The organism is Streptomyces sp. NPDC030995, assembly GCF_055571215.1.
This window is the reverse complement of the sequence record NZ_JBVIFS010000011.1, coordinates 1-55,316: the sequence shown is the minus strand read 5'-3', so window position 1 is coordinate 55,316 and position 55,316 is coordinate 1. Positions and strand designations below refer to the sequence as shown.

Below are 55,316 nucleotides of genomic sequence, written 5' to 3'. Positions count from 1 at the left end.
TCAACGGCTCCGACAGCCGGCTGAAGACCGTGATGGACGTGCTCACCAACAAGCGGGCCGACCCGGGCAACGTCCTGACCACCATCGACAAGGGCGTCCAGAAGGCCGCCTACGACGCGCTCCAGGGCAAGCAGGGCTCCGCCGTGGCCATCGACCCCACGACCGGCGAGATCCTCGCCGTGGTGAACAACCCCTCCTTCGACCCGGGCACCATCGCCGGCGCCAATGACGACAAGGCCTGGACCGAGCTCTCCGCCGACAAGGGCAAGGCCATGGAGAACGTGGCGCTCCGCAAGCCCCAGGCGCCCGGCTCCACCTTCAAGCTGGTCACCCTCGCCGCCGCGATCGAGAACGGCCTCATCACGAACATCGACCAGCAGACCGGCATCCCCGACCCGTACACGATCCCGGGCACCCGCACCCTGCTGCCGAGCGAGGCGGGCTCCGCGGCTTGCAACAACGTTTCCCCGCGCACCGCCCTGCGCCTGTCCTGCAACAACGTCTTCGCCGAGCTCGCGTCCAAGCTCGGCCAGGACAAGATGCGCGCGACGGCCGAGAAGCTCGGTTTCAACGTGCAGATCGACACCCCGGTCCGCACCAACCCGTCGAGCAAGTACCCGTCGGCGAAGATGTCGGTCGACCAGGTCGCGCAGACGGGTATCGGCCAGTTCGACGTGCAGGCCACCCCGCTCCAGATGGCGATGGTGACGGCCGCGATCGAGAACGGCGGCAAGCTCGTCGCCCCGCACATGGTCTCCGAGGTGACCGACGCCAACGGCAACGTGCTGGAGAGCTTCAAGAACCCGAAGTCCCAGCAGGTCATGAGCGAGAGGACCGCCTCGATGATCCGCGATGCCATGCGCACGGTCGCCACCGAGGGCGGCGGCAAGCCGGCCCAGGTGACGGGCGCCGAGGTGGGCGGCAAGACCGGTACCGCACAGCGCGGTGTCAACAACAGCCTCGCGCCGCTCGCCTGGTTCACCTCGTACGGCAAGCTGAACGGCAAGCAGATCGCCGTCGCCGTGGTGATCGAGAACTCGGACACCGACCGCTCCGAGATCGGCGGCGGCAGGCTGGCCGCCCCCATCGCCCAGAAGATGATGGAGGCGTGGCTGAAGAAATAGCCGCGCGGGCAACGCAGCCGACGCGCCGGGAACCGTCATGGCTCCCGGCGCGTTTCCATTCCCATGATCAGAACCGCACAACCGGCCGACCTCGACGCCATCGCCGCTCTGCACACCCGGGCCCGCGCCACCTACTACCAGGGGCACATCCCCGAGCAGGCCTACGCGGGCGACGCCGAACTCGCGCGGACCCGCGAGGGATGGACCCGGGCCGTCGCCCGCGCCGCCGCCGACGGCGCCGTCCTGTGCGCCGAGCAGGATGGCGAGGTCACCGGGGTCGCCGCCTACCGGGTCGTGGACGGCGAGACCACCCTGACCCAGCTCCACGTCGATCCGGTCCACTGGCGCCGGGGCACCGGGGCCGCCCTGCACGCCGCCTGCCTGGACGCCTGGCGCCGCGCCGGAATCCGCCGGGTCCGCCTGGAGGTCTACGAGCACAACCTCCGCGCCCAGGCCTTCTACGCGACCCACGGCTGGCTCCCGGACCCCTCCACCCCTCACGCGGGCAGCCACCGCACCCTCTGGCTGCAGGTCTGCCCGCCGCCCGCCCCGTCCGGGGAATGAGACGGGGTGCCGGATGGTTGAACCGGCAAACAGTTTCATCCCTGAACGTGGAGAGAAGAAAGATCATGCGCGTCGAGATCTGGAGCGACATCGCCTGCCCGTGGTGCTACATCGGCAAGGCCCGTTTCACCAAGGGGCTGGCCGAGTTCGCGCACCGCGACGAGGTGGAGGTCGTCTTCCGGTCCTTCGAGCTCGACCCCCATGGAGCCAAGGGGGTCACCGCCCCCGTTCTGGAGATGCTCGCCAAGAAGTACGGCCGCACCCTCGACGAGGCGCGCGGCATGGAGGCGCACGTCGCCGCCAGTGCCCGTGCCGAGGGGCTGGAGTACCGGACCGAGGGCCGCGACCACGGCAACACCTTCGACATCCACCGCCTGCTGCACCTGGCCGGCGCCCGGGGTCGGCAGGAGGAGCTGCTCGATCTCGCCTACCTGGCCAACTTCGGTGAGGAGCGCTCCGTCTTCGACCCCGAGGTGCTGGTCGCGCTCGCCGTCGAGGCCGGACTGGACGAGGCCGAGGTCCGTGCCGTCCTCGCCGACGACTCCGCCTACGCCGACGAGGTCCGGGCCGATGAGCGCGAGGCCGCCGAGCTCGGCGCGAACGCCGTGCCGTTCTTCGTCCTCGACCGCCGCTACGGGATCTCCGGCGGGCAGCCGGCCGAGGTGTTCACCCGGGCCCTGGAGCAGGCGTGGGCCGGGCGTGAGGTCGAGGAGCCGGCCGCCGGCGCCGAGGTGTGCGAGCCCGACGGGGCGTGTGCGGTCCCGCAGGTATAAGGATCAGTTTGAGTGGGCGCAGTAAATCCGGCAATGGACTTTGGGTCGTTCCTGGCGCAGAGTTGAAGGCATGGATCTTCCGATCGCCGAAGCGACCCGTGCCGAATTCGCCCACTCCACCACCTACCTCAACACCGCCAACTGCGGTGTCCTCCCGCGTTCCGCCGTCGCGGCCGTACGGGAACTGGCCGAGGCGGCGGGGGCCGGAATCCCCGCCGGATTCGGCGACTTCGACCGCGTGAACCGGGTCCGGGCCGCCTTCGCCCGCCTGGTCGGGGTGGACGTCGAGCGGGTGGCCGTCGGCTCGGCCGTGGCCACCCACGTCAGCCTGATCGCGGCGTCACTGCCGCCCGGCGCCGAAGTCCTGTGCGTGGAGGGCGACTTCGCCTCCGTGATCAACCCCTTCGTGGTCCGCGGCGACCTCAAGGTGCGCTTCGCGCCCCTGGAGACCGTCGCCGAGGCCGTCGGCCCGGACACCGCCCTGGTCTCGCTGAGCGCCGTCCAGTCCGCCGACGGGCGGATCGCCGACCTGGCCGCCGTGCGCGCGGCCGCGACGGGGCACGGGGCCCGGATGCTCGTGGACGCGACCCAGGCGGCGGGCTGGCTCCCCTTCGACGCGTCGCCGTACGAGTACACGGTCACCGCCGGCTACAAGTGGCTGCTCGGCTCCCGCGGGGTCTCGTACCTGACCGTGTCGCAGGAGGCCCAGCAGACCCTGACCCCGCTGCACGCCGGATGGGTGGCGGCGGAGTCCATGTGGGACGCCACCTACGGGCCGATGCCTCAACTGGCCCGTGACGCAAGGCGGTTCGACGAGTCTCCGGCCTTCCTCGGCTACCACGCGGCCGAGCCCTCGCTGGCCCTGCTGGAGCGGATCGGCATCGAGGCCGTCCACGCCCACGACACCGCGCTGGCCGCCCGCTACCGGGCCGGGCTCGCCCGCCTCGGCCACGAGCCGGTGCCCGGCGGGGCCGCCATCGTCTCGGTGCCGGGCCTCGCCGACCGGCAGCCCGCCCTCCAGGCGGCCGGCATCGCCACCTCCGCCCGCGCGGGCGCCCTGCGCGCCTCGTTCCACCTCTACACCACCGAGGCGGACGTGGACCGGCTGCTGGACGCCCTCTCCGCGCCCTGAGGTGCCGGGGGCCCGGCCCTGCCCGCCGAGTACGCACGTACAGTGCCGACATGAGCGATGTGCTGCACGTGAAGGGGCGGGTGCTGGTCGGGCCCGACGAGGTCCGCGACGAGCTCTGGGTGGTCGGCGGGAGGATCTCCTACGAGCGCCCGCCCGGCGCCCGGGAGGTCATCACGGTGACCGGCTGGACCCTGCCCGGGCTGGTCGACGCCCACTGCCACGTGGGACTGGACTCCCACGGCCCGGTCGACGCCCAGGCCGCCGAGCGCCAGGCCCTCACCGACCGCGACGCCGGGACCCTCCTCATCCGCGACGCCGGATCGCCCTCCGACACCCGCTGGATCGACGACCGCGAGGACCTGCCGAAGATCATCCGGGCCGGCCGGCACATCGCGCGCACCCGCCGCTACATCCGCAACTACGCGCACGAGATCGAGCCCGCCGACCTCGTCGAGTACGTCGGCCGCGAGGCGCGGCGCGGCGACGGCTGGGTGAAGCTGGTCGGCGACTGGATCGACCGCGAGGTCGGGGACCTGGCGGCCTGCTGGCCCCGCGCCGAGGTCGAGGCGGCCATCGCCGAGGCACACCGGCTGGGCGCCCGGGTGACGGCGCACTGCTTCGCCGAGGACTCGCTGCGCGACCTGGTGGAGGCGGGGATCGACTGCATCGAACACGCCACCGGCCTCACCGAGGACACCATTCCGCTGTTCGCGGAGCGCGGGGTCGCGATCGTCCCGACGCTCGTGAACACCGCGACGTTCCCGAAGCTGGCGGCGGGCGGCGAGGCGAAGTTCCCGGACTGGTCGGCGCACATGCGACGGCTCCACGAGCGGCGCTACGACACCGTCCGGGCCGCCTACGACGCGGGCATCGAGGTCTACGTCGGCACCGACGCGGGCGGTTCCCTGCCGCACGGCCTGGTCGCCGCCGAGGTCACGGAGCTGGTGAAGGCGGGCATCCCGCCGCTGGACGCCCTCTCGGCGACGGCCTGGGCGGCGCGGGAGTGGCTCGGCAGGCCCGGTCTGACCGAGGGGGCGCCGGCGGACCTCGTGGTCTACGCCGCCGACCCGCGGGCCGACGTACGGGCGCTGGCCCAGCCGCTGCGGGTCGTGGTGAACGGCAAGGTCAGGGCCTGAGCGGCGCGCCCGTACGCATGTTGACGGGGCGTGACATCCGGGGCCCGGCGGTCGTTAAGAAAGCCCGCACGGGAGGCCTGCCTGAGACGGGAGGGAACTCCCGTGGTTCCTGAGGCGAAGAGAATCGAATACATGCGTGGAAACCACCCTTTGGGGTGAACTCACGTCAGGTGGCTGCCCGTTCACTCTCAGTGCGTAAAGATTCCGGGGTCGAGGCCGTCGACGCGCGCAATGTCCCCCATTGGCGGCGCGACGGCACCCATCTCCCCGGGGGTTCCACCACCTTGAACAGCAACACCTTCCGCATGCCCGCGGCCGTCCTTCTCGCCACGGGAGCGGTAGCCCTGCTCACCGCTCCGCCCGCCTCCGCCACGGGAGGCGGCGGAGCCGGCGGCGAGGGCAAGGCCGGCGCCGTCGTCCTGCGCACCGGACTGGACGTGGGCCTGCTCAACAAGACCGTGCACGTCCCGCTGAAGGCCACCCTCAACGAGGTCAGCGCCCCGGCGGCGGCCGAGAAGACCGCACTGACCGTCACCCTGGACGGGGTCGAGGGCGACAAGCCGGTCAGCGTCCTGCGCGCCGACGTGGCCACCTCCAAGGCGACCGCGGACAAGACCCGCGCGGAGGCGGAGGCGAACCTCGCCAAGGCCAAGGTCCATGTGCCCGGGCTGCCGTTGCTCTCCCTCATCGAGGTGGAGAAGGTCACCTCCAAGGCCGTCTGCGAGGCGGGCAAGAAGCCCGTGGCCAGCTCGAACGTCCTCGGGACGGTGACGGCGCTCGGCAAGAAGGTCACCCTGTCGGCGGGCGGTCCCACCAAGATCGAGGTCCCGGGCGTGGGCCTGGTCAGCCTGGAGCTGTCCGGTACGCAGACCACCTCCACCACGGCCGCCGCCGCCGCGCTGCGCCTGAAGGTGTCGGTGAACCCGCTGAACCTGAACGTGGCACAGGTCGACGGCGAGATCGTGCTCGCCGAGGCGCACTGCGAGTCCCCGACCGGTCCGGCGCCGACCCCGTCCACCGCGTCGGCCACGCCGGACGTCAAGCCCCAGACCGGAGCCTCCGGAACCGGCTCGGCCCTGACGACCAACGCCAACGCCAACCTCGCCGAGACCGGCGGCGGTTCGCTGACCCCCTACGTCGCGGGCGGGGCGCTGGTGCTGCTCGGCATCGGCGGGGGCGCGCTCGTCGTGACCCGCCGCGGCAGGGCTTCGTAGCACTGCCCGGGGCGCACGCGCCGGGACACCCGCTGGAGCACCCGGAGGGGAGTGCTCGGCGGTGGCGTTTCGGCGGGCGGTGTCTCAACGGGCGCCGTCTCAGCGGGTGGCGTGCTCCAGCCCCTGCCCGCCCGCGCCGCGTGACATCACGGCCTCGGTGACCTGCTGGTCGATCCGGGCGTACTCGCTGCGCTTGGCGGCCGGGAGCGTGCTGTCGGAGGCCGCGCAGGAGGCGCAGACGACGCGGAACGGCGGCCCCATGTCCGAGAACTGCGTGAGGTACTCGGCCTTCACCACCTCCCAGCGTCCGGGATGAGCCGCCGCCGGGGCGAAGGTGAAGCGGGGGACCGAGGACTGGTTGCCGCGCAGTTTGTCGGCCGGTACGAAGCTGGCGACCTGGTCGCCCATGCCGAACACCACCCAAGTGCCGTTGATCTTCTCGTAGGGCTGCGGCACGTGGTTGTGCGTGCCGATGATCAGATCGATGTCGGGGAGGCCATCGGCCGAGCGGGAGGCGGTCAGCGCCTCGGACAGCGCGCGTTGCTGCTCGTCGGGCGCCGTCTGCCACTCGGTGCCCCAGTGGACGCTGAGCACCACCACGTTCGCGCCGCCCGCCCGGGCGGCGCGAGCGTCGGCGATGATCCGGTCCTTCTCGATCAGGTTGACGGCCCACGGCTTGTCCGCGGGGAGCGGGATGCCGTTCGTGCCGTAGGTGTACGACAGTTGGGCGACCTTCGCGCCGCCCGCCGCCATCAGGGCCGGAGCCTTGGCCTCCTCCCCGCTGCGGGCCGAGCCGACGTGCGGGATGCCGACCCGGTCCAGGTGTTCCAGGGTGCGGGCGAGGCCCTCGTAGCCGTCGTCCAGCGTGTGGTTCGAGGCGGTGGAACAGCCGTCGTAGCCCGCGTCCTTGAGCGCGTCCGCCAGCTGGTGCGGGGCCTTGAAGAGGGGATAGCCGGTGTAGGGGCCGCCGGGGCGCCCGTACGGTATCTCGTGGTGGCATATCGCCAGGTCGGCGGCGGAGACCAGGGGTTTGACCCCGGCGAGTATCTTCCGGAAGTCGTACTCGCCGGCCTTGCCCGCGTCGTCCGCCGACCGCTGGACGATCGAGGGGTACGGGATGACGTCACCCGTCGCCACCAGGGCGAATGCCCGTCCGGCGGGCGCGGCCGGCGCGGTGCTCGCCGTCGGCGCGGGCCGTGGGCCGAGCCGCTGCTCCGCGGTGGTCCCCCGGCCCCCGTCACCGTCGAGCAGCCGCGGAACGACGAGGACCCCGCCCCCCACGACCACCAGCCCGGCGACGACCGCGCCCACCCGCGCGGATGCCCTCATCGCTGCCCCCTGCTGCCACACGTCCGACCCGGTGCCTCGTGCACCCGCCCCCGAGCGCCATGGTAGGCGCACTGCCCGTACGCCCCGTCGGGAAGCGGCTGTTCGGGGCATCGGTCCCTGGCGCCGAAGCCCAGCCCGGCCGGTTCCGCCGGGGTCGGGTGTGTGCCGGGGCGTCCCCGCAGGGCGCCGAACACAACACCGCCGCACCCCCCGACCCCTCGCCACGTTCGGCGCCCGAGGAGACGCCCCGGCGCGCGCCCGACCCCCCCCGGGCCCCCGGGCCAGCCCCGGTGCTTCGGGTCAAGGCGCGGCGAGCGCAAGGGCGTGGTCCATGGCCTGGAGCAGCCGGCCCGTCGTCGCCCGGTCGCGGACCGCCAGCCGGAGCCAGGTGTGGTCCAGCCCCGGGAAGGTGTCACCGCGGCGGACGGCGAAGCCGAGGGCGCGCAGCCGGGTGCGGACCTCCGCGCCGCCCGCCACCCGGATCAGGACGAACGGCCCCTCCGCCACCCCCACGACCGAGATCTCCTCGAACTCCGCGAGCCCGGCCAGCAGGTGCGCCCGGTCCACCGCGATCTGCCGGGCCGCCTCCGCCGCCTCGGCCAGCGCCGCCGGAGCCACGCAGGCCTCGGCCGCCACCAGCGCCGGGGTCGACACCGGCCACAGCGGCTGCGCGGCCGCCAGCTTCGCGATCACCTCGGGCTCGGCCAGCACGTAGCCGATCCGCAGCCCCGCCAGCCCCCAGGTCTTCGTCAGGCTCCGCAGCACCACCAGCCCCGGTACGTCCATGCGTCCGGCCAGGGCCTCCCGCTCGCCCGGGACGGCGTCCATGAACGCCTCGTCCACCACCAGGATCCGGCCCGGCCGGGCCAGCGCGGCCAGCGTCGCCGCCGGATGCAGGACGGACGTCGGGTTGGTCGGGTTGCCGATCACCACCAGGTCCGCGTCCTCGGGGACGGCCGCCGGGTCCAGCCGGAACCCGTCCGCGGGCCGCAGCACCACCCGCTCCACCCGGTGCCCCGCGTCCCGCAGGGCCGCCTCCGGCTCGGTGAACTGCGGATGCACCACGACCGGCCGTACGGCGCCCAGGGCCCGGGCGATCAGCACGAAGGCCTCCGCCGCCCCGGCCGTCAGCAGCACCCGCTCGACCGGCAGCCCGTGCCGTGCCGCCACCGCCGCGCGGGCGGACCGCCCGTCGGGGTACGCGGCGAGATCGCCGAGGGAGGCGGCGATCCGCTCCTTGAGCCAGGCCGGGGGCGTGTCCGCGCGTACGTTGACCGCGAGGTCCACCAGCGCGGAGCCCGCGTCGATCACCTCCGCGTCCCCGTGATGGCGCAGGTCGTGAGCCTGCGCGGTGGCCACCGCGCAAGTCGCCGCCACCGACCGCCGCTTGGGTACGAGGAGTTCCCCGCCCCCGGCGAGGGCCGCGGCCTCCGCCACCGAGGGGGTCCCGGCGGCGGTGCGGGCCGCGTCCGAGGGGTGCGGCACGGTGATCGCGGCCAGCTGCTCGGAGGGGTAGCCGAGGAGGGGCACGCCGAAACGTTCCGCCGCGCCCGCGATCCCCGCCTCGCCCACCTTCGACTCCACCGTGGCCAGCGCCGTCACCGCCGCCGTGGCCAGCCCGGCCCCCCGCAGCGTCTCCTCGACCAGGGCGCAGACCTCCGCGACGGAAACCCCCGCGCGTCCGCCGACCCCGACCACCAGCTGCGTCACGTGCTCGCCCACCGGGGATCCTCCTCCGTAGTCACCGTCACCATCACCGCAGCCGTCCACGGTCGGTCGTCCGCCGGTCGGTCGTCAACACTCCGCCGCCCGCCACCCGCACGCGGACATGCGCGCGGAGCGGGGAGTCGGTATTCAGGGGCACATGGCCGTGATCGTGGCGTTGGGCGCGTTCCTGATGACCCTGGCGGGCGGATGGACGGCGCAACGCGTCACCGACCGCCGCCACCTCGTGCTGGGCCTGGCCGGCGGGCTGATGCTCGGCGTCGTCGGCCTCGACCTGCTCCCGGAGGCCCTGCACGCGGCGGGGGACGATTTCCTCGGCGTCCCGCTCGCCCTGCTGCTCTTCGTCGCCGGATTCCTCGTCGCGCACGTCGTCGAACGGCTCCTCGCCGTACGCCAGGCCGCGCACGGCGCCGAGAACGGCGGACGCGTCCCCCAGGTCGGGCTCACCGCGGCGGCGGCCATGGTCGGCCACAGTCTCGCCGACGGCGTGGCCCTGGGCGCGGCCTTCCAGGTCGGCGGGGGGATGGGGGTGGCCGTGGCGCTGGCCGTCATCACCCACGACTTCGCCGACGGGTTCAACACGTACACGCTCACCAGCCTCTACGGGAACGCCCGCCGCAAGGCACTGATGATGCTCTTCGCGGACGCCGTCGCCCCCGTCGTGGGCGCGGCGTCCACTCTGCTGTTCACCCTTCCGGAGGAACCCCTCGGGGCGTACCTCGGTTTCTTCGGCGGGGTCCTGCTGTACCTGGCGGCCGCCGAGATCCTGCCCGAGGCCCACCACACGCACCCCGCCCTGTCCACGCTGATGTGCACGGTGGGCGGGGTCGCCGGGATCTGGCTCGTGGTCGGCCTCGCGGACTGATCTCACGGCCGGGCCGCCGCCGCTTCGACGAACCGCAGGGCGACGGACGGCTCCGCCGCCCAGTGCGTGTGCAGGTAGCTGGCGTGCACACCCTGCTGTACGAAGCCCTCGACCCGGCGTTCCGGGTGCGTGAACCCCCAGGCCGGCGCGGCCCCGGCGCCCGGCTCGATCACCGTCCGGTGGAACTCGTGCCCGCGCAGCCGGGTCCCGGCGGGCGCGAGCGCGCTGTCGGACACGGCCACGGCCTCGCGGTAGCCCAGGGTGAGGCGCTCCGACATCCGCGCGTCGGCGTCGAGCACCCCGCACATGGGCTTCCCGTCGAGGGAGCGCGCGAGGTACAGCAGCCCGGCGCACTCGGCGGCGACGGGTCCGCCCTGTGCGGCGAAGTGGGCCACGGCCTTGCGGAGCGGCTCGTTGGCGGACAGCTCGGGGGCGTACACCTCGGGGAAGCCGCCGCCGATCACCAGGCCGGTGGCTCCGTCGGGGAGCGCCTCGTCCCGGAGCGGGTCGAAGGTGACGACGTCGGCGCCGGCGGCGGTGAGGAGCTCGGCGTGCTCCGCGTACGAGAACGTGAACGCGGCCCCGCCCGCCACTGCGACCACCGGTCGCGGTCGCGGACCCCGCCCTGCGGCGCCGTTGCCGGGGGCGCTGCCCCCGGACCCCCGCGCCTCAAACGCCGGCGAGGCTGAAATACCCAGCCCCTCCGGCGTTTGAGGAGCGGGGTCTGGGGCGGAGCCCCAGCTGCGCGCCAGCGCAGTCGACGGCGACCAGGCCTCGCAGTCCATCGCCGGGGCCGTGCGGGCCAACGACATCAGCGCGTCCAGATCGCAGCCGGCCCGGACCTGCGCGGCCAACGCAGAAACCGCGGCCAGCGCATCCGCGCGCCGCTCGGCCACCGGCACCAGGCCCAGGTGCCGCGAGGGCGTGGCCACCTGCGGAGCCCGCCGCAGGACGCCGAGTACCGGCATCCCCGCTTCCTCCAGGGCCTCCCGCAGCATCACCTCGTGCCGGTCGGAGCCGACCTTGTTCAGGATCACGCCCCCCAGCCGCACCTGCGGGTCGAAGGAGGCGAAGCCGTGCACCAGCGCCGCGACCGACCGCGACTGCGAGGACGCGTCGACCACCAGCACCACCGGCGCCCGCAGCAGCTTCGCGACCTGCGCCGTCGATGCCAGTTCACCCCGGCCCGCGGCCCCGTCGTAGAGGCCCATCACGCCCTCGACCACCGCGAGGTCGCACCCGGCCGCCGCGTGCGCGAACAGCGGAGCGACCAGCTCCGGCCCGCACATGAAGGCGTCCAGGTTGCGCCCCGGCCGGCCGGTGGCCAGCGCGTGGTAGCCGGGGTCGATGTAGTCGGGCCCGGCCTTGTGCGGGGACACGGCGAGGCCGCGCTCCGCGAAGGCCGCCATCAGGCCCGTGGCCACGGTGGTCTTGCCGCTGCCGGACGACGGCGCGGCGATGACCAGCCGGGGAACGTTGAACGAGGTCACCACTCGATGCCCTTCTGGCCCTTCTGGCCGGCGTCCATGGGGTGCTTGACCTTGGTCATCTCGGTGACGAGGTCCGCGAACTCCACCAGCTTCTCCGGCGCGTTGCGGCCCGTGATCACCACGTGCTGCGTACCGGGACGGTTCCGCAGCACCTCGATGACCTCGTCGACGTCGATCCAGCCCCAGTGCATCGGGTACGCGAACTCGTCGAGCACGTACAGCCGGTGCGTCTCGGCCGCCAGATCGCGCTTGACCTGCTCCCAGCCCTCCTTGGCCGCCTGCTCGTTGTCGAGCTGCGCGTCCCGCTGGACCCAGGACCAGCCCTCGCCCATCTTGTGCCAGACGACGGAGCCGCCCTCGCCGGAGGCGCCGAGCACCTTGAGCGCGTTCTCCTCGCCGACCTTCCACTTCGCCGACTTGACGAACTGGAACACCCCGATCGGCCAGCCCTGGTTCCAGGCGCGCAGCGCCAGCCCGAAGGCCGCCGTCGACTTGCCCTTGCCCGGGCCGGTGTGGACGAAGACGAGCGGGCGGTTGCGGCGCTGGCGCGTCGTGAGTCCGTCGTCCGGAACGACGGACGGCTGTCCCTGAGGCATTACGCGGCCCTCCTGTTGGTGTGGGATGTGGCAGACGTTCCCGATGCGGGGGACGTCACTGCGGTACGTACGTTCTTCACGAGTCCGGCCAGCGAGTCGGCCCGGAGCCCGTCGAGCGTGACGGCGGGCCCGCCGAGGTCCGCGGCCAGTACCCCGGCCAGCCCCAGCCGGACCGGCCCGGATTCGCAGTCCACGACCACCGAGGCGACGCCCCCGGCGGCCAGCAGCCGGGCGCTGCGTCCCGAGAGTTCGCGCGGGTCGCCGCCCGCGGCCCCGGCCGACGTGGCCCGGCCGTCGGTGACGACCACGAGCAGCGGGCGGCGGCTCGGATCCCGCAGCCGCTCGATCCGCAGCACCTCGTGGGCCTTCAGCAGCCCGGCGGCCAGCGGGGTGCGGCCGCCCGTCGGCAGCTGCTCCAGCCGGGCCGCGGCCGCGTCCACCGAGGACGTGGGCGGCAGCGCCAGCTCGGCCGTGGACCCCCGGAAGGTGATCAGGCCGACCTTGTCCCGGCGCTGGTAGGCGTCCAGGAGCAGCGACAGCACGGCGCCCTTGACCGCGCTCATGCGCTGCCGGGCGGCCATGGAGCCCGACGCGTCGACGACGAAGAGGACGAGGTTGCCCTCGCGGCCCTCCCGCGTGGCCTGGCGCAGGTCGTCCTTCCGGATCACCAGGCCGCGCCCGTCGCGGCCGCGCGCCTTCTGGTGCGGGGCGGCCGCGTGCACGGTGGCCGCCAGGTGCAGCTTCGTGAGCTGGCCGCGGGGGCGCTGGGCCCCGGTGGTCCGGCCGTGGGCGGTGCGGGCGCGCGAACGGCGCCCGGCCGCGCCCTCGCCGAGGCCCGGCACGCTCAGCATCTTGGTCCGGAACGGCTCGGCGGCCCGTACGGCGGCCTGCTCGGGCCCGCCGGCTCCCTGGGCGGAGGGCTGCGGGGCCTCGGGGGCGTCCTCGGGGGCCTCGGCGGGTTCCGGTGCCTCGGGTGGTTCCGGCGCCCCGGTGCTCTCCGACGGCCCGTTGCCCTGCGGGGGCACCCCGCCGCCGTCGGGACCGCCACCGCCCTCGGGGCCGCCACCGTCGTCGTCCGGGCCCTCGGGCTCCGGGTCGGGCTCGTTCTCCGGCTCCGGTTCCGGCTCCTCGTCGGGGAACTGGTCGAGGATCTCGTCCAGCTTGTCCTCGTCGAGCCCGGGGGCGTCGAAGGGGTTGCGGCGCCGCCGGTGGGGGAGCGCCAGCAGGGCGGCCTGGCGCACGTCCTCCTTGCGCACCTCGGTCCGTCCGGCCCAGGCGGCCAGCGCGGTGGCGGTCCGCGCCATCACGATGTCCGCCCGCATGCCGTCGACCTCGAAGGCGGCGCAGGTCGCGGCGATCTGGAGCAGCGCGGTGTCGCCGAGCGCGACTTGCGGGAGCAGCGCCCGCGCGGCCACGACCCGGGCGCGGACCTCGTTCTCGTCACCGGCCCAGCGGGTCGCGAAGCCCGCGGGATCGTCCTCGTAGGCGAGCCGTCGGCGCACCACTTCCACCCGCTGGGCGGGTTCGCGGGAGGCGGCGACCTCGACGGTCAGGCCGAAGCGGTCGAGCAGCTGCGGTCGCAGCTCGCCCTCCTCGGGGTTCATCGTGCCCACGAGGAGGAAGCGGGCGGCGTGGCGGACGGAGACGCCCTCGCGCTCCACGTACGAGGCGCCCATCGCGGCGGCGTCGAGGAGGAGGTCGATGAGGTGGTCGTGGAGGAGGTTGACCTCGTCGACGTAGAGGATCCCGCGGTGGGCGTCGGCGAGCAGCCCGGGCTCGAAGGCCTTCACGCCTTCGGCGAGGGCCCGTTCGATGTCGAGGGCGCCGACGAGACGGTCCTCGGAGGCGCCGACGGGCAGCTCCACCATGCGGGCGGGACGGGCGGCGCCGGGGCCGCTCTCGTGCGGGCCGTCGGGGCAGGCCGGATCGGGCGCGGCCGGCGCGCAGCTGAACCGGCAGCCCGGTACGACGTCCACCTGCGGCAGCAGCGCGGAGAGCGCGCGCACGGCGGTGGACTTGGCGGTCCCCTTCTCACCGCGCACGAGCACCCCACCGACCGCTGGGCTCACGGCGTTGAGCAGGAGCGCCAGCCGCAGGTCGGTCTGGCCGACCACTGCGGTGAACGGGTAGGGCGTGCTCATGCGTTGCTCACTCCTTCGAGGGTGGTGCGGGTCGCTGCCGCGGGCTCTGCCGAGGTCTGCGGGTGCGGCGCCGTTGCCGGGGCTCCGCCCCAGACCCCGCTCCTCAATCGCCGGCGAGGCTGAAAGACCGGGGCTCCGCCCCGAACCCCGCTCCTCAAACGCCGGAGGGGCTGAAAGACAGCCTCGCCGGCGTTTGAGGCGCGGGGGTACGGGGGCGGAGCCCCCGCGGGGTCCGGGGCGGAGCCCCGGGAGCGGTGGCCGGGGTCGCAAGCCCCGGCTTCGGGAAGGGGCGGGGTGGGGGAGGCCGCCCGCAGGGCCACGCCCGTCACGGCGCGCCCGGCGGGAGGAACGGCAGGCCCGCCGGGGCCCCGCCATCGATCAGGCGGAGCAGGGCATCCGTATCCGCGTGCTCCGCGATCAGGTCGCCCAGCAGGTCCAGCTGTTCCTCCCGCAGGGAGGAGAAGGACGTGTCTGCGGCCGGGACGAAACGACGGCCCGAAGCCGCTGCCACCTCACGGAGGAACGCCCGGCGGAAGCCGTCCGACTCCAGCGAGCCGTGCCAGTGGGTGCCCCACACCGACCCGACCCGGCAGCCGTCCAGGAACGGCTCCCCGCCCAGGACCTCGGCCACCCCGTGGTGGATCTCGTACCCCTCGACCGGCTCGCCCAGCGCCGAACCCACCGGCCGGGCCAGGGTCTTCTCCGCGGCGAAGCGCACCCGCACCGGCAGCAGCCCCAGGCCGTCCACCGAACCGGCCCGCGATTCGACCTCGTCCTCGATGTGCTCGCCCAGCACCTGGAACCCGCCGCAGATGCCCAGCACCGGGCGGCCCTCCGCGGCCCGCCGCAGCAGCGCGTCCGCGAGGCCGCGTTCGCGCAGCCACGCCAGGGCCTTCACCGTGCCCCGCGTGCCGGGTACGACGACCAGGTCCGCGTCGGCCAGTTCCTCGGCCCGGTCCACGAACCGCACCACGACCCCCGGCTCCGCCGCGAGCGCGTCGACGTCCGTGAAGTTCGACATCAGCGGCACCGCGCACACGGCGACCCGCAGCACGTCCTCGCCCACCGGCGGCGCGACCACGGACTCCCGTACCGCGCCCCGCAGGGAGACCCGCAGGCCGTCCTCCTCGTCGATGCCCAGCCCGTGCTGGAAGGGCAGCACGCCGTACGTCGCCCGCCCCGTCAGGCCGCGCAGCATCTCCATGCCCGGTTCCAGCAGCGACACGTCGCCGCGGAACTTGTTGACCAGGTACCCCGCGATCAGCGACTGGTCCTCGGCCGACAGCAGCGCCGTCGTACCGAAGAACGACGCGAAGACCCCGCCCCGGTCGATGTCGCCGACCACGACCACCGGGAACCGCGCGGCCCGCGCGATCCCCATGTTCACGATGTCGGTCCGCCGCAGGTTGATCTCGGCCGGACTGCCCGCCCCCTCGCAGATCACGGCGTCATACGTGCCCCGCAGCTGCTCCAGGCAGTCCGTGACGATGCCGAGAAGCTGCTCCTGCCGGCCTCCGTGGTAGCCCCGCGCGCTCATCTCGCCCACCGGCTTGCCCAGCAGCACCACCTGGCTGCTGCGGTCGCTGCCGGGCTTGAGCAGCACCGGGTTCATCAGCGCGGTCGGTTCCACGCGGGCGGCCTGGGCCTGCATGGCCTGGGCGCGCCCGATCTCGGCGCCCTCCCGCGTGACGAACGAGTTGAGCGACATGTTCTGCGCCTTGAAGGGCGCCACCTTCACGCCCTGGCGGGCCAGCCAGCGGCAGATGCCCGCCGTGACCACGCTCTTGCCGGCGTCCGATGTGGTGCCCGCGACCAGCAGTCCGCCGCCGCGCTTCGCGCCGCCGCTCATCGACGTCCCTTCGTTGTCTTACGGGAGCTACGGAAACCACGGGAACCACGGGAGCCACTTGCGCCACGGGAGACCAGCGCCCGGGCCGCCACGCAGGCACCCAGCGCCAGCCAGGTCACCTGACGTGACAGCCGGACCGCCCGCTCGATGTCCGCGACCTCCACCGGCCGCCCCGCCTCGTCGTTCAGCACGGCCCGGTGTTCGACCCGGCCGCCGTACGCCAGGGTCCCGCCCAGTCTGACGCCGAGGGCCCCGGCGAAGGAGGCCTCGACGGGCCCGGCGTTGGGGCTCGGGTGCGCGGCGGCGTCCGCGCGCCACGCCCGTACGGCTCCCCGCCGGTCGGGGCCGGCCAGTACGGCGGCGACCGCCGTGAGCCGGGCCCCCGGCCAGCCGGCCAGGTCGTCGAGTCGGGCGGAGGCCCAGCCGTAGCGCAGGTAGCGGGGGGACTTGTGGCCGACCATCGCGTCCAGGGTGTTCACGGCGCGGAAGGCCAGCAGCCCGGGGACCCCGGCGACGGCGCCCCACACCAGGGCCCCGACCACCGCGTCGGAGGTGTTCTCGGCGACCGACTCCACGACGGCGCGGGCCATCTGCTGGTCGTCCAGCGCCTGCGGGTCGCGCCCGCACAGGTGCGGCAGCCGCTCCCGGGCCACCTCGGTGTCACCGACGGCGAGCGCACCGCCGATGGCGCGGGCCTCCCGGCCCAGCGAGGTGCCGCCGACGACGGCCCAGGTGGCGGCGGCGGTCAGGGCGATACGGGCGGCCGCGGGCCGGGAGCGCACGGCGCGGGCGCCCAGCGCGCCGACGGCGGCCGCGCCTCCGGCGCACACCAGGGTGTGCAGGAGGCCCCGGGCGCGGTCGTCGCGCCACAGGGCGCGCTCGACTGCGGCAGCGGTTCGTCCGAAGGCGGCCACGGGGTGCCCACGGCGGGGATCCCCGAGGATCCGGTCGCCGATCAGGCCCGCCGTGGCGCCGTACGCGAAGACGCGATCGGCACGCATGGTGGCAGGTATGTCCTCACTCAGGGTCCGCGCCCTGGTTCGACGTGTCCGGCGGCGAGAGTTCCTGGCTCCCGGGGCGCACGTGAGGCGTGCGCTCCCCGGTGACAGTGGCGGGACCGCGCCGGATTCGCACCGGACTTCCTCTCCATGCCGCCGTATTGGCTCGGGCAGTCCACCACGCACCGCGAAGGCCCGTCAACTCGCCGTTGACCTGCGGCTCCGCAGGGGCCGGGGGACGCGAAAACTCCCCCCGGGAGAAACCCGGGGGGAGTCGTCACAGGGTCGTGCGCCGTCTCAGGAGACGATCAGGTAGATCCCGTACGTCACGGCCGCCGCGACGAGCGCGAAGCAGACGTACGCGCCGCTGCGGGCCAGGGTGGCGGTGCCGCCCTGCTCGGTGGCGGCCTCGTGCTTGGACAGGCCCACCAGGCCCAGGGTGAACAGGGCCACGAGGGTGACGGTGGCGGAGAGGCTGACCCCGAAGACGGAGCCGAGTGCTTCCCAGTCGATCTTCATACTGCCGTTTCCTCTGTCGTTCTCGGGGTCAGACCGCGGCGGCCGGAGCGGCCGGGGTGGTCGTCGCTGCCGGGATGGTGGCCTTGAGGTCCTCGTCCGTCACGGCCGCGGTGGTACCGGCGGCGGCGACGGTCGGCGGGACGGTGACGGCCGCCATCGCCGTGGTGACGACACCCGGTTCCTCGGCGGCGGCCGGCTCCACGTCGTTGACGTTGTGGTGGTCGACGACCTGGCGGCGCGAGATGAGCCAGATGGCGAAGCAGGAGGCGACCAGGAAGACCGCGACGGCGGCGACGCCGATGTCACCGGTGCGCATGACCAGCTCGGCACCGGAGGCGACCAGGGCGGCGGCCGGCAGGGTCAGGCCCCACGCGATGAACATGCGGGTCGCGGTGGACCAGCGGACCACGCCGCCCTTGCGTCCCAGACCCGCGCCCATGACGGCGCCGGAGCACGCGTGGGTGGTGGAGAGGGAGAAGCCGAGGGAGGAGGAGGCCAGGATGACGCTGGCGGCCGAGGTCTGGGCGGCGAAGCCCTGCTGCGGCTGCAGGTCGGTCAGGCCCTTGCCCATGGTGCGGATGATGCGCCAGCCGCCCAGGTAGGTGCCCATCGCGATGGCCATGCCGGCGGAGACGATGACCCAGACCGGCGGGTTGGCGCCGGCGGGCAGGGCGTTCCCGGCGATGAGCGCCAGGGTGATGATGCCCATCGTCTTCTGCGCGTCGTTGGTGCCGTGCGCGAGGGAGACGAGACCGGCCGAGGCGATCTGACCGGCGCGGTACCCCTTGGTGGAGGTCTTCTCACCGACCCGGTTGCCCAGCTTGTACGTGACCTTGGCGGCCAGCATCGCGGCCACACCGGCCACGAGCGGCGCGGCGATCGCGGGGATGAGCACCTTGGTGACGACGACGCTGCCGTTGACCGCGTCGAGGCCGGCGGAGGCGACCGCGGCACCGATCAGGCCGCCCATCAGGGCGTGGGAGGAGCTGGAGGGCAGTCCGACGAGCCAGGTGACGAGGTTCCAGAGGATCGCGCCGACGAGCGCGGCGAAGATCACCTCTGGCTGGATGCCTTCTTCGTTGACGAGGCCCTTGGAGATCGTCTTGGCGACCTCCACGGACATGAACGCGCCGACGAGGTTGAGCACGGCGGACATGGCCACCGCCGTCTTGGGCTTGAGGGCGCCGGTCGAGATGGTGGTGGCCATCGCGTTGGCTGTGTCGTGGAAACCGTTCGTGAAGTCGAACACGAGAGCGGTAATGATCACGATCCCGAGGAGAAGCGTTATGTGCTCCATTTACCCAGGCTTCTGTTTGACGTCAGTGGCTCGGCGACCGTAAGCAACCTGGGTGAACGGAAGATGAACTGACGCGGGCGGAGCGGTGTACTGACCCGAGGCGTGATCGAGTCATTCGTCCTGATTCCAGCCAAGATCTATCGATTAATGCACGTCAAAGCCGGGTGAATGAACCCCTCCGCGCCGCACCCGCGGTGCGTACGACCGCGCCTCCCGGGCGCCGAATGAGACCTAGATCACCCCGCTCGCGGCGCCGGTGGACCGATTCCCTCCGATGGCGCTCCGGCCGCCCCCGGACGGCGCTCCGGTGGCCCGCCGGAGCCCGGGCCTCGACACTGGAGCGGTGCGTACCGCCACAGCGACGGCAGCGGCCGTCACCACGACCCTCCTGGGCGCCGGTGCGGCCGCCGTCGCGGTCGGCCGGTACGCCGCCGACGCGGCCCTGCGGCCCGAACCCGGCCGCCCGCTGCCGGGCGGACGGCGGCTCAGCGTCCACTCCGCCGCCGCCGGCCGCGTCGCGCTCACCCGCTCGCCGGCCTCCCTGAGCCCGGGTACGTACGGCCTGACCGCGCCCGGTGTGCACGCCGTCGTCGGGCCCGTCCTCACCGACGCCGACCACGACCCGGACACCGTCGTACGGCGGCTCCTCGCCGTCACGCACGGCGCCCTCGACCCCGGCACCCGGGTCACCCTCACTCCCCAGGTCCACGTCGGCAACCCGCGCACGGCCCTCGGCCTCGACCACGCCGACGTGGACGTCCCGGGGGAGCTCGGCGCCCTGCCCGCCTGGTTCGTGCCCGCGGCCCGGGACACCTGGGTCATCACCGTGCACGGGCTCGGCAGCAGCCGCGAGCACCCGATGGTGGTCATGCCCTTCCTGCACCGCCAGCGGATGCCCGTCCTGGACCTGGGCTACCGCGGCGACCTCGGCGCCCCCGCCTCCCCGGACGGCCTCGGCCACCTCGGCGAGTCGGAGTGGCGCGACCTGGACGCCGCCATCCGCTACGCCGTGCGCTACGGCGCCCGGCGCGTGGTTCTGCACGGCTGGTCCACCGGCGCGGCCATGGCCCTGCACGCCGCCGAGCGCTCGGCGCTCGCCGACCGGATCTGCGGGCTGGTGCTGGACTCGCCGGTGCTCGACTGGCACACCACGCTGCGCGGGCTCGCCGCCGCGCGCCGCACACCGGCCGCCGTGCTGCCGCTGGTGGTCCGGGCCGCCGAGGGTCGCGCGGGGCTGCGCGCCGACCGCCGGCCGCCGGGCGCGGACCCCGGCGCGCTGCGCGTGCCCGTCCTGATCTTCCACGGCCCGGACGACACCCTCGCCCCCTGGGAGCCCTCCCGCAGGCTCGCCGCCGCCCGCCCCGACCTCGTCACCCTGCACACCGTGCGCGGGGCCGGACACGGGGCGATGTGGAACGTCGACCCGGCCCGCTACGAGGAGGCCCTGCGCCGGTTCCTCGTCCCCCTCATGTGAAAGCCGTGTGACGGACCGGGCCCTGCGGGCGTCTTGCCCCGGTCTGCCCCACCGGCGGCGGTGGCAACGGCCGGTTCCGTTTGGGCTTTCGGCCAGTGACGGGCGAGACTGCTTCCGTGACGTCCCGAAAGCCTGATGAGCAGTTGGCTCGCGACTCCAGACTCCGACTCGTCTCCCCGCGGTCGGTCGCCGCGGCCCGCAAGGCGGTGACCGACCGACGCCCCCGGCCCGCCCAGCGGCCCCCGGCGGGCACGCCCGCCACCGCGGACCTCGCGAACCGGGCCCGGGCCTCGCTCGCCGATGCCGTACGCCTGACCCGCTGGGCCGAGCGCAGCCTCGGCGCCGGAGACGGCGGCCGGCCCGCCCCCACGGGCGCCCTGCCCGCCTCCGACGTCGAACGCGCCGCCGCGGAACTGGGCCTGACGCACGGCCAGATCCAGGTCGGCTGGGACCGCGCCCGGCTCGCCGGCCTCGTCGAGGTGCACGGCGGCCACGCCCGGCCCGGCTGGCGACTGCGCGCCTGGGACCGCGACGACACCGCCGTACTGCGCGGCTGGGTCGCCCTCTTCGACGCCTGGTCACTGGTCCACCCCGCCCCCGCCGACATCGCCCCCGCGGCCGTCGCCGAGGTCGTCGAGGCCATGCCCCAACTCCTCTCCCTGCTCCAGCTGTCGGCCGGGCCCGTGACCGTCCCCGACTTGCTCGACCTGCTCGGGCAGCGCGTCACCGAACTGCGCGACGAGCGGTGCGAGATCCCCTACGACGCCGAGCCCGCGACGGCACTGACGACCGCCTCCGCCTCCGCGGAGAGCCGCCCCGTCCCGCTCGCCCGGCTGCTGCGCTGGGCGCTCGGCGGACTCGCCGCCGTGGACGCCGTCACCCTCGGTCCCGCCCGCGCCACCCTCACCCCGCTCGGCAGCTGGGCCGTCTGGGTCAAGCTGGAGCAGATCTGCGTCGCCGCGCAGAGCCCCGCCGGGAACATCGAGCAGTCGGCCGCCGCCATGCTGCACGGCTGCGCCCGGCTCACCCCGGGACCGGCCCGCGCCGAGTACCAGGCCTGGCTCGCCGCCCGGCCCGTCGGCCACGCCGTGGCCGAGCTCCTGCAGGCCGCCCGCGGCGAGGACGCCCTGCTGCGCGGCCTCGCCTTCGAGGCGCTGCGCGTGGTCGGCGCCCCCGCCGAGCCGGAGGTGCGCGCCACCGTGCGCGAGCCCGCCCTGCGCCCCTACGCCCTGCTCTGGCTCGCCGAGCACGACGGGATCGACCCGGACGAGGCGCAGGACGTGCTCACGGCCGAGGAGTCGACCTGGCTCTGGGTGGACACCGCGGCCGCCATCGCCGACCACGGCGAAGCCGACCTGCTGGCCCGCCACCTGGACTCGGCCGTCCGCACCACCGTGCCCCGGCTGCTGGACGAGGTCCGCGCGGTCGGACACCCCCGCACCGTGCAGGTCCTGGTCGCGCTGGCCGCGGCCCACCCCGACCCGGCCCTCGCCAAGGCGGTCCGCCGCGCGGCCTTCCAGGTGCATACCGGCGGCGCGTAACGCGCGTAGCGCCCCGTACGGGACCACACGTACCCGCCGCGGGTCTCAGACCTGCGGCGCGTACGTCCCGAAGCTCCAGATGTTGCCCTCGGCGTCCCGGGCCATGTAGTCGCGGGAGCCGTAGTCCTGGTCGGTCGGCTCCATCAGGACCTCCGCCCCGTGCTCCGCGGCACGCCGGTGGTGGGCGTCCACATCGTCGACCACGACATAGACCCCGGAGGGGCCGGAGCCCTCCATGGCCTTGTCGAAGACGCCGCCGGTGCCCTTGCTGCCCAGCATCACGACGCCGTTGCCGTACGCCAGCTCCGCGTGCACCACCGAGCCGTCCTCACCCTCGTACACCGCGACCTGGCTGAACCCGAAGGCCTCGGTCAGCAGCTTGATGGCCGCCTTCGCGTCGCGGTAGACCAGCGTGGGACAGATGGACGGAACGCCTGCCATGACGATCACTCCCTCTCGTGACGGTGATCCGCGTCACACCAGCATGGCAGGCACCGCCGACAGTCAGCGGAAGGTGTTGCACTGGGCCATGTCGCCGGTGCGGTAGCCCTGGTAGAACCACTGCTGGCGCTGCTCGGCCGAGCCGTGCGTCCAGGACTCCGGGGTCACCCGGCCCTGGAACTTCTCCTGGATCCGGTCGTCGCCGACCGCGGCCGCCGCGTCCAGCCCGTCCCTGATGTCCTGGTCGGTCAACGTGGTGATCAGCGGCCGCCCGGTGGACGCGTCCGGCGTCCTCGTCGCGTTGTGCGCCCACACCCCGGCGTAGCAGTCGGCCTGGAGCTCGACCTTGACCGCGTTGCTGTTCGCGCCCTGCTGTCCGTCCTGGGCCCGCTGGAGCGTTCCGGTCAGGTTCTGGATGTGGTGGCCGTACTCGTGGGCGACGACGTAGGCCTGGGCGAAGGGGCCGCCGCTCGCACCGAACTTCGTCCGCAGATCGTCGAAGAAGCCCAGGTCCAGGTAGACCTGGCGGTCCGAGGGGCAGTAGAAGGGGCCGACGGCCGCGGTGGCCGCCCCGCAGGCGGTGTTCACCCGGCCGTTGAAGAAGACGGTGGACGCCGGGCTGTACTGGCCGCCGCGCTTGGTGAATTCCTGCTTCCAGAAGGCCTGGGTGCTCCTGACCACCGCCACCAGCCTGCAGTCCTCCCGCGCGTTGGCGTCCCGGCCCGTCTTGCAGGCCTGCTCCACCTCGCTGAGGGCGGACGAGGAGGGCGCGGGCTCCGAGTCTCCCGAGGACAGCCCCAGCTGCTCCGGACCCACGCCGAAGAGCAGCCCCAGGACCAGCGCGATGAGGCCGACGATGCCGCCGCCGACCGTGGCTCTCCCGCCCGGGATGCGGCTGCCCCGCATGTCCTTGACCTCGGAGGAGTCCAGCTGGGCGTCGTCGTCGAACTGCATCCCGCACCGCCTTCGCGTCACGTGTCCGGCCCTGCGGCGAGTATCAACCCATTCATCCTGATACGCGCCCCGGCCCACCGAAGGGACTCCTGAGCCGAACGGGGGACACGGCGGAGCGGGTCCCGCGGGCCGGGCGGCCCGGCCCGCGGCCCGGAAAGTAGTTGCGCACCCCCGGTAGAATGTCTCCCATGGCAAATCTCCTCGCGGATTAGCGGCGTCGAAGCATCGCGTCCTGCCCCCCTTCCGCCGTCCCGACCCGCCCTGGAGTATTTCCGTGATCACCGCCACCGGCATCGAGCTGCGCGCCGGCGCCCGCATCCTCATCGAGTCCGCTTCCTTCCGCGTCGCCAAGGGCGACCGCATCGGCCTGGTCGGCCGCAACGGAGCGGGCAAGACCACCCTCACCAAGTGCCTCGCGGGCGAGGGCCAGCCCGCCGCCGGCTCCATCGCCCGCTCGGGCGAGGTCGGCTACCTCCCGCAGGACCCCCGCACCGGCGACCTCGACGTCCTGGCCCGCGACCGGATCCTGTCCGCCCGCGGCCTCGACGTGCTGATCAAGAAGATGCGGGCCAACGAGGAGCGCATCGCCACCGGCTCCGGGGGCACCCGCGACAAGGCGATGAAGCAGTACGAGCGCCAGGAGACCGAGTTCCTGACCAAGGGCGGGTACGCCGCCGAGGCGGAGGCCGCGACCATCTCGGCCGCCCTCGGCCTGCCCGACCGGGTCCTCGGCCAGCCGCTGCACACCCTCTCCGGTGGCCAGCGCCGCCGCGTCGAGCTCGCCCGGATCCTCTTCTCGGACGCCGACACCCTGCTCCTCGACGAGCCCACCAACCACCTCGACGCCGACTCGATCGTCTGGCTGCGGGACTACCTGAAGACCTACCGCGGCGGCTTCATCGTCATCTCCCACGACGTCGACCTCGTCGAGACCGTCGTCAACAAGGTCTTCTACCTGGACGCGAACCGCTCCCAGATCGACGTCTACAACATGGGCTGGAAGCTCTACCAGCAGCAGCGCGAGGCCGACGAGAAGCGCCGCAAGCGCGAGCGCCAGAACGCCGAGAAGAAGGCCGCGGCCCTGAACTCGCAGGCCGACAAGATGCGCGCGAAGGCCACCAAGACCGTCGCCGCACAGAACATGGCCAAGCGCGCCGAGCGGCTGCTCTCCGGCCTGGAGGCGGTCCGCGTCTCCGACAAGGTCGCCAAGCTGCGCTTCCCGGACCCGGCGCCCTGCGGCAAGACCCCGCTGACCGCCGAGGGCCTCTCGAAGTCGTACGGCTCGCTGGAGATCTTCACCGACGTCGACCTGGCCATCGACAAGGGCTCCCGCGTCGTCATCCTCGGCCTCAACGGCGCCGGCAAGACCACCCTGCTGCGCCTGCTCTCGGGCACCGAGAAGCCCGACACCGGCACCGTCGTCCCCGGTCACGGCCTCAAGCTCGGCTACTACGCCCAGGAGCACGAGACCCTGGACCCGGAGCGCACGGTCCTGGAGAACATGCGCTCCTCGGCGCCCGACCTGGACCTGGTCGCCGTACGCAAGACGCTCGGCTCCTTCCTCTTCTCCGGGGACGACGTGGACAAGCCGGCCGGGGTGCTCTCCGGCGGCGAGAAGACCCGTCTCGCCCTGGCCACGCTGGTCGTCTCCTCGGCGAACGTGCTGCTCCTCGACGAGCCCACGAACAACCTCGACCCGGCCAGCCGCGAGGAGATCCTGGGCGCGCTGCGCACGTACAAGGGCGCCGTCATCCTCGTCACGCACGACGAGGGCGCGGTGGAGGCGCTGGAGCCGGAGCGGATCATCCTGCTCCCGGACGGCGTCGAGGACCTGTGGGGACCGGACTACCGGGACCTGGTGGCCCTCGCCTGAGCTTTGATCCAGTTCCTTATGGATCATTCGGCTCAGGGGTGATCCATCATCTGAGTGAGACGGTCTCGTACCGTTGCGGCGCTGTACTACGGCCCCGGCCGCACCTGTGAGGGTGCGTGGCCGGGGCCGTTCTTTTCCGGCGCCCCGCCTCTGACCTGGTGATTCCTGTCGAGGGCGGTGGAGTGTGACGGAAGTCATGCGGCGGAAGAGGAGATTCCGTTCTGCTGGAGTGTCCACCACTTGAGAAATGCCGCCGTACCGACCTTGCGGAATGGGTGGCCAGGAAGCGTGGGAGGGGTGATCATGAGAAGTCCAGAGCGCACTTCCCATGAGGAGGCACGGGTGGCCGAGACTCTGAAGAAGGGCAGCCGGGTAACCGGCGCCGCGCGCGACAAGCTCGCGGCAGACCTGAAGAAGAAGTACGACTCCGGTGCGAGTATCCGGGCGCTGGCCGAAGAGACCGGCCGGTCCTACGGATTCGTCCATCGGATGCTCAGTGAGTCCGGGGTTTCGCTGCGTGGTCGCGGTGGCGCGACGCGCGGCAAGAAGGCGGCTACGGCCTGACCCCGGTCCCATCGGTTCCAACGCGTCAACGGCTTCAACGCTCACATGATCCGACGGTTCCTTCGGTGACCCCCGGTCGGCCATCCGGTCGGCTGGGTGGTTACTGTGCAGTCACTTAGGCCGAGCTTGCGGCCGACTGCACACCGGAGGCATAGAGATGGCTCTGCTCGACAAGGACGGCGTACGACTCACCGTCGACGACACGGTCGCCACGGTGACACTGACCAATCCGGCCAAGCGAAATGCCCAATCCCCCGCGCTCTGGCGGGCTTTGGCCGAGGCCGGGAGGTCGTTGCCGGGCACCGTCCGGGTCGTCGTGCTGCGCGGTGAGGGCAAGTCCTTCTCCGCAGGGCTCGACCGGCAGGCGTTCACCCCCGAAGGTTTCGAGGGCGAGCCGTCCTTCATCGATCTGGCGCGCGGTTCGGACGAACTGCTCGACTCCACGATCGCCGAGTACCAGGAGGCATTCACCTGGTGGAGGCGTAACGACATCATCTCCGTCGCCGCCGTGCAGGGGCACGCGATCGGCGCCGGCTTCCAGCTCGCGCTCGCGTGCGACTTGCGCGTGGTCGCGGACGACGTCCAGTTCGCCATGCGCGAGACCAGCCTGGGCCTGGTCCCCGACCTGGCCGGTACCCAGCCCCTGACCTCCCTGGTCGGCTACGCCCGCGCCCTGGAGATCTGCGCGACGGGCCGCTTCGTGCATGCCGAGGAGGCGGAGCGGGTCGGCCTCGCCAACCTCGTGGTCCCGGCGGACGAGCTCGACGCCGCCGTCCAGGACCTCACCACGGCCCTGCTGGCCCCGCCGCGGGACGCCGTGATCGAGACCAAGGCCCTGCTGCGGGACGCGCCGTCGCGCCCGTACGACGACCAGCGCACGGCCGAGCGTGCCGCGCAGGCCCGCCGCCTCCGCGACCTGGCAGGCCTGTCCGACTGACCTGCGGGGCGCCGCGCCGCTGCCGGGGGCCCTGCCCCCGGACCCCCGCGCCTCAAACGCCGGCGAGGCTGAAATTGCCCTGCGGGCAATCCAGCCGCGCCTGGCGGACGGCAGTAGCCAAATCCAGCCTCTCCGGCGTTTGAGGAGCGGGGTGCGGGGCGGAGCCCCGGTCTTTGAGCCGCACCGGAGACCGAGGCGCGGGGCAACCGGTCCGGCCGAGCGGCGTAGTCCTGGGGCGCCAGCGCGGTCGCGCGCTTAACGTGGTGTGAGTCCGAGTCCGCACGCGCGAAAGGGCACGCCATGACCGAATCCGCATCAGGCGGTGGCAGCTCCGCCAAGGAGCCCGGCGACCGGGGACGCACGAGCATTGCCGACGGGGTGGTCGAGAAGATCGCCGGGCTGGCCGCCCGCGAAGTGGTCGGCGTGCACGCCATGGGCAGCGGCAGCGGTCTCTCCCGGACCTTCGGTGCCGTCCGCGACCGTGTCCCCGGCGGGGCGAAGGCCGCCGTCAGCCGCGGCGTCAAGGCGGAGGTCGGCGAGGTCCAGACCGCCCTCGACCTGGAAATCGTCGTCGACTACGGCGTCTCGATCCGCGACGTGGCGCGTGCGGTCCGGGAGAACGTCATCTCGGCGGTCGAGCGGATGACCAGCCTGGAGGTCGTCGAGGTCAACATCGCCGTCAGCGACGTCAAGCTGCCGGACGAGCCCGACGAGGAGCCGGAAACCCGTCTCCAGTAGCCGAGAGGAGCCCGCAATGAGCATGGCGATCGCCGGCCTCTTCGCCGGTATGGCCCTGGCGTTCGCCGGTTATTTCGGCGGCTTCGGAGCCTTCCTGCTGGTGGCCGCCCTCGGCGCCCTCGGCTTCGTCGCCGGGCGCTTCCTCGACGGGGACCTGGATCCCGGGGACCTGTTCCGCCGCCGCGACGACCGGCGCGGGTGAGCGCCGATGAGCAACCCGCCCCGGGTCAGTGCGCCGAAGGTCCCTCCCGCCGAGCGCGGGGCCACCCGTATCGCCGACCGGGTCGTCGCCAAGATCGCCGCCCAGGCCGCCCGGGAGGCGCTCACCGGGCCCGTGGGCGGGCCCCCGCACGCCACCGTCACCGTGCACCACGACATCGCGCGGGTACGGGTGAGCCTGGAGCTCGGCTATCCCTCCGACCTCGCCGGCGAGTGCGCGGCCGTACGCCGTCAGGTCGCCCTGCGCATCGAGGAGTACGCGCAGATGTCCGTACCCGAGGTGGACATCGACATCGAGCACCTGCACTCCACCCACACCCGGACCGCCGCAGGGCGGGACCGGCGGCTGCGGTGACGGCCCCCGGCCCGGGCCCGGCCGCCCGGTTCCGCTCCGCCCGGCGGGTCCCCGCCGCGCTGACCGCCCTCGCGGTGCTGGCGGTGGCGGTCCTCTTCCTCTACGACCTGGCCGCCGTACGGGCCCACCGCCCCGGCATGGGATGGCGCCGCGAACTCGGCCACCAGCTCGACCGGCACACCCCCGCAGACCTCGCGGTACAGCTGACCGGCGGGGCCCTGGTTGTGGCCGGGGCGCTGCTCCTGCTGCTGGCGCTCACCCCCGGGCTCCGCGGGATCCTGCCGATGCGGACGTCCGGCCCGGACAGCGGGGTACGGGCCGGGCTCGGGCGCAAGGACGCCGCGCAGGTCCTGCGCGACCGGGCCATGGAGGTGTCCGGGGTGCGGTCGGTCCGGGTCAAGGTGGGCCGGTCCCACATCGGGGTGCGGGCCACCTCGCACTTCCGCGAGCTGGACGACGTACGGGCCGACCTGGACGCCGTGCTCGCGGTCGGCATCGAGGAACTGGGCCTCGCGCACCCGCCACAGCCACGGGTACGGGTCAGGAGGTGAGCGGGATGCTCGGGGTGGTGAACCGGATCCTGCTGGCGGTGGTCGGAGTGGTCCTGCTGGCGGCCGGGGTCTCGGTGCTGACGGCCTCGTGGCCGCTGCACGGCCGGCACGAGCCGCTGCTGACCGCCGCGACCCGGCGCCGGTACTGGCATGCCGAGGGCTGGTGGTGGTGGGCGGTGCTCGCCGGGCTCGGGCTGTGCGTGCTGCTGGCGCTGTGGTGGCTGCTGTCCCAGCTGAAGCGCTCGCGGCTCCAGGCGGTGGTCGTGGACACCGGGGACGGGGCGTTCGCCCTGCTGCGCGGGCGTGCGCTGGAGGAGGCGGTGGCCGCGGAGGCCGGCGCCCTGGACGGGGTCGCCGGCTGCCGGGTCGCGCTGCGCGGCCGGCGCGGGTCGCCCGCGCTGCGGGTCGCGCTGGAGCTGGAACCCCACGCGGTCCCCGCCGACGCCCTGGCCGCCGTGGCGGGCCCGGTCCTGACCCATGCCCGCACCTCGGCGGGCCTCGCCGATCTCCCGACGGAGGCCCGCCTGACGGTGACGTCGCACCGGGCCCAGCGGGTCACCTAGGCCGTCTCTTTCGGATCTTGTCGGCCGAGCCCGCGGCGTCTGGTGCCGTGCATGGCAAGGCGGAGGGGCGTGCCGCGTACTGGACGTACTCGGGCGCCCCGACAACGCGGCCAGGTGCGGTGCCAGGCGTCGCGGGCCCGACAAGATCCGAAAGAGACGGCCTAGCCCGGGTGGTCTGCTGCGGCGCCGTTGCCGGGGGCGCTGCCCCCGTCTTTCAGCCTCGCCGGCGTTTGAGGCGCAGGGTCTGGGGCGGAGCCCCAGGAGACGGACGGCGGCTCAGAAGCCGTGCCGGGAGCCGCCGTCGACCGGGAGCATGACGCCCGTCAGGTACGAGGCCGCCGGGGAGAGCAGGAAGGCCGCCGTGCGGCCGAACTCCTCCGGGGCGCCGTAACGCCGCAGCGGGATCCGGGACTCGTGCCCGGCCCGGGCCGCCTCCGCGTCGCCGGACAGCGCGTCCAGCTCGCGCACCCGGTCGGTGTCGATGCGGGCCGGGAGCAGGCCGACGACCCGGATCCCGCGCGGGCCGAGCTCCACCGAGAGGGACTTCGCGAAGCCCGCCAGGCCGGGGCGCAGGCCGTTGGAGATGGTCAGGCCGGGGATCGGCTCGTGGACCGAGCCCGACAGGACGAAACCGATGACCCCGCCCTCGCCCAGCTCGGCGGCAGCCGCCCGCGCGAGCCGGACGGCGCCCAGGAAGACCGACTCGAAGGCCGCGGACCACTGCTCGTCGGTGTTGTCGGCCGCGGAGCCCGGGGCCGGTCCGCCGACGCTGATGAGGATGCCGTCGAAGCGGCCGAAGCGCTCGCGCGCGGTGGCGACGAGCTGCCCGGCGGCCGCCGGGTCGGAGTTGTCGGCCGCCACACCGGCCGCGTTCGGGCCGAGCTCGGCGGCGGCTTCGGCCGCCCGCTTCTCGTCCCGGCCGGTCACCAGCACCTTGGCGCCGTCGGCGGCCAGTTCACGGGCGGAGGCGAAGCCGAGGCCGCGCGTGGCCCCGGTGACGATGTAGACACGGTCCTTCAGTCCAAGATCCATGCCGACACGCTACGCCGTCGCGGGCTCCTGTTCGACGGCTTCGGCCCTGGCCGCCGCCTCCTCGCGGTCGCGCTTCTCCCGCCGTACGAGGATCACCCAGCCCACCGGTACCGCGGCGGTGAACAGCCACCACTGGACGGCGTACGCCATGTGCGGGCCGATCGAGTCGTGGTCGGGGTCGGCGACGGGCTCGGGGCTGCCGTCCGACGGGGCCGGAGCGGTCAGCTCCATGTATCCGCCGAGGACGGGCCGGCCCAGGTACTCCGCCTGCTGCGCGCTGTTGATCAGCATCACCTGGCGGTCCGGCAGGCCCTTGCGGTCCTTGATGCCGCTGCCGCCGCTCGTCTCGTCGGCCTTCAGCCGGCCGGTGACGGTGACCTCGCCCGCGGGCGGGGCCGGCACCGGCGGGTGGGCGCGGGGGTCGTCGCCGCCCGGCACCCAGCCGCGGTCGACCAGCACCACCCGGCCGTCGCCGAGCACGAGCGGGGTCACGACGTGGAAGCCGACCTTGTCGTCGTTCGAGGTCCGCATCCGGACGACCACCTCGTGCGCGGTGTCGTACGTGCCGGTCGCGGTGACCGCTCGCCAGAAGTCCGGGCGGGGGACCCGGTGTCCGGGGGAGGTGATCTCGGTGACGGGGACCGGCTCCGCCCGCAGGTTCGTCTCGATCAGCCGGTTCTGCGCGACCCGGTGCTCATGGCGGTGGTACTGCCAGAACCCCAGCTTGATCATCGCGGGGACGAGGGCGAGGGCGACGAGGGTGAGGCACACCCACTGCCGGGTCAGCACAAAGCGGTACACGCCCACGACGGTACCCCCAGCGCGGAGGACCCCGGCGGCCGGGTGGCCGTCCGGGGTCATGGCGTACGGGATCAGGGGCCGGGGCGGGGGACTCAGACGCGGTCGACGATGCCCACCTTCCCCTCCGCACGGGCGCAGTGCGCCCCGCAGAACCACTGGCCCTCGACCTCGACGCCCTGTCCGATGATCGAGACCCGGCAGTGCTCGCACACGGGCGCCATGCGGTGAATGGCGCAGGAGAAGCAGTCGAAGACGTGCACGGCGCCCTGCGCGTGCACCTCGAAGGACATGCCGTAATCGTTTCCGCAGACCTCACAACGTGCCATGCGCCGAATGCTGCGCACGGCGAAGGACCGGAACAAGATCCAGCGGGGTGAGTCGCCGTGCCTGCACCCACCCGGCGCAACCGCCCGGGCTCAGGACTCCGCGTCCGCCACGTCCCGCAGCAGCTGGGTGAAGGCCGCCTCGTCGACGACCGGCGTGCCGAAGGACTTCGCCTTGACCGTCTTGGAGGTCGCCGAGTCGGGGTCGTTCGTCACCAGGAGGCTGGTGAGCCGCGACACGCTCGTCGCGATGTGCAGGCCCGCCTCGACCGCGCGGTCCTCCAGCAGCTCCCGCTCCACGGAGGTGTCACCGGAGAAGGCGATGCGCATGCCCTGCTTCAGCGGGCCGCCGTCCTCGTAGCGCCCCGGATTCGGGTGCGGGCAGGGCGGCCGCTTGCGCGAGGGCCGCCAGCTGCTGTTCCCGTACGAGGCCTGGTAGCCCACGCGGGGAGCGGCGGCGGAGTCCGACCACTCCGTCAGCGGACGGCATTCCAGCAGCGGCAGCCGTACGCCGTCGCGCGCGGCCGCGTGCAGCGACGGACGGAACGCCTCCGCCAGCACCCGCGCGTCGTCGAGGGCGTGGTGGGCGCGCTGCTGGACCACGCCGAAGTGCGCGGCGAGCGACTCCAGCTTGTGGTTGGGCAGCGGGAGGTTCAGTTCCTTCGACAGGGCGATGGTGCACAGCCGCTGACGGACCGGCGCGGCCGCGGCGGCCCGCGCGTACTCCCGGGCGATCATCTGCCAGTCGAAGATGGCGTTGTGCGCGACCAGCACCCGGTCCGCGAGCCGGCCGGCGAACTCCTCGGCGACGTCCTTGAAGAGCGGCGCGTCGGCGAGCATCGCGCTCGTCAGACCGTGGATCCACACCGGTCCCGGATCCCGCTGCGGGTTGACCAGGGTGTACCAGTGATCCTCCACATTGCCCTGCGCGTCGAGCCGGTAGACGGCTGCGGAGACTATCCGGTCGTCGCGAGCGAGCCCGGTGGTCTCCACGTCGACGACCGCGTACCCCTGTGGGTACGCGGTCGGCCACATCGTCTCTGCGGTCGTACGGTCGTCGAGCATGGTCACAGAGGATATCGGCCCCGACTGACAGCCGTGGCCCGAAGGCCCGTCAGTCCAGCCGGTGCAGCTCCAGCATCAGGTACCCGACGCCCTTGCAACCAAGGGATCCGGCCACTTCGGCGGGCCCCGGGAAGACCCGGCACGTGGTCCCCGTGGCATCCTGCGTGGTCACGCTCGCGGACACGGTGGCCACGAACACGTGCTTGCCCGTGGCCAGTTCCCCGGCGGCCGCGTCGGCGTCGGCGGGCTCCCGCCGCTCCTGCGGCTCCTCCAGGGCGGCGATCCGCGAGGCGAATCCGGCCACGGGCTCGTCCGCCCCGGCCCGGTACAGCCACAGCTCGTCGGACAGCCCCGGATGCGGAGCCCGGCGTATGACGGCCACCTCGCGGGAGCGGGCCGCGGCCCGCAGCACCGCCAGGTCCCACACGGTGGTGCGGGCGCCGGAGCGGAAGTGCTCCCACACGTCGCGGGCGACGGACGCCAGCCGTTCCCCGTGCGAGCGGACGCTCTGGAAGCCCCCGGACGCCGGCAGGTGGACGTCCGCCCACAGGGCCCGGCGGGCGGCCAGGTCCACGACCATCGGCATGGCCACCCGGGACTCGCCGGCCAGGTCGAAGCGCTGGCGGACGGTGCGCGGATCGTACGAGGCGTCGCGCGGCCCGTCCGCCGGCAGGCCCATGAAGCCCGCGAAGGCGTCCGGCAACTCGTCGAAGGGCACGTTGTTGAAGCTGAGGACCAGGGGCACGGCGAAGACGTCCCCGTTCCTCGCGAGCGCGGCCAGGTCCAGGTCCACGTACTCGGTGGCGCCGTCGGGAGCGGGCGCCGAGGTGAAGTCGCCCGAGTGCGTGGCGGCCCCGCGCGGCCCGTGCCGCAGGGAGGTGTAGTCGCACAGGCCGGTGAACTTCCACTCGGCGTCGAAGAAGGCGACGGACAGGTCCAGGTCGGTGCGGTTGCCCGCGGGCTCGGTCCAGTGCAGGAACAGCCGCAGCACCTCGCCCTCCGGCAGGGTCTGCGTGCTGCCGCGCGGGACGGCGACCAGGGACTTGGCGGCGGTGCGCTCACCGAAGGGCACGGTGAGGTCCGCGAGCCCCGAGTCCAGGACGGCCAGGCCGAACCGGTCCCACGCGTCGGAGCCGAACCGGCGCAGCACCTCGGCTTCCAGCCGGGCGGTGACCGCCTCGACGAGGGGCGCGGGCAGCGGGGCCCGTTCCTCCCACGCCACCTGGGCCCGGGCGACCTGGCCGCGCGGGAAGAACACCCGGCGCCCGCTCCTGCGGTCCTGCGCCCGGATCCGCAGCGCGCCGAGCGCCGACAGCAGCGGGCCCGCGCCCACCTTGGGCAGCCCCCGCTCCAGCGCCTCCTCCAGCTCGGGCAGGAGCTCCTCGCCCGGGTGCAGGCGCAGGAGGTGGTCGAGGCGGCGTACGAGTTCACCCGGGCGCTGCCCGGCGAACGCGGCCGCAGCCCCCGCGTCCCCCTCGGCGAGGGCCTGCTCCATCCGGCCGGGCCAGGTGGCGGGCCGGATCCGGTCCCCGTCCACGCGGACGGCTTCCGGGTGCGCGGCGGCCGTCTCCAGCAGCGCCGCGCCGAGCGGGGTGGCGGCGGACACGGTGGTGCCCCGCAGCACGGCGAAGGCGAGCGCCGCCCTCGGGTACCGGGCGTGGTGCTCGAAGGGGTGCAGGGTCTCGGCGGCCCGCTTCCAGGCCGCCGGATGCCGCAGCACGTCCTCGACCAGGTTCCCCGTGGGCAGGGCGTCGAGCACCGCGAGCAGTTCCCGGCGCAGCCGCCGGTCCGGGCTAGTGAACCGGGGGAGCGGCAGCAGGCCCGCCTCCCCGCCGGACAGTACGGCGAGCAGCCGCAGCACGTCGGTGGCGGTGGTCAGCAGCCGCGACAGCGGCTCCCGGTCGGCGGCCCGGGGCAGCAGCGTGCCCAGGGCCAGCGCCTTGGTCTCCCGTACGGGGACCTCCTCGTCGTGCAGCCATTCCAGGTCCGCCGGGACGGCGGCCAGCAGGATGGTGAGGTCCTCGCGGTCCTGCGGGGAGAGCGGGGTCTCCTGCCGGAGCAGGTGCTTCACTTCCGTGAGCGCGTCCAGGTGCTGGTCGGTGCCCAGGCCCAGCACCCGCAGCGGGCCGAGGGGCGCGGCCTCGGACTCGCGGTCTCCGGTGCGCAGGAAGGGGGCGGCGGGGTCGATCGGGAGGTAGCAGAACGGGCAGGCCGTGTAGTCGCGGGCGTCCCAGCACATCCGGCACACGAGATGGCCACACGGGTCGACGGGGAAGACGGTGCAGGCTGTCCCGCAGAGCGCGCAGATCTGGGCGGGCTGCTGGGCGAGGAGGCTGAGGACCCGGTCCACGTACAGCCGGTCGGTGTCCTCGGGGGCGGAGTGCGGGAAGTGGCGGAAGAGCGGGACGTGAGTGCGGTCCGAGCCGAGCAGCTCGTCCACCTGCGCCACCAGCCGGTCCCCGGTGGCGTCCAGGCCGGCGGGGGAGAGGGAACTCAGGGCGGCGTACAGCCCGGGGCTCACCGAGTGGCCCCGGTCGAGCAGGTCGATCTCCAGCCGCCGCAAGCCCGGGGCCGGGATCGGGCCCGGCGCGTTCCACGCGTCCCCCACGTCCGACGCGGGTGCCTGGTCGACGTAGACGGTCCGGGTCCGGCGCAGCAGGACGGACTCGATGGCAGACACTGGTGGATTCCCCCTCCGCGAACGACAAAGCGGGGGCGGAGAGTGGGCGCGCGGGTTCTTTGTAAAAGGAGTGAGAAGGATGCACGCCGCGGAGCCGCCCCCGCACCGCCGATCCCATCACGGGCCCGCACGCCGGGGCAAACCGATTAGCTGCGCGGCGGTTTCAACAGCGCGTCCGCCAGGGCCCGTACGGACAGCAGGAACAGCCGCTCCGGATCCGCGGGACGGGCCAGGGCGCGGGCGAGGGCGGGGTCGTGGGGGGCCGCGGCCGGGTCCCAGAGGTCGCTCTCGGCCGGGGACTGCGCGGGGGCGCGTTCGCGGTTGCGCTCGACGAGCAGGAAGCCGACGATCTGGAACTGGATCGCGCGCACCGCGTCGGCCGCCCGGGCGCCGCGCAGCCCCGCGGCGTGCACCTCGTGGACGAGGGCCTGCTGCGCGGGCAGGAACATCCGCTCGGTGAGCCCGCGTTCGTGGACCATCGCGATCAGGTGCGGGCGCTCGCGCAGCTCGCGGCGCAGGATCCGGGCCACCGACAGGATCCGCTCGGCGGGGGCGCGGCCGGCCGGCCGGATCGCGCCCATCTCCGCCACGGTCCGCTGCACGAGGGCGTCGAGCAGCGATTCGCGGTTGCCGACGTGCCAGTAGATGGACGTCACCGCGGTGCCCAGCTCGGCGGCGAGCTTGCGCATGGTGAGGGCGGCCGGGCCGTGCTGCTTGACCAGGGACGCGGCGGCGTCCAGCACCTCGTCGCGGGTCAGCGTACTTCTGGCCATGGATCCGGCCCACCAATCTGTCGAGGCTTCGAAGCTGGCACAGTGTCAGTTCTGGTGCGTGCAGGGGTCTTTACCCTTCATCGGTCGCGGTGTAACTGTGTTACAGAACCGAACCGAGAGGTGGTGCGAGACATGGCACGCGTACGGTACGGAGCGCGGACCGAGGCCGAGATCGCGGCGTCGCGCGAGAAGAGTTCCAAGCTCCCCGACATCTGGTCCACCGGTGTGGTGGCCGTCTGGGAGAGCGACCCCGACGTGGTGGCGGCGGTCCTGCCGCCGCCGCTCAAGCCCGCCGAGCGGCCCCTCGTACGGGCCAACATCAGCAAGGTCGACCTGCCCGGCTACCCGCTCGGCGCCGGCTCGGTGGCCGTCGCCGCCCAGCACGGCGGGGTCGAGGGCTGGTACCCGCTGGTCATGCCGATGACCCACGAGCGGGCCCTGATCGGCGGCCGCGAGGTCTTCGGGGAGCCGAAGAAGCTGGGCGAGGTCACCGTCGAGCGCGACGGGCTCGTCGTACGGGCCTCCCTGGCCCGGCACGGGATCGCCTTCGTGGAGGTGCGCGGGGCGGTGGACCGCGAGCTGCCGCTCCCCGAGCCCACCCAGAAGACCGACTTCTACTTCAAGTTCCTGCCGGCCGTGGACGGTTCGGGCTTCGACGCCGACCCGGTCCTCGTGCACTGCACGCGGAACGAGAAGGTCCGCAAGCTGGAGCACGTCACCGGGGACGTCGTCCTGCGGGAGTCGATGTTCGATCCGATCGCCGACCTCCCCGTCCGCCGGATCGTGGAGATCACCATCGGCGAGAAGACCACCGACCAGAAGGGCAGGGTCGTCGAACGGGTCAGCGCCCAAGCCCTGCTCCCGTACATCCACCAGCGCTACGACGACCCGATGCAGATCCTCGACGCACCCCCGGCGGGATCGGCAGAGGGGAGGGTTTGACATGCGGCTCGAACCAGGACAGGTGGCCGTGGTCACCGGCGCCGCCAGCGGCATCGGTCTCGCGATGGCCCGCCGCTTCGCCGCCGAGGGACTGAAGGTCGTCCTCGCCGACGTGGAGGAGGGCGCCCTGCGCAAGGCCGCCGGCGAACTCGACGCGGACGGGGCCCAGGTGCTCGCCAAGACGGTCGACGTCAGCGACCGCGACTCCGTGATCGAGCTGGCCGACGCCGCGTACGAGGCCTTCGGCGCCGTGCACGTGCTCTGCAACAACGCCGGCGTCGGCTCCGGCGCCGAGGGCCGGATGTGGGAGCACGAGCCCAACGACTGGAAGTGGGCCTTCTCCGTCAACGTGTGGGGCGTCTTCCACGGCATCCAGGCCTTCGTCCCCCGCATGATCGCGGGCGGCGGCCCCGGCCACGTCGTCAACACCTCCTCCGGCGACGGCGGCATCGCCCCGCTGCCCACCGCCTCCGTGTACGCGGTCACCAAGGCGGCCGTGGTCACCATGACCGAGTCGCTCTACGCCCACCTCAAGGCGGAGGGCGCGGCCGTGGGGGCCTCCGTCCTCTTCCCCGGACCGCACATGCTGCGCACCGGACTGTGGGAGTCGCACCGCAACCGGCCCGAGCGGTACGCGAAGCAGCGGCCGCGCAAGTCCCCGTACCGCAGCCTCGACCAGTACGAGGCGGCGATGAAGCGGGCAGGCCACCAGGTGGACTTCACCCCGGTCGAGGAGGTCGCCGGGCACGTGGTCGACGGCATCCGCGCCGACCGCTTCTGGATGCTCCCGGCGAGCGAGCACAGCGACCGGCAGATCCGGGCCCGCTCGCAGTCGATGCTCGACCGGTCCAACCCCGCCTACCTGGAAAGTTTCATCCTCGACTGACTCGACTGAGGGGCGCTCCCGTGAGTGACGCACCGTACGAAGACCCGTACCTGATCATCTCCTCCGACTGCCACGCGGGCCTGCCGACCGAGCAGTACCGGCCGTATCTGGACAGCAGGTTCCACCCCCAGTTCGACGAGTTCCTCGGCGAGCGCGACGCCCGCCGCGCGGAGGCCACTCGCCTGGGCGTCCGCAACGAGGCCTTCGCCGAGAAGTGGTTCCACGACCACGAGGAAGGCCTCAAGGGCGGCTGGGACACCGGACAGCGACTGAAGGAACTCGACGGCGACGGGGTGGCCGCCGAGGTCGTCTTCCCCGACGCGGACGCCGTCGACAGCCAGACCGCCGCCCCCTTCGGGGTCGGTCTCGGCCTCTCGGGCGACCAGGACCCCGAGCTCGGCATGGCGGGCGCGCAGGCGCACAACCGCTGGCTGGCGGAGTTCGTCTCCGAGCATCCCGAGCGCCACTGCGGGGTCGCCCTGCTCCCCATCACCGGCGAGCCTTCGAAGGTCGTCGCGGAGGTCCACCGGGCCAAGGAGTCCGGCCTGGGCGCGCTGATGATCCCCGCGATGTGGGTGGACAAGGCGCCCTACCACGACCGCCGCTACGACCCCGTCTGGGCGGCGGCCGCCGAGACGCAGATGCCGATCGTCACCCACTCCGGGTCCTCGCCGCGCCACGAGTACGGCGACCACCTCGGCATCTTCGTCTCCGAGGTCACCTGGTGGCCGGCCCGCCCGCTCTGGTTCCTGCTCTGGTCCGGGGTCTTCGAGCGCCACCCGGGCCTGAAGTTCGGTGTCGCCGAGTCGGGCTGCTGGTGGCTGCCGAACCAGCTGTGGTTCATGGACCGCCTCTACCTCGGCGCGCACGGCGGCAAGAAGCTCTCCCCCTTCGAGGAGCTGAAGCGCCCGCCGAGCGAGTACCTCGACCGCCAGGTCTTCATCTGCGCGACGAACACCAAGCGCCGGGAGCTGGCGCAGCGCTACGAGATCGGCGTGGACAACATCCTGTGGGGCTCGGACTTCCCGCACCCGGAGGGCACCTGGCCGAACACCCGGAGCTGGCTGAAGAAGACCTTCCACGACATCCCGGTCGCGGAGACCCGCCGGATGCTGGGCCTGGCGGCAGCCGAGGTCTTCGGTTTCGACACGGCCAAGCTGGCCCCGATCGCCCGCCGGATCGGCCCCACCCCGGCCGAGCTCGGCCAGTCCCCGGACCAGGCGGCGGTGGAGGCCTCCTGGGCCCGCTCCCGCGAGGTGGGCCGCCACTGGCTCACCGACCACGACTTCCCGGTCCTGGGGGTGTCCTGATGGAGGACCGCTACACGGTCATCTCGGCGGACTGCCACGCGGGCGCCGACCTGCTGGACTACAAGCCGTACCTGGAGAAGCGCCACCACGAGGAGTTCGACGCCTGGGCCGCCTCGTACGTGAATCCGTACGAGGACCTCCTCGCGGACACGGCCGACCGGAACTGGAACTCCCAGCGCCGCCTTTCGGAGCTCGAAGCCGACGGCATCGTCGCCGAAGTCCTCTTCCCGAACACCATCCCGCCCTTCTTCCCGACCGCCTCCCTGATGGCCCCGGCCCCCACGGCGGCGGAATTCCAGCTCCGCTGGGCGGGCCTGCGGGCCCACAACCGCTGGCTGGCCGACTTCTGCGCGGACGCCCCGGGCCGGCGGGCGGGCGTGGGCCAGATCCTCCTCAACGACGTCGACGAGGCGGTGAAGGAGATCCGCCGCACGAAGGAGGCGGGCCTCACCGGCGGCATCCTGCTCCCGGGCGCCCCGCCCGGATCCGGCATCCCCGAGCTGTACTCCGCCGCCTACGACCCCATCTGGGCGGTCTGCGACGAGCTGGACGTCGCGGTCAACCACCACGGCGGCTCGGCCTCGCCCCCGCTGGGGGACGAACCCGCCGCCCGCGCGGTCTTCATGGTGGAGACCACGTGGTTCTCGCACCGCGCCCTGTGGCACCTCATCTTCGGCGGGGCCTTCCGCCGCCACCCGGGCCTCAAGCTGGTCCTCACCGAGCAGGGCTCGGGCTGGATCCCCGGCGTGATGGAGATGCTGGACTACTACCACGGCCGCCTCGTCGCGGCATCGGCCACGGCCGAGTCCAAGTTCGGGGCGGGCCTCGCGCAGTCCATGGGCAAGGGCCCGAGTGAGGTCTGGCGGGACAACTGCTTCGTGGGAGCCAGCTTCATGCGCCCCCACGAGGTCCCGCTCCGGGAGCGGATCGGCCTCGACAAGATCATGTGGGGCAGCGACTACCCCCACGACGAGGGCACCACCCCCTTCTCCCGCGAAGGCCTCCGCATCGCCTACGCGGGCCTCCCGCGGGCGGAGGTCGCCGCGATGGTCGGCGGCAACGCGGCCCGCGTCTACGGCTTCGACCTCTCCCTGCTGGACGCGGTCGCCGCCAAGCACGGCCCGCTGGTCTCGGAGATCGCCGAGCCGCTCACCGAGATCCCGCCCGCGGCCACCAGCCCGGCCTTCGCCCGCGGCGGCTCGGTCCGCGTCTGGTGACACCCCGGCCGGGCCGGATGGCCGGCCCGGCCGGTACCCGCGGTAACCCCGATGGATACCGATCGGTAACAACCTCTAGCGGCACCCCTGAACACGCCTCTATGGTGCGGACATGCCGAACCTGCCCGATGTCGTGCTGTGGTCCATACCAGCCTTCGTGCTGCTCACCGTCGTGGAGCTGGTGAGCTACCGGATACATCCCGACGAGGATGCCGCCGGGTACGAGACCAAGGACGCCGTCACCAGCATCGGCATGGGAATCGGCAGCATCGGCTTCGACCTGCTCTGGAAGATCCCGGTCGTCGCCATCTACACCGCGGTCTACGAGCTGACCCCGCTGCGCGTGCCGGTCCTGTGGTGGACCGTCCTGCTGATGCTGCTCGTGCAGGACTTCCTCTACTACTTCCAGCACCGCGGGCACCACGTCATCCGCATCCTCTGGGCCTGCCACGTGGTGCACCACAGCAGCCGCAAGTTCAACCTCACCACCGCCCTGCGCCAGCCGTGGACCAGCGCCACCTCCTGGCCGTTCTACCTGCCGATGGTCGCCCTCGGCGTGCATCCGGCCGCGATCCCGTTCTGCTACTCGGTCAACCTCGTCTACCAGTTCTGGGTCCACACCGAGCGCATCGGCAAGCTGCCGCGCCCCATCGAGTACGTCTTCAACACCCCCTCCCACCACCGCGTCCACCATGCCTCCCAGGGCGGCTACCTGGACCGCAACTTCGGCGGGATCCTGATCATCTGGGACCGGATCTTCGGCTCCTGGGTGGGCGAGACCGACAAGCCCGTCTTCGGCCTGACGAAGAACATCAACACCTACAACCCGCTGCGCGTGGCCACCCACGAGTACGCCGCCATCGCCCGGGACGTACGGGCCGCCGGCAGCTGGCGCGAGCGCGCCGGACGGGTCTTCCGCGGGCCCGGCTGGCAGCCGGCGACGGTCCCGACCGAGGCCCCCGCCCCGGCTCCGGCTCCGGCCTCTGCGCCGGCCTCCGCCCCGGCCCCCGCGCAGGAGACCAGCGCGTGAGCGCCGCCGAGTCCACGGGCCGCCGCGCGCCCTCCTGGGCCACCGCGCCCGCGCCCGCAGGGCGGGCCCGCATCGGCCGGGCCGCCCTCACGGCCCTCGCCGCGGCCACCGCCCTCGACCTCGGGTCGCTGCTCGCCGACTGGCACCTCGGGCACGTCATCGCCAAGCCGCTGCTGATGCCGCTGCTCGTCGCCTACGTGGTCACCCGCGGCGCGCCCCGCCTGCTGACCGCCGCCCTGCTGTTCGGCTGGGGCGGGGACCTGGCACTGCTCTTCGACGCCGAGGCCGCCTTCCTGATCGGCATGAGCTCCTTCTCCGCCGGGCACGTCTGCTACCTCGTCCTCTTCGGCCGGCGGGCCACGAACCCGCTGCTCGGGGGCGCGTACGCACTCGCGCTCCTCGGGACGGTCGCGCTGCTCTGGAGCGACCTCCCCGCCGACCTGCGGATCCCCGTGGCCGGCTACAGCCTGCTGCTCACGACCATGGCCTACCGCTCCAGCGCGATGGGCCTGCGGGCCGGGATCGGCGGGGCGCTGTTCCTGGTCTCCGACATGCTCATCGCCACCGGCGTCGCGGAATGGCCCCAGCTGCCCCGCCCCGACTTCTGGATCATGGCCACCTACCTGGCCGCCCAGTACCTCCTGGCCACCGGCAGTCTCGCCGCGCACGAGGCGTACCGTAGGGAAGCCCCACAAGGGCAGCACCGCCAAGACTGAACGATCCCTAGCCGGAGGACTGCACCACCATGCGCGCCACCGTCATCCACGCCCCTCACGACATCCGCGTGGAGGAGGTGCCCGACGCTGCGATCCAGCGCCCCGAGGACGCCGTCGTCCGCGTCCTGCGTGCCTGCATCTGCGGCAGCGACCTCTGGGCCTACCGCGGCGAAGCCGAACGCCAGCCCGGCCAGCGCATCGGCCACGAGTTCCTCGGCATCGTCGAGGAGACCGGCTCCGCCGTGTCGGGGCTGCGCGCCGGCGACCTCGTCGTCGCGCCCTTCATGTGGTCCGACGGCACCTGCGACTACTGCGCCGAGGGACTCTTCACCTCCTGCGAGCACGGTGGCTTCTGGGGCTCGGTCGGCCACGACGGCGGCCAGGGCGAGGCCGTGCGCGTCCCGCACGCCGACGGCACCCTGGTGAAGCTGCCCGCCGCGGCGGTCTCCGACGACCACCTGCTGACCGGGCTGCTCGCGCTCTCCGACGTCATGGGCACCGGCCACCACGCGGCGCTGGGCGCGGGCGTGCGCAAGGGTTCCACGGTCGCGGTCGTCGGCGACGGCGCGGTCGGCCTGTGCGGCGTCCTCGCCGCCAAGCGCCTCGGCGCCGAGCGGATCATCGCACTGGGCCGTCACGCGGCCCGTACGGACATAGCCAAGCTCTTCGGGGCCACCGATGTCGTCGCCGAGCGCGGGGAGGCCGCCGAGGCGGCCGTCCGCGAGCTCACCGGCGGCCGGGGCGCACACGCCGTCATCGAGGCGGTCGGCACCGAGCAGTCCATGCGCACCGCCGTGAACATCACCCGCGACGGCGGGGCCGTCGGCTACGTCGGCGTCCCGCACGGCAGCGGCACCGGTCTCGACCTCGGCGTCATGTTCGACCGCAACATCACCCTGCGCGGTGGCGTGGCCCCCGTCCGCGCCTACATTCCGGAGCTGCTGGAGGACGTGCTCAGCGGCGCGATCGACCCGTCGCCCGTCTTCGACCGGGCCGTGTCCCTGGACGAGGTCCCCGACGGCTACCGCGCGATGGACGACCGCAGTGCGCTCAAGGTGATGATCAAGCCCTGAGTCCTGGGACCTGACGCGGGTAAGGGGCCGGCCGCGGAAAAGGGCCGGACGCGGGAAGGGCCGGACGCGGGAAAGGGCCGGGCGGGGGTGACCCCGCCCGGCCCTTCCCCGTATCAGCCGGTTACTTGACGGCCTTGAGCGCGTCGACCACGCCGTAGCCGTAGTAGCCCGTCTGGCCCCACTTGCTCTGGCAGGTGGCGGCGTCGATCAGCGTGCCCGCGCTGTTGTATATCTGGCTCGGGCAGGCGGCCTTCGTGGCCTGGCCCTTGAGCATCGCCTGGATCTGCGAGGGCGCGGCCGACGGGTGGGCGCTCTTGAGCAGCGCCGCGACGCCCGCCACGTGCGGCGCGGCCATCGAGGTGCCCTGCTTGTAGCCGTAGGCCCCGCCCGGGATGGTCGACAGCACGCGCCCGTTGGCGTCCGGGGTGGCCGGGACCTGCCACTTGTCGCCGCCGGGGGCGGCGACGTCCACGACTCCGAGGCCGAAGCTGGAGTAGTACGAGCGCAGGCCCTTGTCCCCGGTCGCCGAGACCGTGACCACGCCCGGCAGCTGCGTGGGCAGGTCCAGGCAGACCTTGGGGTCGATGGTGCGCGGCCCCGGGGTGGTGTCGTTCGGGCTGGATTCGTCCAGGATCGAGTCCGCGGCCAGGTCGTGGTTGGAGTTGCCGGCCGAGGCCACGTGGAGCGTGCCCTTGCGCTCGGCGTACTTGGTGGCCCGGCCGATGGCCTCCACCAGCGCCTTCTGGTCGTCGTCCGCCTTGCAGTTGTAGAGCCAGGGGTCGACGTAGTAGCTGTTGTTGGTCACCTCGATCCCCTTCTCGGCGGCGAACATGAAGCCGCAGACGACCGCCTCGGTGTAGAAGAGGCTGGTACCGGGCTCGCTCACCTTGATCGCGGCGATCTTCACGCCGGGCGCGACACCGCTGATGCCTATGCCGTTGCGCGGGGCCGCGATGGTGCCGGCCACGTGCGTGCCGTGGTCGCTGCCGTCGGCGTACGGGCGCCAGGCGCCCTCGGTGGTGTCCGCGACACCGCCGACGCAGTTGGCCGACTGGCCCTTGGAGAAGTTCGGGGCCAGATCGGGGTGGGTGTCGTCGACACCCGTGTCGATGATGCCCACGGTGACGTCCGGGCTGCCATCGTTGATCTTGTGAGCCTCGTCGGCCTTGATCGCCCGCAGGTCCCACTGGTTGGACTCGAGCGGCTCCTGACCCTCCTGGGCCTGCGCCGCCGCCTTGGCGGCGTCCGCCTCGCTCAACCGCTGAGTGGCGCCTTCCTCGGTGGTCTGCACGGCCTGCATCGGGGCCGTCCGGGTGGCGCCGACCGACACGAACAGGCCGCGCTGGGCTCGCAGCTGCTTGGCGAAGTCCGGGTTCTGGGAATGTGCGACGACGACCCCGATCTCCTCATAGGCCGTCACCACCGTTCCACCGGCTCGCTCTATGGCCTTCTTGGCGGCCTTCACCGTGGCGTAGGAGTTCAGGTTCGCCACGTACGACAGCTTGGGGCCGGTGGTCTCGGCCTTCGAAGCCGTCGCCGCGTCCGCCGTGTTGCCCAGCGGAGCGGCGGAGGCCGCGACCGAGGGCAGGAAGGCGAGCGAGGCGGTGAGCGCCAGGCCGACCGGTACGGCGAGGGCACGCCGGCGGCCGGATCCCAGATGAGCCATGGGTTCTCCACATCATCTTCGAGAAAGCCGTCCGTACGCGGTCGCGTCGGACGGGTTCATGACACGCGAACCTAGCGTCGCCGTTCCCCTCTGCGCCATCAGTTCGAGAAATCAGTTTCCGAAGAATCCGCGGGTGTTGAACCGTCCCGACGCGCCGGCCGTGCCGTTGACAAGGGGGCTCAGCACCACCGTCCCCCACACGGAGGTTGTTTTGTCCGTCGTCCCCACCGCACCCGCGTCACAAGGAGATCCCCCCGTGACCACCGAAGCAGCGCCGCCGCCGGGCAGCGCGGGAACGCCACTGGCGGGCCCCACGGCCGATGATTTCGCCAGCGTCCAGCAGAGCGCCGAGTTCGGCGAACTGCGCACCTCCTACCGCTCCTTCGCCTTCCCGCTCACCGTGGCCTTCATCGCCTGGTACCTGCTCTACGTCCTGCTGTCCAGCTACGCGGGCGGCTTCATGGGGACCAAGCTCTTCGGCAACATCAACGTCGCCCTCGTGCTCGGTCTCGCCCAGTTCGCGACGACCTTCCTCATCGCCTGGCTGTACTCGCGGCACGCGGCCACGAAGCTCGACCCCAAGGCGGAGGCCATCAAGGCGCGGATGGAGGCCGGCCGATGAGCGCGATCCCGCACCTGACGGTCGCCGCCGGAGCGAGCGAGCACCGCCCGCTGATCATCACCCTGTTCGGGCTGTTCGTCGTCGCCACCCTGATCATCACCATCTGGGCCGGCCGCCAGACCAAGGACGCCGCCGACTTCTACGCGGGCGGCCGCCAGTTCACCGGCTTCCAGAACGGCCTCGCCATCTCCGGCGACTACATGTCCGCCGCGTCCTTCCTCGGCATCGCCGGCGCCATCGCCCTCTTCGGCTACGACGGCTTCCTCTACTCCATCGGGTTCCTCGTCGCCTGGCTGGTCGCCCTGCTGCTCGTCGCCGAGCCGCTGCGCAACTCCGGCCGCTACACGATGGGCGACGTCCTCGCGTACCGGATGCGCCAGCGGCCCGTCCGCACCGCCGCGGGCACTTCCACCATCGTGGTCTCGATCTTCTACCTGCTCGCCCAGATGGCCGGCGCCGGCGTGCTCGTCTCGCTGCTCCTCGGCATCACCAGCGACGGCGGCAAGGTGGCCGTCGTCGCGCTGGTCGGCGTGCTGATGATCGTCTACGTGACCATCGGAGGCATGAAGGGCACCACCTGGGTCCAGATGATCAAGGCCGTCCTGCTGATCGCGGGCGCCCTGCTGATCACCTTCCTGGTGCTGCTGAAGTTCGACTTCAACATCTCCGCCCTGCTGGGCCAGGCCGCCGAGAACAGCGGCCAGGGCACGAAGTTCCTGGAGCCCGGACTCAAGTACGGCAAGGACTCGCTCTCGAAGCTGGACTTCATCTCGCTCGGCCTCGCCCTGGTCCTCGGCACCGCGGGTCTGCCGCACATCCTGATCCGCTTCTACACGGTGCCCACCGCGAAGGCCGCCCGTAAGTCCGTGAACTGGGCCATCGGCATCATCGGCGCCTTCTACCTGATGACCATCGCCCTCGGTTTCGGCGCCGCGGCCCTGCTCAAGCGGGCCGACATCCTCGCCTCCAACAAGGCCGGCAACACCGCCGCCCCGCTGCTCGCCCAGGAGATCGGCGGCGGCGCCGACTCCACCGGCGGTGCCATCCTGCTCGCCGTGATCTCCGCGGTCGCCTTCGCCACCATCCTCGCCGTGGTCGCGGGCCTCACCCTGGCCTCCTCCTCTTCCTTCGCGCACGACCTGTACGTGAACGTGATCCGCAAGGGCAACGCCACGGAGAAGGAGGAGGTGCGCGCGGCCCGCTGGTCCACGGTCGTGATCGGCGCCGTCGCCATCGGCCTGGGGGCGCTGGCCCGCGACCTGAACGTGGCCGGGCTGGTCGCGCTCGCCTTCGCGGTCGCCGCCTCCGCCAACCTGCCGACGATCCTCTACAGCCTCTTCTGGAAGCGCTTCAGTACCCAGGGGGCCCTCTGGTCCATCTACGGCGGGCTGGTCTCGGCGGTCGGCCTGGTGCTGTTCTCCCCGGTCGTGTCCGGCAAGCCCACCTCGATGTTCAAGGACGCGGACTTCTACTGGTTCCCGCTGGAGAACCCCGGCATCATCTCGATCCCGCTCGGCTTCCTGCTGGGCTGGCTGGGAACCGTCCTGTCCAAGGAGAAGGCCGACCCGCAGAAGTTCGCCGAGCTGGAGGTGCGCTCCCTCACCGGAACAGGGGCGCACTGAGCGGGCTCTATGAGTTCGACCGAACACCGAGCGTGGCCGCGTCGTAGGTCCCTACGACGCGGCCACGTTACGTCTCGTTCATTTGGGCACCTCTGGCCGACACACGGGTCGCGTAGTCTCGAAATAGAACGCGTGAAGTAGATCCAAAAGGTCGCGCGTACCTCTACATCCGGACAGGGGAGGGGGCCCACAGTGCTTCTCGACACCTACGGCCGCGTGGCCACTGACCTGCGCGTCTCGCTCACCGACCGGTGCAATCTGCGCTGTACCTACTGCATGCCCGAAGAGGGACTGCAGTGGCTCGGGAAGTCCGACCTGCTGAGCGACGACGAGATCGTCCGGCTGATCCGCATCGCGGTCACGCAGCTCGGCATCACCGAGGTCCGCTTCACCGGCGGCGAGCCGCTGCTCCGCCCCGGCCTGGTCGGGATCGTCGAGCAGTGCGCGGCCCTCGAACCCCGCCCCAAGATGTCCCTGACCACCAACGGCATCGGGCTCAAGCGCACCGCGCAGGCCCTGAAGGCCGCCGGCCTGGACCGGGTGAACGTCTCCCTGGACACCCTGCGGCCCGAGGTCTTCAAGACCCTCACCCGCCGCGACCGGCACCACGACGTCATCGACGGCATGGCCGCCGCCCGCGAGGCCGGCCTCACCCCCGTCAAGGTCAATGCCGTGCTCATGCCGGGGCTCAACGACGACGAGGCCCCCGACCTGCTGGCCTGGGCCGTGGAGAACGAGTACGAGCTCCGCTTCATCGAGCAGATGCCGCTCGACGCCCAGCACGGCTGGAAGCGCGACGGCATGATCACCGCCGGGGACATCCTGGAATCCCTGCGCACCCGCTTCACGCTCACCGAGGAAGGGGCCGACGAGCGCGGCTCCGCCCCGGCCGAGCGCTGGGTGGTCGACGGCGGCCCGGCCACCGTCGGCGTCATCGCCTCGGTCACCCGCCCGTTCTGCGGCGCCTGCGACCGTACCCGGCTCACGGCCGACGGCCAGATCCGTACGTGCCTGTTCGCCACCGAGGAGTCGGACCTGCGCGCCGCCCTGCGCTCGGGCGCCCCGGACGAGGAGATCGCCCGTCTGTGGAAGGTGGCGATGTGGGGCAAGAAGGCCGGGTCCGGCCTCGACGACCCGTCCTTCCTCCAGCCCGACCGCCCGATGTCCGCCATCGGCGGCTGAACGGTCCCCTGCGGGGTCAGCGGAGGCGCTCCGAGCCCTCCGGCTGCACCCACTCGTCGATCTTCACGACGTCCTTGAGGAAACCGCGGACCCCCAGGAACTGGGAGAGCTGTTCGCGGTGCTCCTCGCATGCCAGCCAGGTCTTGCGTCGCTCCGGCGTGTGCAGCTTCGGGTTGTTCCACGCCAGGACCCACACGGCCGCTTCGCGGCAGCCCTTGGCGGAACAGATGGGGGTCTCGTCGGGGCCGGAGAAGTCAGAGGAAGTCACGGCCCAACCCTAGAACGGAAAGGCGACGCCGAGCAGCCACGGGGGGAGCTGCCCGGCGTCGGTCCGTCGCTCCGACGGGGGATGCGGAGCGCGTAGGCAGTATGTCACGCAGGACCCCGTGGAGTGCACCGGAACTTCATGATTGATCTGAGCTTTTCTTGAGCTTTCCGGCGTCCAGCTCCGGCAGCACGGGAGCCGGGACGAAGTGCGAGGGCAGCGAGGGCGTCGACTCGCGCCCCGCGTTGGCGATGACCACGGCCACGTAGGGCAGCAGGGCCCCGGCCACGAGGGTCACGATGGCCACCGGGCGCTGCACGTTCCACAACAGCACGGTCGCGATGACCGACAGGGTCCTGACGGTCATCGAGATCACGTATCGGCGCTGTCGGCCCCGCACGTCCTCGGCGAGCCCCATCCGCGCACCGGTGATCCTGAAGACCTCGGTCCCGTTCCGCTTCTGCCGCTTCGTCCGCTCCACGCTCCACCACCCGATCGCCCGCCGGACACTCCCCGGCCCGGACCTCCCACCGTACGCCGCCCCCGTGTCCGCGAGGAGAGGGGGCCACCCCTGGAGAGTGCCCCGAGGGTGCCCCAATGGAGCTGTCCGAAATGCGCGGTGTGCCGGGTGGACCGAGACTGGGCCCACGTGCGCACAACGCGCCAGGAGGAGGCTCGACATGCATTGGTTGTGGGCGATCATCGTCGGTTTCGTGCTGGGGCTGATAGCCCGGGCCATCCTGCCGGGCAAGCAGCACCAGCCCCTCTGGCTGACCACCGTGTTCGGCATCATCGGTGGTGTCCTCGGCAACGCGGTGGCCACCTGGATCGGTGTCGAGGACACCCGGGGCATCGACTGGGTCCGGCACTTGCTGCAGCTTGCCGGAGCCGTCGCCGTGGTCGGGATCGGCGAGATGATCTACGTGGCCATGCGGGGCGGCAAACGCCAGAGGGTGTGAGGCACCCCGGGGCATGCGCATGACGGAGGGGCCGGCCGGACTGTGTGTCCGAACCGGCCCCTCCGTCATGCTCCGTGCCGTGACGTGCGTGCCGTGACGGCCGTGCCGCCCCGTCAGGCGTCGGGCGTCAGGCGCCGGTGACCTCGACCGCCGCCAGGTTCTTCTTGCCCCGGCGCAGCACCAGCCAGCGCCCGTGCAGCAGGTCCTCCTTGGCGGGAACCGCGTCCTCGGCGGTGACCTTCGCGTTGTTCACGTAGGCGCCGCCCTCCTTCACCGTGCGGCGGCCCGCCGACTTGCTCGCGACCAGGCCGGTCTCCGCGAGCAGGTCGACCACCAGGCCGAGCTCCGCCACCCGGACGTGCGGCAGCTCGGACAGGGCCGCGGCCAGCGTGGCCTCGTCCAGCTCCGCCAGATCGCCCTGACCGAACAGGGCCTTCGACGCGGCGATCACGGCGGCGCACTGGTCGGCGCCGTGCACGAGCGTCGTCAGCTCCTCCGCCAGCGCCCGCTGGGCGGCGCGCGCCTGCGGCCGCTCGGCGGTCTGCGCCTCCAGCGCCTCCAGCTCCTCGCGCGACTTGAAGGACAGGATCCGCATGTAGGTGGAGATGTCCCGGTCGTCCACGTTCAGCCAGAACTGGTAGAACGCGTACGGCGTGGTCATCTCCGGGTCGAGCCAGACGGCCCCGCTCTCGGACTTGCCGAACTTGGTGCCGTCCGCCTTGACCATCAGCGGGGTCGCCAGCGCGTGCACGACCGCGCCCGGCTCGACGCGGTGGATCAGGTCGAGTCCGGCCGTCAGGTTGCCCCACTGGTCGGAGCCGCCCTGCTGGAGCACGCAGCCGTAGCGCCGGTACAGCTCCAGGAAGTCCATCCCCTGGAGCAGCTGGTAGCTGAACTCGGTGTAGCTGATGCCCTGGTCGGAGTCCAGCCGCTTGGCGACCGAGTCCTTCGTCAGCATCTTGTTGACGCGGAAGTGCTTGCCGATGTCCCGGAGGAACTCGATGGCGGACATGCCCGCCGTCCAGTCCAGGTTGTTCACCATGAGCGCCGCGTTCTCGCCCTCGAAGGACAGGAACGGCTCGATCTGGGTGCGCAGCCGGTTGACCCAGTTCGCGATGGTCTCCGGGTCGTTCAGGGTCCGCTCGGCGGTCGGCCGCGGGTCACCGATCTGCCCGGTGGCCCCGCCGACCAGCGCCAGCGGCCGGTTCCCGGCCAGCTGGAGCCGGCGCACGGTGAGCACCTGGACCAGGTGCCCCACGTGCAGCGAGGCGGCCGTCGGGTCGAAGCCGCAATAGAACGTGACCGGACCGTCCGCGAAGGCCTTGCGCAGCGCTTCTTCGTCAGTGGACTGGGCGAACAGCCCACGCCACTTCAGTTCGTCGACGATGTCCGTCACGGTCTCTCGACTCCTTCGGATGATCGGAATTGCAACACTTCGTTGCAACGATCAGTCTAGGTGGGTCAGACGCCCTTGCTGACCGAACTCATGTTGAAATCCGGGATGCGCAGTGCGGGCATCGCCGCCCGGGTGAACCAGTCGCTCCACTCGCGCGGCAGGGTCTTCTCGGTCCGCCCGGCCTCCGACGCCCGCGACAGCAGGTCCACCGGGGACTCGTTGAACCGGAAGTTGTTGACCTCGCCGACGACCTGCCCGTTCTCCACCAGGTAGACGCCGTCCCGGGTCAGGCCCGTGAGCAGCAGGGTGGCCGGGTCCACCTCGCGGATGTACCAGAGGCAGGTCAGCAGCAGACCCCGCTCGGTATCCGCCACCATCTCCTCCAGCGACTTGTCGCCGCCGCCGTCCAGGATCAGGTTCCCGAAGCCGGGGGAGAGGGGCAGGCCGGTCAGCCCGGCGGTGTGCCGGGTCGTGGTCAGCTTGGCCAGCTCACCGTCCCGGATCCAGTCGGTCGCCGGGACCGGCAGGCCGTTGTCGAACACCGAGGCGTCGTCGCCCGAGCTGTGCGCGATCACGAACGGCGCGGACTCCAGGCCCGGCGCGTTCGGGTCGCTGCGCAGGGTGAGCGGCAGCTCGGACAGCTTCTCGCCGAGCCGGGTGCCGCCCCCGGGCTTGGAGAAGACCGTACGGCCCTCCACCGCGTCCCGGGCCGCCGCCGACCACATCTGGTAGATCAGCAGGTCCGCCACGGCCGTCGGCGGCAGCAGCGTCTCGTACCGCCCGGCGGGCAGCTCGATCTTCCGCTCCGCCCAGCCCAGGCGTACGGCGAGCTCGGCGTCCAGCACGGTCGGGTCCACGTCCTTGAAGTCCCGGGTCGAGCGGCCCGCCCAGGCCGAGCGCTGCCGGTCCGGGGACTTGGCGTTGAGCTCCAGGGTGCCCATGGGCTGGTCGTGGCGCAGCCGCAGGCCCGTCGAGGTGCCGACGTACGTGGAGACCAGCTCGTGGTTGGCGAAGCCGTACAGCTCCCGGCCGCCCGCGCGGGCCCGGGCGAAGGCCTCGCCGAGGGCCGGGGCGAAGTCCGCGAACACCGCCGAGGTGGTCTCCGCGGGGGCGTCGGCGAAGTCCGGCGAGTTCGGGGTGCCGGTGATCAGCGGCTGGGAGTCCTCGGCCGGGCCCGCCCCGCGCGCGGCCGCCTCGGCGGCCCGTACCAGCGGCTCCAGGTCGGCGGCGGTGACGGCGGAGCGCGAGACGACCCCCGAGGCCGTGCCCTCCTTGCCGTCGACCGTGGCGATGACCGTGAGGGTGCGGCCGCGGGTGACGCCGTTGGTGGTGAGCGCGTTGCCCGCCCAGCGCAGATTGGCGGTGGACTCCTCGTCGGCGATGACGACGCAGCCGTCGGCGGTGGACAGCTCCAGCGCCCGCTCGACGATCTCGTGGGGCTTGGTGGTGCGAATCGACGAGCTCATCGCCCGGCCTCCTGCGTGGTGTTCAAGATGTTCACGTCGCGGAACAGCGCGGACGGGCAGCCGTGCGAGACCGCCGCGACCTGGCCCGGCTGGGCCTTGCCGCAGTTGAAGGCGCCGCCCAGGACGTAGGTCTGCGGGCCGCCGACCTTCTCCATCGAGCCCCAGAAGTCGGTCGTCGTGGCCTGGTACGCGACGTCGCGCAACTGCCCCGCCAGCTTGCCGTTCTCGATGCGGAAGAACCGCTGGCCGGTGAACTGGAAGTTGTACCGCTGCATGTCGATCGACCAGGAGCGGTCGCCGACCACGTAGATGCCGCGCTCCACCCCGCCGATCAGGTCCTCGGTGGACAGCCCGCCCGGATCCGGTTGGAGCGACACGTTCGCCATCCGCTGGACGGGCACGTGGCCCGGGGAGTCGGCGTACGCGCAGCCGTTGGAGCGCCCGAGGCCGGTCAGCTTCGCGATCCGCCGGTCCAGCTGGTAGCCGACCAGGGTGCCGTCCTTGACCAGGTCCCAGCTCTGCGCCTGGACGCCCTCGTCGTCGAAGCCGACGGTGGCCAGCCCGTGCTCGGCGGTGCGGTCACCCGTCACGTTCATGATCGGCGCGCCGTACTTGAGCTTGCCCAGCTGGTCGAAGGTGGCGAAGGAGGTCCCCGCGTACGCCGCCTCGTAACCCAGCGCCCGGTCGAGCTCGGTGGCGTGGCCGATGGACTCGTGGATGGTGAGCCACAGGTTGGACGGGTCCACCACCAGGTCGTAGCGCCCGGCCTCGACGCTCGGCGCCCGCATCTTCTCGGCGAGCAGCCCGGGGATCTGCTCCAGCTCGGAGTTCCAGTCCCAGCCGGTGCCGGTCAGGTACTCCCAGCCGCGGCCCGCCGGCGGTGCGATGGTGCGCATCGAGTCGAACTCGCCCGTGGTGGCGTTCACGGCGACCGCCGTGAGCTGCGGGTGGATGCGGACCCGCTGCTGCGTGGTCACGGTGCCCGCGGTGTCGGCGTAGAACTTGTTCTCGTGGACGGCGAGCAGCGAGGCGTCCACGTGGGCGACTCCGTCGGCCGCCAGCAGCCGCGAGCTCCAGTCGGCGAGCAGCGCCGCCTTCTCCGCGTCCGGCACCTCGAAGGGGTTCACGTCGTAGGCGGAGATCCAGGTCTTCTCCGAGTGCACCGGCTCGTCGGCGAGCTCCACGCGCTCGTCCGAACCGGCGGCCTTGATCACCTGGGCGGACAGCTTCGCCATGGCCACGGCCTGCGAGGCGACCTTGGCGGCGGCGTCCATGGTCAGGTCCACACCGGAGGCGAACCCCCAGCTGCCCCCGTGCACCACCCGGACCGCGTACCCGAGGTCGGTGGTGTCGGACCCGCCGGAGGGCTTGGCGTCCCGCAGGCGCCAGGAGGCGCTGCGGACCCGCTCCAGCCGGAAGTCGGCATGCTCGGCGCCCAGCGCGCGGGCCCGGGCGAGCGCCGCGTCGGCGAGCGCCCGCAAGGGCAGCGCGGTGAAGGCCGCGTCGATGGTATGGGGCACGGAAGTCCTCCCGGGGTCGGGGCCGGTCGCCCCGATCATGTCGCGATCGGGGCGCTTGTGCCTACATCTTTCTGTAGGGACTCGACAGAGCCCGCAGCAAGGCCCTGTCGGGGACCGATTCTCCGAACGGGCGATGCGACCGATAGGTTTTTGGTATTCAGACCGCTACTCGAAAGGGTGATCCGTTGAGCCGCTCGGTTCTCGTCACCGGAGGAAACCGGGGCATCGGCCTCGCCATCGCCCGAGCTTTCGCGGAGGCCGGCGACAAGGTCGCGATCACGTACCGGTCGGGTGAGCCGCCGGAGGCGCTCACCTCGCTCGGCGTCCTGGCGGTGCGGTGTGACATCACCGACTCCGAGCAGGTGGAGCAGGCCTACAAGCAGATCGAGGACGCGCACGGCGCGGTCGAGGTGCTGGTGGCCAATGCCGGCATCACCAAGGACACGCTGCTGATGCGGATGTCCGAGGAGGACTTCTCCTCGGTCGTCGACACCAACCTCACCGGCACCTTCCGGGTGGTCAAGCGCGCGAACCGTGGCATGCTCCGTGCCAAGAAGGGCCGCGTCGTCCTGATCTCCTCGGTGGTCGGTCTGCTCGGCTCGGCAGGGCAGGCCAACTACGCCGCGTCCAAGGCCGCGCTGGTCGGCTTCGCCCGCTCGCTCGCCCGCGAGCTGGGCTCCCGCAACATCACCTTCAACGTCGTCGCCCCCGGTTTCGTGGACACCGACATGACGAAGGTGCTCACCGACGAGCAGCGCGCGGGCATCGTGGGCCAGGTGCCGCTCGGTCGTTACGCGCAGCCCGAGGAGATCGCGGCAGCCGTCAGCTTCCTGGCGTCCGACAACGCCGCGTACATCACCGGAGCCGTCATTCCCGTTGACGGCGGATTGGGCATGGGTCACTGATCACCATGAGTGGAATCCTCGAGGGCAAGCGCATCCTCATCACCGGAGTGCTGATGGAGTCCTCCATCGCGTTCCACACCGCCAGGCTGGCCCAGGAGCAGGGCGCCGAGGTCATCCTCACCGCCTTCCCCCGGCCGACCCTGACGGAGCGCATCGCCAAGAAGCTGCCGAAGCCCGTCAAGGTCATCGAGCTCGACGTCACCAACGACGAGCACCTGGCCCGCCTGGCGGACCTCGTCCGCGACGAGCTCGGGGGCCTCGACGGCGTCGTCCACTCCATCGGCTTCGCGCCGCAGGACGCCCTCGGCGGAAACTTCCTGAACACCCCGTTCGAGTCGGTCGCGACCGCGATGCACGTCTCGGCGTTCTCGCTGAAGTCGCTGACGATGGCCTGCAAGCCGCTGTTCCCGGAGGAGGGCGCGGCCGTCGTCGGCCTCACCTTCGACGCGCAGTTCGCCTGGCCGCAGTACGACTGGATGGGCCCGGCCAAGGCCGCGCTGGAGGCCACCAGCCGCTACCTCGCCCGTGACCTGGGCAAGGAGAACATCCGCTGCAACCTGGTCTCGGCCGGCCCGATCGGCTCGATGGCCGCGAAGTCCATCCCGGGCTTCTCCGAGCTGGCGGACGTCTGGAACCACCGCTCCATGCTGGAGTGGGACATGAGCGACCCGGAGCCGGCGGGCAAGGGCGTCGTGGCCCTGCTGTCGGACTGGTTCCCGAAGACCACCGGCGAGATCGTCCACGTGGACGGCGGCCTGCACGCGATGGGTGCCTGACCCCCGGTCAGACCCACCGGATCCGTACGGCGGCGGGGGGGGGGGGGGGGGGGGGGGGGGGGGGGGGGGGGGGGGGGGGGGGGGGGGGGGGGGGGGGGGGGGGGGGGGGGGGGGGGGGGGGGGGGGG

53 protein-coding genes and 1 riboswitch (1 of these 54 running past the window's edge) are annotated in these 55,316 nt (G+C 72.6%); of the genes, 30 read left to right on the top strand and 23 right to left on the bottom strand.

Annotated elements, in window-relative coordinates; genetic code table 11:
• The 6 genes from ACZ45T_RS18490 to ACZ45T_RS18465 form a co-directional block, all read left to right on the top strand.
• Positions 1–1,124, top strand: partial view of a peptidoglycan D,D-transpeptidase FtsI family protein gene (locus ACZ45T_RS18490; RefSeq protein ID WP_468442474.1) — the 3' portion only. 325 nt of this gene lie to the left of the window's left edge; 1,124 of the gene's 1,449 nt are visible here — the last part of the coding sequence; the start codon falls outside the window, past its left edge; it ends in the stop codon at positions 1,122–1,124.
• A gap of 63 nt (positions 1,125–1,187) precedes the next feature.
• Positions 1,188–1,688 carry a GNAT family N-acetyltransferase gene (locus ACZ45T_RS18485; RefSeq protein WP_468442472.1) on the top strand — a complete coding sequence of 167 codons (501 nt, stop codon included), beginning with the start codon at positions 1,188–1,190 and terminating at the stop codon, positions 1,686–1,688.
• A gap of 65 nt (positions 1,689–1,753) precedes the next feature.
• A complete protein-coding gene (locus ACZ45T_RS18480; RefSeq protein WP_468442470.1) occupies positions 1,754–2,461 on the top strand; it encodes a DsbA family oxidoreductase in 708 nt (235 codons plus the stop codon).
• 70 nt (positions 2,462–2,531) lie between these two features.
• Positions 2,532–3,593, top strand: coding sequence for an aminotransferase class V-fold PLP-dependent enzyme (locus ACZ45T_RS18475; protein ID WP_468442468.1), 1,062 nt, complete (start codon positions 2,532–2,534; stop codon positions 3,591–3,593).
• A gap of 50 nt (positions 3,594–3,643) precedes the next feature.
• The gene (locus ACZ45T_RS18470; protein ID WP_468442466.1) at positions 3,644–4,729 is read left to right on the top strand and encodes an amidohydrolase family protein; all 1,086 of its coding nucleotides are present in this window, start codon (positions 3,644–3,646) and stop codon (positions 4,727–4,729) included.
• A gap of 284 nt (positions 4,730–5,013) precedes the next feature.
• Positions 5,014–5,943 carry an SCO1860 family LAETG-anchored protein gene (locus tag ACZ45T_RS18465; RefSeq protein ID WP_468442464.1) on the top strand — a complete coding sequence of 310 codons (930 nt, stop codon included), beginning with the start codon at positions 5,014–5,016 and terminating at the stop codon, positions 5,941–5,943.
• A 99-nt stretch (positions 5,944–6,042) separates the two neighbouring features.
• Here ACZ45T_RS18465 and ACZ45T_RS18460 read toward each other — a convergent pair whose 3' ends face one another.
• Together ACZ45T_RS18460 and cobC are read right to left on the bottom strand one after the other, a co-directional pair.
• A complete protein-coding gene (locus tag ACZ45T_RS18460; protein ID WP_468442462.1) occupies positions 6,043–7,272 on the bottom strand; it encodes a CapA family protein in 1,230 nt (409 codons plus the stop codon).
• A gap of 300 nt (positions 7,273–7,572) precedes the next feature.
• Positions 7,573–8,994, bottom strand: a complete 1,422-nt coding sequence (gene cobC, locus ACZ45T_RS18455; protein ID WP_468442460.1) for an Rv2231c family pyridoxal phosphate-dependent protein CobC — start codon at positions 8,992–8,994, stop codon at positions 7,573–7,575.
• Between the two features lie 142 nt (positions 8,995–9,136).
• Here cobC and ACZ45T_RS18450 point away from each other — a divergent pair, with 142 nt between their 5' ends.
• Positions 9,137–9,862 carry a ZIP family metal transporter gene (locus ACZ45T_RS18450; RefSeq protein ID WP_468442458.1) on the top strand — a complete coding sequence of 242 codons (726 nt, stop codon included), beginning with the start codon at positions 9,137–9,139 and terminating at the stop codon, positions 9,860–9,862.
• Between the two features lie 2 nt (positions 9,863–9,864).
• On the opposite strand, the gene ACZ45T_RS18445 is transcribed toward ACZ45T_RS18450, so the two are convergent.
• The 7 genes from ACZ45T_RS18445 to ACZ45T_RS18415 all read right to left on the bottom strand — a co-directional run bounded on the left by ACZ45T_RS18445 (position 9,865) and on the right by ACZ45T_RS18415 (position 18,752).
• Positions 9,865–11,355, bottom strand: coding sequence for a cobyrinate a,c-diamide synthase (locus ACZ45T_RS18445; RefSeq protein ID WP_468442456.1), 1,491 nt, complete (start codon positions 11,353–11,355; stop codon positions 9,865–9,867).
• Positions 11,349–11,948: a cob(I)yrinic acid a,c-diamide adenosyltransferase gene (gene cobO, locus ACZ45T_RS18440; RefSeq protein WP_053678569.1), complete on the bottom strand. Its 600-nt coding sequence runs from the start codon at positions 11,946–11,948 to the stop codon at positions 11,349–11,351. The genes ACZ45T_RS18445 and cobO overlap by 7 nt, the downstream gene beginning before the upstream one ends.
• On the bottom strand, positions 11,948–14,089 hold the full coding sequence (locus tag ACZ45T_RS18435; protein WP_468442454.1) for a putative cobaltochelatase: 2,142 nt from the start codon (positions 14,087–14,089) through the stop codon (positions 11,948–11,950). Before ACZ45T_RS18435 ends, cobO begins: the two co-directional genes overlap by 1 nt.
• A 325-nt stretch (positions 14,090–14,414) precedes the next feature.
• Entirely contained in the window at positions 14,415–15,938 is a 1,524-nt protein-coding gene (locus tag ACZ45T_RS18430) for a cobyric acid synthase (RefSeq protein ID WP_468442452.1), read from the bottom strand.
• Positions 15,935–16,939: a cobalamin biosynthesis protein gene (locus tag ACZ45T_RS18425; RefSeq protein ID WP_468442450.1), complete on the bottom strand. Its 1,005-nt coding sequence runs from the start codon at positions 16,937–16,939 to the stop codon at positions 15,935–15,937. The genes ACZ45T_RS18430 and ACZ45T_RS18425 overlap by 4 nt, the downstream gene beginning before the upstream one ends.
• 58 nt (positions 16,940–16,997) lie before the next feature.
• Positions 16,998–17,083: riboswitch (cobalamin riboswitch) on the bottom strand.
• Between the two features lie 150 nt (positions 17,084–17,233).
• A complete protein-coding gene (locus tag ACZ45T_RS18420; RefSeq protein ID WP_468442448.1) occupies positions 17,234–17,455 on the bottom strand; it encodes a hypothetical protein in 222 nt (73 codons plus the stop codon).
• A gap of 28 nt (positions 17,456–17,483) precedes the next feature.
• Positions 17,484–18,752: an inorganic phosphate transporter gene (locus tag ACZ45T_RS18415; protein ID WP_468442446.1), complete on the bottom strand. Its 1,269-nt coding sequence runs from the start codon at positions 18,750–18,752 to the stop codon at positions 17,484–17,486.
• Positions 18,753–19,095: 343 nt separating this feature from the next.
• Between ACZ45T_RS18415 and ACZ45T_RS18410 the strand changes: the two genes are divergently transcribed.
• Together ACZ45T_RS18410 and ACZ45T_RS18405 are read left to right on the top strand one after the other, a co-directional pair.
• Entirely contained in the window at positions 19,096–20,226 is a 1,131-nt protein-coding gene (locus ACZ45T_RS18410) for an alpha/beta hydrolase (RefSeq protein WP_468442444.1), read from the top strand.
• A 116-nt stretch (positions 20,227–20,342) separates the two neighbouring features.
• Positions 20,343–21,767 carry a hypothetical protein gene (locus tag ACZ45T_RS18405; protein ID WP_468442442.1) on the top strand — a complete coding sequence of 475 codons (1,425 nt, stop codon included), beginning with the start codon at positions 20,343–20,345 and terminating at the stop codon, positions 21,765–21,767.
• A 45-nt stretch (positions 21,768–21,812) separates the two neighbouring features.
• On the opposite strand, the gene ACZ45T_RS18400 is transcribed toward ACZ45T_RS18405, so the two are convergent.
• A complete protein-coding gene (locus ACZ45T_RS18400) occupies positions 21,813–22,208 on the bottom strand; it encodes a VOC family protein (RefSeq protein ID WP_468442440.1) in 396 nt (131 codons plus the stop codon).
• A 63-nt stretch (positions 22,209–22,271) separates the two neighbouring features.
• Positions 22,272–23,162 (bottom strand): KPN_02809 family neutral zinc metallopeptidase, encoded by an 891-nt coding sequence (gene ypfJ / locus ACZ45T_RS18395; RefSeq protein ID WP_468442438.1) that lies wholly within the window; start codon positions 23,160–23,162, stop codon positions 22,272–22,274.
• 274 nt (positions 23,163–23,436) lie between these two features.
• On the opposite strand from ypfJ, the gene ACZ45T_RS18390 reads away from it, so the two are divergent.
• The 8 genes from ACZ45T_RS18390 to amaP all read left to right on the top strand — a co-directional run bounded on the left by ACZ45T_RS18390 (position 23,437) and on the right by amaP (position 28,962).
• On the top strand, positions 23,437–25,035 hold the full coding sequence (locus ACZ45T_RS18390; protein WP_468442436.1) for an ABC-F family ATP-binding cassette domain-containing protein: 1,599 nt from the start codon (positions 23,437–23,439) through the stop codon (positions 25,033–25,035).
• A gap of 342 nt (positions 25,036–25,377) precedes the next feature.
• The gene (locus ACZ45T_RS18385; RefSeq protein WP_030010789.1) at positions 25,378–25,599 is read left to right on the top strand and encodes a helix-turn-helix domain-containing protein; all 222 of its coding nucleotides are present in this window, start codon (positions 25,378–25,380) and stop codon (positions 25,597–25,599) included.
• A gap of 157 nt (positions 25,600–25,756) precedes the next feature.
• A complete protein-coding gene (locus tag ACZ45T_RS18380) occupies positions 25,757–26,536 on the top strand; it encodes an enoyl-CoA hydratase/isomerase family protein (RefSeq protein WP_468442434.1) in 780 nt (259 codons plus the stop codon).
• Positions 26,537–26,836: 300 nt separating this feature from the next.
• Positions 26,837–27,274 (top strand): Asp23/Gls24 family envelope stress response protein, encoded by a 438-nt coding sequence (locus tag ACZ45T_RS18375; RefSeq protein WP_468442432.1) that lies wholly within the window; start codon positions 26,837–26,839, stop codon positions 27,272–27,274.
• A gap of 16 nt (positions 27,275–27,290) precedes the next feature.
• Positions 27,291–27,476: a hypothetical protein gene (locus ACZ45T_RS18370; protein WP_468442430.1), complete on the top strand. Its 186-nt coding sequence runs from the start codon at positions 27,291–27,293 to the stop codon at positions 27,474–27,476.
• 6 nt (positions 27,477–27,482) lie between these two features.
• A complete protein-coding gene (locus ACZ45T_RS18365; protein ID WP_468442428.1) occupies positions 27,483–27,848 on the top strand; it encodes an Asp23/Gls24 family envelope stress response protein in 366 nt (121 codons plus the stop codon).
• Positions 27,845–28,399, top strand: a complete 555-nt coding sequence (locus ACZ45T_RS18360; protein ID WP_468442426.1) for a DUF6286 domain-containing protein — start codon at positions 27,845–27,847, stop codon at positions 28,397–28,399. The genes ACZ45T_RS18365 and ACZ45T_RS18360 overlap by 4 nt, the downstream gene beginning before the upstream one ends.
• 5 nt (positions 28,400–28,404) lie before the next feature.
• A complete protein-coding gene (gene amaP, locus ACZ45T_RS18355; protein WP_468442743.1) occupies positions 28,405–28,962 on the top strand; it encodes an alkaline shock response membrane anchor protein AmaP in 558 nt (185 codons plus the stop codon).
• 276 nt (positions 28,963–29,238) lie between these two features.
• On the opposite strand, the gene ACZ45T_RS18350 is transcribed toward amaP, so the two are convergent.
• The 6 genes from ACZ45T_RS18350 to ACZ45T_RS18325 form a co-directional block, all read right to left on the bottom strand.
• Positions 29,239–29,994, bottom strand: coding sequence for an SDR family oxidoreductase (locus ACZ45T_RS18350; RefSeq protein WP_468442424.1), 756 nt, complete (start codon positions 29,992–29,994; stop codon positions 29,239–29,241).
• Positions 29,995–30,003: 9 nt separating this feature from the next.
• Complete coding sequence (locus ACZ45T_RS18345) at positions 30,004–30,795, bottom strand: SURF1 family cytochrome oxidase biogenesis protein (RefSeq protein ID WP_468442422.1); 792 nt, start codon at positions 30,793–30,795, stop codon at positions 30,004–30,006.
• Positions 30,796–30,887: 92 nt separating this feature from the next.
• On the bottom strand, positions 30,888–31,121 hold the full coding sequence (locus tag ACZ45T_RS18340) for a hypothetical protein (protein WP_078938101.1): 234 nt from the start codon (positions 31,119–31,121) through the stop codon (positions 30,888–30,890).
• Between the two features lie 90 nt (positions 31,122–31,211).
• Positions 31,212–32,189, bottom strand: a complete 978-nt coding sequence (locus ACZ45T_RS18335) for a DEDDh family exonuclease (RefSeq protein WP_468442420.1) — start codon at positions 32,187–32,189, stop codon at positions 31,212–31,214.
• A gap of 43 nt (positions 32,190–32,232) precedes the next feature.
• Positions 32,233–34,863, bottom strand: coding sequence for an MXAN_6230/SCO0854 family RING domain-containing protein (locus ACZ45T_RS18330; protein ID WP_468442418.1), 2,631 nt, complete (start codon positions 34,861–34,863; stop codon positions 32,233–32,235).
• A 146-nt stretch (positions 34,864–35,009) separates the two neighbouring features.
• Positions 35,010–35,636, bottom strand: coding sequence for a TetR/AcrR family transcriptional regulator (locus ACZ45T_RS18325; protein ID WP_468442416.1), 627 nt, complete (start codon positions 35,634–35,636; stop codon positions 35,010–35,012).
• A 132-nt stretch (positions 35,637–35,768) separates the two neighbouring features.
• Between ACZ45T_RS18325 and ACZ45T_RS18320 the strand changes: the two genes are divergently transcribed.
• The 7 genes from ACZ45T_RS18320 to ACZ45T_RS18290 all read left to right on the top strand — a co-directional run bounded on the left by ACZ45T_RS18320 (position 35,769) and on the right by ACZ45T_RS18290 (position 42,810).
• A complete protein-coding gene (locus tag ACZ45T_RS18320; protein WP_468442414.1) occupies positions 35,769–36,578 on the top strand; it encodes an acetoacetate decarboxylase family protein in 810 nt (269 codons plus the stop codon).
• A gap of 1 nt (position 36,579) precedes the next feature.
• Entirely contained in the window at positions 36,580–37,464 is an 885-nt protein-coding gene (locus tag ACZ45T_RS18315) for an SDR family NAD(P)-dependent oxidoreductase (protein ID WP_468442412.1), read from the top strand.
• A gap of 20 nt (positions 37,465–37,484) precedes the next feature.
• Positions 37,485–38,774, top strand: a complete 1,290-nt coding sequence (locus tag ACZ45T_RS18310; RefSeq protein WP_468442410.1) for an amidohydrolase family protein — start codon at positions 37,485–37,487, stop codon at positions 38,772–38,774.
• Entirely contained in the window at positions 38,774–39,991 is a 1,218-nt protein-coding gene (locus ACZ45T_RS18305) for an amidohydrolase family protein (protein ID WP_468442408.1), read from the top strand. The genes ACZ45T_RS18310 and ACZ45T_RS18305 overlap by 1 nt, the downstream gene beginning before the upstream one ends.
• A 112-nt stretch (positions 39,992–40,103) precedes the next feature.
• A complete protein-coding gene (locus ACZ45T_RS18300) occupies positions 40,104–41,021 on the top strand; it encodes a sterol desaturase family protein (RefSeq protein WP_468442406.1) in 918 nt (305 codons plus the stop codon).
• Between the two features lie 71 nt (positions 41,022–41,092).
• Complete coding sequence (locus tag ACZ45T_RS18295; protein WP_468442741.1) at positions 41,093–41,737, top strand: lysoplasmalogenase; 645 nt, start codon at positions 41,093–41,095, stop codon at positions 41,735–41,737.
• 29 nt (positions 41,738–41,766) lie between these two features.
• Positions 41,767–42,810, top strand: coding sequence for a zinc-dependent alcohol dehydrogenase family protein (locus ACZ45T_RS18290; RefSeq protein ID WP_468442404.1), 1,044 nt, complete (start codon positions 41,767–41,769; stop codon positions 42,808–42,810).
• A gap of 121 nt (positions 42,811–42,931) precedes the next feature.
• Here the strand turns inward: ACZ45T_RS18290 and ACZ45T_RS18285 are convergent, their stop codons facing one another.
• A complete protein-coding gene (locus ACZ45T_RS18285) occupies positions 42,932–44,476 on the bottom strand; it encodes a S8 family serine peptidase (protein WP_468442402.1) in 1,545 nt (514 codons plus the stop codon).
• Positions 44,477–44,732: 256 nt separating this feature from the next.
• Here ACZ45T_RS18285 and ACZ45T_RS18280 point away from each other — a divergent pair, with 256 nt between their 5' ends.
• The 3 genes from ACZ45T_RS18280 to moaA all read left to right on the top strand — a co-directional run bounded on the left by ACZ45T_RS18280 (position 44,733) and on the right by moaA (position 47,902).
• On the top strand, positions 44,733–45,098 hold the full coding sequence (locus ACZ45T_RS18280) for a DUF485 domain-containing protein (protein ID WP_468442400.1): 366 nt from the start codon (positions 44,733–44,735) through the stop codon (positions 45,096–45,098).
• Positions 45,095–46,720, top strand: a complete 1,626-nt coding sequence (locus tag ACZ45T_RS18275) for a solute symporter family protein (RefSeq protein ID WP_468442398.1) — start codon at positions 45,095–45,097, stop codon at positions 46,718–46,720. The genes ACZ45T_RS18280 and ACZ45T_RS18275 overlap by 4 nt, the downstream gene beginning before the upstream one ends.
• A 192-nt stretch (positions 46,721–46,912) precedes the next feature.
• Positions 46,913–47,902 (top strand): GTP 3',8-cyclase MoaA, encoded by a 990-nt coding sequence (moaA, locus tag ACZ45T_RS18270; protein WP_468442396.1) that lies wholly within the window; start codon positions 46,913–46,915, stop codon positions 47,900–47,902.
• Between the two features lie 16 nt (positions 47,903–47,918).
• Here moaA and ACZ45T_RS18265 read toward each other — a convergent pair whose 3' ends face one another.
• Positions 47,919–48,170: a hypothetical protein gene (locus ACZ45T_RS18265; protein ID WP_468442394.1), complete on the bottom strand. Its 252-nt coding sequence runs from the start codon at positions 48,168–48,170 to the stop codon at positions 47,919–47,921.
• 136 nt (positions 48,171–48,306) lie between these two features.
• Positions 48,307–48,585, bottom strand: coding sequence for a DUF3099 domain-containing protein (locus ACZ45T_RS18260; RefSeq protein ID WP_468442739.1), 279 nt, complete (start codon positions 48,583–48,585; stop codon positions 48,307–48,309).
• A 262-nt stretch (positions 48,586–48,847) separates the two neighbouring features.
• Here ACZ45T_RS18260 and ACZ45T_RS18255 point away from each other — a divergent pair, with 262 nt between their 5' ends.
• The gene (locus ACZ45T_RS18255; protein ID WP_468442392.1) at positions 48,848–49,126 is read left to right on the top strand and encodes a GlsB/YeaQ/YmgE family stress response membrane protein; all 279 of its coding nucleotides are present in this window, start codon (positions 48,848–48,850) and stop codon (positions 49,124–49,126) included.
• A gap of 127 nt (positions 49,127–49,253) precedes the next feature.
• Here the strand turns inward: ACZ45T_RS18255 and tyrS are convergent, their stop codons facing one another.
• The 3 genes from tyrS to ACZ45T_RS18240 all read right to left on the bottom strand — a co-directional run bounded on the left by tyrS (position 49,254) and on the right by ACZ45T_RS18240 (position 53,547).
• Positions 49,254–50,522, bottom strand: a complete 1,269-nt coding sequence (gene tyrS / locus ACZ45T_RS18250) for a tyrosine--tRNA ligase (protein ID WP_468442390.1) — start codon at positions 50,520–50,522, stop codon at positions 49,254–49,256.
• 65 nt (positions 50,523–50,587) lie between these two features.
• On the bottom strand, positions 50,588–51,988 hold the full coding sequence (locus tag ACZ45T_RS18245) for a metallopeptidase TldD-related protein (RefSeq protein ID WP_468442388.1): 1,401 nt from the start codon (positions 51,986–51,988) through the stop codon (positions 50,588–50,590).
• The gene (locus ACZ45T_RS18240) at positions 51,985–53,547 is read right to left on the bottom strand and encodes a TldD/PmbA family protein (RefSeq protein ID WP_468442386.1); all 1,563 of its coding nucleotides are present in this window, start codon (positions 53,545–53,547) and stop codon (positions 51,985–51,987) included. The genes ACZ45T_RS18245 and ACZ45T_RS18240 overlap by 4 nt, the downstream gene beginning before the upstream one ends.
• Before the next feature lie 146 nt (positions 53,548–53,693).
• Between ACZ45T_RS18240 and fabG the strand changes: the two genes are divergently transcribed.
• Positions 53,694–54,413, top strand: a complete 720-nt coding sequence (gene fabG, locus ACZ45T_RS18235) for a 3-oxoacyl-[acyl-carrier-protein] reductase (protein WP_468442384.1) — start codon at positions 53,694–53,696, stop codon at positions 54,411–54,413.
• A 5-nt stretch (positions 54,414–54,418) separates the two neighbouring features.
• On the top strand, positions 54,419–55,189 hold the full coding sequence (gene fabI, locus ACZ45T_RS18230; RefSeq protein ID WP_468442382.1) for an enoyl-ACP reductase FabI: 771 nt from the start codon (positions 54,419–54,421) through the stop codon (positions 55,187–55,189).
• Positions 55,190–55,316 lie beyond the last annotated feature (127 nt).

Excerpts from the sequence above, each read along its gene's own strand:
- ACZ45T_RS18430 (WP_468442452.1), bottom strand. The coding sequence starts at position 15,938 with ATGAGCGGCGGCGCGAAGCGCGGCGGCGGACTGCTGGTCGCGGGCACC.
- ACZ45T_RS18290 (WP_468442404.1), top strand. The coding sequence starts at position 41,767 with ATGCGCGCCACCGTCATCCACGCCCCTCACGACATCCGCGTGGAGGAG.
- amaP (WP_468442743.1), top strand. The coding sequence starts at position 28,405 with ATGCTCGGGGTGGTGAACCGGATCCTGCTGGCGGTGGTCGGAGTGGTC.
- ACZ45T_RS18275 (WP_468442398.1), top strand. The coding sequence starts at position 45,095 with ATGAGCGCGATCCCGCACCTGACGGTCGCCGCCGGAGCGAGCGAGCAC.
- ACZ45T_RS18240 (WP_468442386.1), bottom strand. The coding sequence starts at position 53,547 with ATGATCGGGGCGACCGGCCCCGACCCCGGGAGGACTTCCGTGCCCCAT.
- ACZ45T_RS18425 (WP_468442450.1), bottom strand. The coding sequence starts at position 16,939 with ATGCGTGCCGATCGCGTCTTCGCGTACGGCGCCACGGCGGGCCTGATC.
- ACZ45T_RS18460 (WP_468442462.1), bottom strand. The coding sequence starts at position 7,272 with ATGAGGGCATCCGCGCGGGTGGGCGCGGTCGTCGCCGGGCTGGTGGTC.
- ACZ45T_RS18245 (WP_468442388.1), bottom strand. The coding sequence starts at position 51,988 with ATGAGCTCGTCGATTCGCACCACCAAGCCCCACGAGATCGTCGAGCGG.
- ACZ45T_RS18375 (WP_468442432.1), top strand. The coding sequence starts at position 26,837 with ATGACCGAATCCGCATCAGGCGGTGGCAGCTCCGCCAAGGAGCCCGGC.
- ACZ45T_RS18315 (WP_468442412.1), top strand. The coding sequence starts at position 36,580 with ATGCGGCTCGAACCAGGACAGGTGGCCGTGGTCACCGGCGCCGCCAGC.
- ACZ45T_RS18450 (WP_468442458.1), top strand. The coding sequence starts at position 9,137 with ATGGCCGTGATCGTGGCGTTGGGCGCGTTCCTGATGACCCTGGCGGGC.
- ACZ45T_RS18305 (WP_468442408.1), top strand. The coding sequence starts at position 38,774 with ATGGAGGACCGCTACACGGTCATCTCGGCGGACTGCCACGCGGGCGCC.
- ACZ45T_RS18485 (WP_468442472.1), top strand. The coding sequence starts at position 1,188 with ATGATCAGAACCGCACAACCGGCCGACCTCGACGCCATCGCCGCTCTG.
- ypfJ (WP_468442438.1), bottom strand. The coding sequence starts at position 23,162 with ATGCAGTTCGACGACGACGCCCAGCTGGACTCCTCCGAGGTCAAGGAC.
- ACZ45T_RS18255 (WP_468442392.1), top strand. The coding sequence starts at position 48,848 with ATGCATTGGTTGTGGGCGATCATCGTCGGTTTCGTGCTGGGGCTGATA.
- cobO (WP_053678569.1), bottom strand. The coding sequence starts at position 11,948 with ATGCCTCAGGGACAGCCGTCCGTCGTTCCGGACGACGGACTCACGACG.
- ACZ45T_RS18400 (WP_468442440.1), bottom strand. The coding sequence starts at position 22,208 with ATGGCAGGCGTTCCGTCCATCTGTCCCACGCTGGTCTACCGCGACGCG.
- ACZ45T_RS18340 (WP_078938101.1), bottom strand. The coding sequence starts at position 31,121 with ATGGCACGTTGTGAGGTCTGCGGAAACGATTACGGCATGTCCTTCGAG.
- ACZ45T_RS18285 (WP_468442402.1), bottom strand. The coding sequence starts at position 44,476 with ATGGCTCATCTGGGATCCGGCCGCCGGCGTGCCCTCGCCGTACCGGTC.
- ACZ45T_RS18370 (WP_468442430.1), top strand. The coding sequence starts at position 27,291 with ATGAGCATGGCGATCGCCGGCCTCTTCGCCGGTATGGCCCTGGCGTTC.
- fabI (WP_468442382.1), top strand. The coding sequence starts at position 54,419 with ATGAGTGGAATCCTCGAGGGCAAGCGCATCCTCATCACCGGAGTGCTG.
- ACZ45T_RS18475 (WP_468442468.1), top strand. The coding sequence starts at position 2,532 with ATGGATCTTCCGATCGCCGAAGCGACCCGTGCCGAATTCGCCCACTCC.
- ACZ45T_RS18415 (WP_468442446.1), bottom strand. The coding sequence starts at position 18,752 with ATGGAGCACATAACGCTTCTCCTCGGGATCGTGATCATTACCGCTCTC.
- ACZ45T_RS18325 (WP_468442416.1), bottom strand. The coding sequence starts at position 35,636 with ATGGCCAGAAGTACGCTGACCCGCGACGAGGTGCTGGACGCCGCCGCG.
- ACZ45T_RS18480 (WP_468442470.1), top strand. The coding sequence starts at position 1,754 with ATGCGCGTCGAGATCTGGAGCGACATCGCCTGCCCGTGGTGCTACATC.
- ACZ45T_RS18260 (WP_468442739.1), bottom strand. The coding sequence starts at position 48,585 with ATGGGGCTCGCCGAGGACGTGCGGGGCCGACAGCGCCGATACGTGATC.
- ACZ45T_RS18300 (WP_468442406.1), top strand. The coding sequence starts at position 40,104 with ATGCCGAACCTGCCCGATGTCGTGCTGTGGTCCATACCAGCCTTCGTG.
- ACZ45T_RS18435 (WP_468442454.1), bottom strand. The coding sequence starts at position 14,089 with ATGAGCACGCCCTACCCGTTCACCGCAGTGGTCGGCCAGACCGACCTG.
- ACZ45T_RS18420 (WP_468442448.1), bottom strand. The coding sequence starts at position 17,455 with ATGAAGATCGACTGGGAAGCACTCGGCTCCGTCTTCGGGGTCAGCCTC.
- ACZ45T_RS18365 (WP_468442428.1), top strand. The coding sequence starts at position 27,483 with ATGAGCAACCCGCCCCGGGTCAGTGCGCCGAAGGTCCCTCCCGCCGAG.
- ACZ45T_RS18470 (WP_468442466.1), top strand. The coding sequence starts at position 3,644 with ATGAGCGATGTGCTGCACGTGAAGGGGCGGGTGCTGGTCGGGCCCGAC.
- ACZ45T_RS18320 (WP_468442414.1), top strand. The coding sequence starts at position 35,769 with ATGGCACGCGTACGGTACGGAGCGCGGACCGAGGCCGAGATCGCGGCG.
- ACZ45T_RS18350 (WP_468442424.1), bottom strand. The coding sequence starts at position 29,994 with ATGGATCTTGGACTGAAGGACCGTGTCTACATCGTCACCGGGGCCACG.
- ACZ45T_RS18380 (WP_468442434.1), top strand. The coding sequence starts at position 25,757 with ATGGCTCTGCTCGACAAGGACGGCGTACGACTCACCGTCGACGACACG.